Source organism: Allobosea sp. ASV33, assembly GCF_016428755.1.
Classification (GTDB): Bacteria; Pseudomonadota; Alphaproteobacteria; order Rhizobiales; family Beijerinckiaceae; genus Allobosea.
The window spans coordinates 1-47,803 of sequence record NZ_JAELTI010000034.1 but is presented as its reverse complement, the minus strand read 5'-3'; the positions used below and the strand labels follow the sequence as shown (position 1 = coordinate 47,803).

Genomic DNA, 47,803 nt, shown 5'->3' with positions numbered 1-47,803 from the left:
CCATTAGACATGGTCGGAGGGCCCGATGGGTTTCGCCGACGAATGGAAGGGCGGCATGGCATGCGCCCAGCCAACGTCTCCGGGCCGCGGGTTCGCTGCTGACAGCCGGCAGCCCCTCAATAGGGGTGACGGTCCTTCTTGTTGGTCCAGGCCTCGTAGGCCTTGAGCCCGACCTCGCGCTCGAAATTCTCGCTCACCTTGATCCGCCGATCGCCCCACGGCTTGGCGAAGTCTTCGTACTGGAAGGCGTCGTCGAATCCGATCGCGCTGGTGTCCTTCAGGCTGGCCGCGAAATAGACGTGATCGATACGGGACCAATAGATCGCGCTCATGCACATCGGGCAGGGCGCCCCATTGATATAGATTTCGCATCCCTTGAGCATGCGGGCACGTTCCGGAACCGGGTCGGGCGAGCCAGCCTCACGCGGGATCATCTCCAGGATGGTTCCAGCGCCATATTCACTGCCGAGGAGTGCCTTGGGATTGAGGCGGGCCGAGGCATCCATGATCGCCGTGATCTCGGCGTGGAACACCGGAATACCCGTCAGCAGCACGCGGTTCTGGCCGCGCCCGATGATCTCGCCATCCTTGACGATGACGGCACCGAACGGTCCGCCCCAGCCCTTCTCGACCGACTCTATCGCCAGTCGCGTCGCCTCTTCCATGAACTTCCGCTTGTCTGGCGAAGGCGTCGCGGCGACGGCCTTGACGGCGGAGAGGCCGACCGCACCGGCGGCCCCCAGCCCGATAGCTGCCGAGAAGAACTGGCGGCGGCCCGGATCGTCGGGCGCATCGCAGCCTAACGCGTGAACGGTGGTGCAGGAACAACTCGGCATCGCATTCCAACCTTCGGTCATGGACCCAAGCCGAGAGCGCGATCGCGTCCGGCAGCAATTCCCATGGGACGTGCCGAGAGCTGTACTTAGCGCCGAATTGCTGTGAGCGGGTTAACTCCATCCCTCAACAGCAACCGTCTGCGCTGGATTCGTTGCCACACTGTCGATCGGATGGATGTGCAAGCATTGTGGGAGCACCACCTTTCGCTCTGCGCATTTCAGTCTACGATCGCCCAGGGCGAGCCAATTCATCGATTTCCGATGCGGCTGACGGCGAATGAAACAGAAGGCCGCCGAAGTCGTTGGCCAAATGCAGGCCTTCGGCTGCAACCGAGTCATCCGAACATCAGGACAGGAGACAGCATCATGGCGATCAACAAGACCGGCGCGGCCCATTGGGAAGGCGGCATCAAGGACGGCAAGGGCACGATCTCGACCGAGACCAAGGCGCTCGACGCCTATCCCTACGGCTTCGCCAGCCGCTTCGAAGGCAAGCCCGGCAGCAATCCCGAGGAACTGATCGGCGCGGCGCATGCCGCCTGCTTCACCATGGCGCTTTCGCTGATCCTGGGCGAGGCCAATCTCAAGGCCGATGCGCTCGACACCACGGCGCGCGTGACGCTCGACAAGCTCGACGACGGCTACGCGATCACCGCGATCCACCTCACCCTGAAGGGCAAGGTGCCCGGCACCGACCAGGCGACCTTTCAGTCGCTGGCCGACAAGGCCAAGGCCGGCTGCCCGGTCTCCAAGCTGTTCAAGGCGCCGATTACGCTTGAAGCGACGCTGGTGGGTTGAGACGGGCGCGCCCTTTGTCATTCCGGGGCTTCGCGCAGCGAAGAACCCGGAACCCACGATAAGCCGAGCGGCCGACAACCGCGCATTGACTGTCTCACCCAGTCGTGGGTTCCGGGTTCGCGCCTGCGGCGCGCCCCGGAATGACAAGCCTGGCGCAATGAATAGCGGTCAGTTGCACCCGGCCCATCAGGCGAAGTGGCAGGACACCTCGACGCCACCCAGTTGCCGCAGCTCCGGCCGCTCGACGCGGCAGCGATCGACCGCCTGGATGCAGCGCGGGTTGAAGGTGCAGCCGGCCGGCGGATTGATCGGGCTCGGCACTTCGCCCGACATCGGCCGGCGCTCCCGGTTCGGCCGCTCGACATCGGGGATCGTGTCGAGCAGCAGGCGCGTATAGGGGTGCTGCGGCCGGGTGAAGACCTGCTCGGCCGGGCCCGCCTCGGCGAAGCGGCCGAGATACATGATCGCGAGATCGTCCGACATGTGCCGGACGACCGAGAGATTGTGACTGATGAAGAGATAGGTCAGCCCGAATTCCTTCTGCAGCCGGACCATCAGGTTGAGAATCTGCGCCTGCACGGAGACGTCGAGCGCCGAGGTCGGCTCGTCGCAGACGAGGAAATCGGCCTCGGTCGCGAGCGCACGCGCAATCGAGATGCGCTGGCGCTGGCCGCCTGAGAAGGCATGCGGATAGCGGCTCGCATCGGTGCGCGAGAGGCCGACCACCTCCAGCAAGTCGCCGACGCGCTGCTGGACCGCCGACTCGTCCGATCTCAGCTTCAATTCGCGGATCGGCTCGGCGATGATGTCGCCGACGCGCCAGCGCGGGTTGAGCGAGGCGTAAGGGTCCTGGAAGATCATCTGCACGCGCGGCGGGCCGATCGTGCCGTCGGCGCGGCGGATGTCGCGGAAGGTCAGTTTGCCCTCGGTCGGCCGCTGGAGGCCGACGACCATGCGCGCCAGCGTCGATTTTCCGCAGCCGGATTCGCCGACGATGCTGTAGGTGGTGCCGCGCCTGACCGCGAAGGAGACGTGTTCGACCGCGCGCAGGATGCGCCGCGGTTCCTTCGAGAACAGCCGCGACAGGGCCGGGGCCGAGACATCGAAGCGGCAGCAGGCCGCCTCGACATCGAGGATGATGTCGTCACCAGCGGCCTTGGCGGGGGCGAGCTTCGAAGCCTGCTCAAGCATGGGCCGCCTCCTTCAGGGGGAAATGGCAGGCCGCGGCGTGCCCCGAGAGAGGCAAGCCCGGCTTGTGCTTGCGGCAGAAATCCTCAGCCTTTCCGCAGCGCGGATTGAAGGCGCAGCCCGGCGGGATGGCGTTGAGGCGCGGCATGGCGCCGTCGATCTGGTTGAGATGCTCGTGGCGGATATGGACGCTCGGGATCGAGGCCATCAGGCCGGCGGTATAGGGATGGCTCGGCCGGCGCGTCACCTCCTCGACCGGGCCGATCTCGACGATGCGGCCGGCATACATCACCGCGACCCGGTCGGCGGTCTCGGCGATGACCCCCATGTCGTGGGTGACCAGCATGATCGCCGTGCCGTGCTCGCGGCAGAGCCGCTTCAGCAAGGTGGTGATCTGGGCCTGGATCGAGACGTCGAGCGCCGTCGTCGGTTCGTCGGCGATGATCAGCGAGGGCTCGGCGCAGAGCGCGAGCGCGATGACGACGCGCTGGCGCATGCCGCCCGAGAACTGGTGCGGGTAGGCGTCGATGCGCGACTCGGCCGCGGGGATGCCGACCTCCTTGAGCAGGTCGAGCGCGCGCTTGCGGGCTTCCGCCCGGCTGACCGGCAGATGCGTCAGGATCGTCTGGACAAGCTGGTCGCCGACCCTGAGCAGCGGATGCAGCGAGGTCAGCGGGTCCTGGAAGATCGCGCCGATGCGCCGGCCGCGCAGCTTGCGCATCGGCTCCGCCGGCAGGTTGTCGATGCGCTGGCCGGCGAGATGGATCTCGCCGCCGGCGACGCGGCCGGGCGGATCGAGCAGGCCGATCACCGCCGTGCCGGTCAGGGACTTGCCCGCCCCGGACTCGCCGACCACGCCGAGGATCTCCCCCGGCGCGATGTCGAAGGAAACGCCGTCCAGCGCCGTCAACGGACCGTGGCGGCCATCGAAAACGATGCGCAGGTCGCGAACGGACAGGAGAGGCTGGGCGGCGGATGCGGTCATGCAGAGGCCTCGCTGCGTTCGATCGCGTAGCTCGACGAGAAGATCTCGCTCATCGGCGGGTGGCCGAGCGTGCGCTCGGGATAGCGCGCCATGACGCCCTCGAACTGCTTCTGGGCGCGGGCGTTATCGGCGGCCTCGTCCTGTCCGGGGATCGCCCGGTTCTCCATGACGAAGCGGCCGTCGATCACCACCGTCGCGAAATCGCGGCCATGGCCGGTCAGCATCATCGTCTGGATGGGGTCGATGACCTGCCCGCTATGCGGCCGGTCGAATTCGAAGACGGTGATATCGGCGCGGGAGCCCGGCTGGAGGCGGCCGAGATCGGGGCGCTGCAAAGCATCGGCACCACCGATCGTCGCCGCATCGTAATAATCCTCGGAGCGCACGGCGCCGACATTTCCGGCCATGGTGCGGGAGAGGATCATGCCGGTCTGCATGTTCAGGACCATGTCCGGCGGGGCGGTATCGGTGCCCATGGCGATGTTGAGGCCCATCGCGCGGTAGCTGCCGAAATGGTTGATGCTGTTGCCGTGCCGGCCCGAGACCAGCGGGCAATGCACGATGCTGGCGCCGGAATCGCGGATGATCTCGAGATCGCGGCCGGGGCGGCCGATGAGGCGGCTGCCGGAGACGACGGTGCCGTGCGGCAGCAGGCAGCGCTCGTTGAGGAAGCCGAGGCTCTCCAGCCATTCCGGCGGGCTCATCCCATGCTGGGCGAGGACGAGGTCGTATTCGATCTTCGACTGGCAGCAATGCAGCCGGACGGGGATGTCGAGATCGCGCGAGGCCGCCGCCGTGCGGCGCAGGAGCTCGGCCGTCGAGGTCTCGATGCGGTCCGGCGCGAACATCGCGCGGATCAGCCCGCCGGCCTGCCCCTCGTGGCGCCTGGCGAAGTCGATGGCCGCATCGAGCTCGGCGAGGCCGCGGTCTTCCTCGTAGTAGGTGACGACTCGCCCGTCGCTTTCGACGACCTGGTTGCCGGTGCGATAGGCCGGGCCGAGATAGGCGCGCATGCCGAGATCGGCGGCGGCCACCGCGGCATCCTCGAATTCCTGCACCGTCTCGCCCCAGGCGCGGTAGAACAGCGAGGCGATCGGCAGCGCGGTGGTGATGCCGTTGCGGATCAACTGGGAGAAAGCGTAGCGCTTCTGGAAGGCCAGCTCCTCGCGCGTGTACATCTCGTAGGGGCCGGCCTCGAGATAGCTGCGCGGCCAGACGCGGCCCTTCTTCCAGGCCGGCTGGTTGTCATAGCCGAGGATGGTGGTGTCGAGGTCGGACAGGGCATCGCAATCGACGAAGCCCGGCCCGATCAGGGCGTGGCCGTAGTCGATGCGCCTGCTGACTTCGCCGGGGAAGCCATGGCCGACGAAGACGATTTCGCCGTTCTCGAACACCACTTCGCCGTTTTCGTAGAGGCGATGGCGGCCATCCTTATGGCCAACCACCCAGCGCGCGGTCATCAGGATGCGACCTTCAGGGCGCTTCTTGGCTTGCAGGCTCACGGGGCGGTCCTCACCGAAACGCCGTCGCGGGCGACGATCCTGCCGCGCTTGATCACGCGGCGCTTGGGCGAACGGGTGACGACGATATCCGTCAGGCTCTGGCCGGGCATGATCACGAGATCGGCGATCTTGCCCTCGGCGAGGCCGTAATCGGCGATTTCCATCACCTGGGCACCGCCAGTCGTGCAGACATGGAGGCCGAGCTCGACCTCGTCGTCGCGGCGGAAATTGTTGCGCAGGCCGATGAACATGGCGCGCTCGACCATGTCGGCATTGCCATAGGGGCCCCAGGTGTCGCGGATGCCGTCCGAGCCCGAGCAGACGCGGATGCCGGCATCGAGCAGCTTCTTGACGGCGGGCGCAGTGTTGCGGGCGGGCGCCGTCGTCATGATCGCGATGTCGAGCTCGGCGAGCTGCGGGATTACGGGGTCGACCAGTTGCGGATCGACGCCTAGGCAGAAGGCGTGGCTGACGGTGACCTTGCCCTTCATGCCGAGCGCGCGGGTGCGCTCGATGATCAGGTCGAGCGAGAACAGGCCCATCTCGCCGGGCTCGTGCAGGTGGATATCGAGCGGCCGGCCATAGGTCTGGCAGAGCCCGAAGATCGCATCGAGATGCCCCTTGGGGTCGCGATCGATGGCGCAGGGATCGAGACCGCCGACGATCTCGCAGCCGGCCTTCATCGCCTCATGCATCAATTCCAGCGTGCCCGGCCGGCGCAGCAACCCGGATTGGGGGAAGGCGACGAGCTCGATGTCCATGATGTCCGCGTAGTCCTCGCGGGTCTTCATGATGCCCTCGACGCCCCAGAGGCCGAGTTCGGTGTCGACGTCGACATGGCTGCGGGTATGGGTCGAGCCCATCATCGAGGACTGGACGGTCTGACGGGCCGACTGGCGGGCCGGGTCGAGATCGAGGCGCTTCTTGCTCTCGCGCTCGTTGTCGATCTTGTCGAGCAGCTTGGGGCCGACCTCGTTGACGTACCAGGGCATGCCCCAGAGGCTCTTGTCGAGATGGGCGTGGGCCTCGACGAGGCCGGGAATGGCGATCTCGCCACCGCCATCCTCGACCGTCGCGCCGGCGGGCGCCGCGATGTCCTTGGCCATCCGGGCGATGCGGCCGTTCTCGATGAGGATATCGAGAGCGGGTCCTGCATTCGGCCTGACATTGCGGATGAGGAGGGAGGCAGTCATCGCAGGCGTATCCTCGTGGTTTCTTATGATGGTCAGCGCAGCTTCGGGTTCAGCGCGTCGCGCAGCCAGTCGCCGAGCAGGTTGACCGAGAGCACGATCAGCCCGAGCTGCAGCGAGGGGAAGACGACGAGCCACCAGGAGCCGGAGAACAGGTACTGGTTGCCGATGCGGATCAGCGTCCCCAGCGAAGGCTGCGTGATCGGCATGCCGACGCCGAGGAAGGACAGCGTCGCCTCGGAGAGAATGGCGAGGCCGAGACTGAGCGTCGCCGAAACCAGAACCGGCGTCATCGTGTTGGGCAGGATGTGGCGGCCCATGATCCGCACGGCGGGCACCTTGATGATGCGGGCGGCGAGCACGTATTCCTTGCGGCGCTCGACCATGGTCAGCGCGCGCACGGTACGGGCGTACTGCACCCAGCTCGTCAGCGCGATCGAGAGCACGAGCACCACGGCAGAGAAGGGCTCGCGCAGGGCCGGCGGCAGCATCTCGCGGAAGATCGCCGAAACCAGGATCGCCATCAGCAGCGTCGGGATCGAGAGCACGGTGTCGCCCAGCCGCATCAGCAGGTTGTCGACGCGCCCGCCATAGAAGCCGGCGGTGAGCCCGATCGAGACGCCGATCAGCATCGAGACGACGACGGCAGAGAAACCGATGATCAGCGAGATGCGCGAGCCGTAGAGGATGGCCGAGAGCACGTCGCGCCCCTGCGGATCGGTGCCGAGCAGGAAGGGCCATTCGCCGCCGGATTGCCAGATCGGCGGGATCTCGGCCTTGTCGATGAAGACCTGGGCAAGATCATAGGGGTTCTGCGGCGCGATCAGCGGGGCGAAGAGCGCGGTCAGGACGAGCAGTACCAGCACCACCGCCGAGAGCCAGGCGACCGGCGTGTGGCAGAAGCTCCAGCCGATATCGCTGTCGAGGAAGCGACGCAGGCGGCTGGGTTTCTTCACGGTGTCAGCGGGCATTCGCGCCTCCCGTCAGCGCGTCCTCGCGCAGGCGCGGATCGACCCAGGCATAGGTCAGGTCGACCAGCGTGTTGAGCGTGACGAAGATGAAGGAGACGACGATCAGATAGGCCGCCATCACCGGGATATCGACGAAGGTCACGGCCTGGACGAAGAGCATGCCCATGCCCGGCCACTGGAACACCGTCTCGGTCACCAGCGCGAAGGCGATGAGATTGCCGATCTGCAGGCCGGTGACGGTGATGACCGGCATCAGGCAGTTGCGCAGCGCATGGCCGAAATGGACGGCGCGGGACGGCAGACCGCGCGCCCGGGCAAAGCGGATGAAATCGGTGCGCATGGTCTCCAGCATCTCGGCGCGGACGAGGCGCATCACCAGCGTGATCTGGAAGAGCGAGAGCGTGATGCCGGGCAGGATCAGCGCCTTGCGCCCGGAGGCAGTCAGGAAGCCCGTGCTCCACCAGCCGATCTGCACGACCTCGCCGCGCCCGAAGGCCGGCAGCCATTGCAGCGTCACCGAGAAGAGCAGGATCAAGAGGATGCCCAGCGCAAAGCTCGGCAGGGAGACCCCGAGCACCGAAACGAATTGCAGGGTCTTGGCGAGGAAACTGTCTCGTCGGATCGCGGTGTAGACGCCGAGCGGGACGCCGACGGCGAGCGACAGGAAGGTCGCGACCAGCACCAGCTCGAAGGTCGCCGGGAAGCGCTCCGAGATCAGCGTGAAGACGTCCTGCTGGTTGCGGTAGGAGATGCCGAAATCGCCGCGCACGGCATTGCCGACGAAGGTCGCGTATTGCAGCACGAAGCCCTTGTCGAGGCCGAGGCGGACGCGCAGTTCGTCGCGCTGCTGCTGGCTCGCCTGCTCGTTCAGCATCAGCTCCACGGGGTCGCCGACGAAGCGGAAGATCAGGAAGGCGAGAAACGCCACCGCCAGCATGACGCCGGCGGCGTTGAGCAGTCGCTTCAGGAGAAAGGCCGGCATCTGGACAGCTCCGATCGTGGCAACGCGCCGTCAGCGATCTCGCAGGGCATCCGAACCCCCACCCGTCATCCCGGACAAGCGGCGAAGCCGCGCCGATCCGGGATCCATCGAAGGGCGTCGCGCTCTAGGATGGATCCCGGCGCTCCGCTGCGCTGCGGCCGGGATGACGGCGCGGATGGGTTCAGTAAGCGCCCCGACTTGGAACCGCTCACTTCATCATGGTCAGCCAGAGCCGCGGCTTGTTGTCCGAGGCCTGCACGGTCGAGACGACGGTCGAGCGCATCGCCCAGGCCATCGGCTGCTGGTGCAGCGGGATGAAGAGCTGCTCCTGCTTGGCGATCTTGAGCGCCTCCTTCATCATCTCGATGCGCTTGGGCGTGTCGAGCTCGACGCCGGCCTTGTCGACCAGCGCGTCGATGCGCGGATCGCCCCAGTTGCCCCAGTTGAAGACGCCGCTGGTGCCGCCCTTGGAATGCAGCACCTGTACCAAGAGGGAATAGGCGTCGATCATCGGCTCGTTGGCCCAGCCGAAGGAGATGACGTCGAAATCGCCCTTGACGCGCTTCGGCGTCTGCTGGCTGCGCGGGGCCATGCTGAGGTTCGGCTTGAAACCGGCGCGCGACCACATCGCCGCGACCGCCTGGCAGAACTCCTCCTCGTTGACGAGGGAGTCGCTCTGGCAGTTGATCTGGAAGGAGAAGCCGTTGGGATAGCCGGCATCCGCCAGCAGCTTCTTGGCGCCATTCAGGTCGAAGGGCAGACGCTCGTCCTGCGAGGGGTCGTAGCCGGGGATGGCAGGGGCGACCAGCGCACCGGTATTGCGCGACAGGCCGCGCATCGCCCGCTTCTGCACCGCATCGATGTCGATGGCGCGATAGAGCGCCTCGCGGACCCGGATGTCCTTGAAGGGGTTCTTGTCCTTGACGTCGCTCTCGACGAGCTTGTCGCCGAGGTTCAGGGCGAAGAACACCGAGCGCAATTCGTTGGTCTGCAGCACCTTAACGTCGGGCGAAGCCGAGAGGCGCGGCAGGTCCTGCAGCGGGGCGACGTTGGTGTAGTCGATCTCGCCGGAGAGCAGCGCCGCGACACGGGTCGAGGACGAGGTGATCGGGGTGAATTCGATCACGTCGATATTATGCTGCGGCTTGTCCCACCAGTCGGCATTCTTGACGAAGACCGTCTTGGCATCGGCGCGGCGGCTCTCGACCTTGAACGGGCCGGTGCCGTTGGCATTGTCGGTGGCGTAGCCCTTCACGCCCTTGCCGGAATCGGTGGGGAGCAGCGAATTGTTCGCTTCCAGCCAGGCCTTGTTGAAGATGAAGATGTTGGTGAGGTCGTTCAGCAGCAGCGGATAGGGCCCGTTGACCTCGATCTCGACGGTGTAGTCGTCGATCTTCTTCGAGCTCTTGTAGGCTGGCAGATTGCCCTTGAGCGGGGAATCGGGGTGCATGACGCGCGTCAGCGAGGCGATGACGTCGTCGGCCGAGAAGGGGTTGCCGTTGTGGAACTTCACGCCCTTGCGCAGCTTGAAGCGCCAAACCGTCGGCGACACCGTCTCCCAGGACTCGGCCAGCGCCGGCTCGATCTTGAGATCGCCGGTATAGCGCACCAACCCCTCATAGACGTGGTTCAGAACCGATAGCGTGAAGGTCTCGCCGTAGGAATAGGGATCGAGCGAGGCGATTTCGCGCGACGCGCCCCATTTCAGCGTCTTGGCTTCCGCCGCACCGGTGAGCGCAAAGGCGGCGACGGCCGCCAGCAACCAGGCCTTCTTCATCGACTTCTCCCCTTTTGGTCGACGCGCCCGCCGGCTCGCCGAGTCTCGACCGCTTTCTGCCGTCCCGTTATGCACCTGACGCTTTCCGCGCCAATTTCGTGTGCGATTATCAGGCAGACTTGCATACGATGTCATGATCGTATTGTATGCGATTATTGAACACAAGCGGAAACTGGCGCGGAGACCGCTATCGTGACATTGACACCCCCGGACAAAGCCATTCCAGCACGAGGGACAACCACGATGGGCGAGAAGCGAACCCCGGTTCTGCGCGCCGAATCCGTCTATCGCGCCCTGCGGCGCGCCATCATCGAGCAAGCCCTGAAGCCGGGCATGAAGCTGCCCGAGGATTCGATCGGCGAACAACTCGGCGTCAGCCGCACCCTGGTGCGCGAGGCCTTCGGACGCCTCGCCGTCGAAGGCCTCGTCGAGCTCAAGCCCAATCGCGGCGCCTCAGTGGCCTACCCGACGCTGGAAGAGGCGCGCGACGTGTTCGAGGTCAGGCGCGGCCTGGAGCGGCTCGTCGCCGAAAGCCTGGCCGGCCGCATCACCTCCGCCCAGATCACCGAACTGGAAGCCCATGTCCGCCAGGAGGAAAAAGCGCATGAGCAGGACGGACCGGAATCGATCCGGCTCTCCGGCGAGTTCCATATCAAGCTCGCCAAGATGACCGGCAATGCGCTTTTGCTGCGCTATGTGCAGGAGGCCTCGTCGCGCTGTTCGCTGATCCTGGCGATCTATGGACGCCCACATTCGAGCGAATGCGCCGTCTCCGAGCATCGCCAATTGATCGACGCGCTCCGCGCCGGCGACGCCGCCCGCGCCGCCGACCTGATGGACCACCACCTGCGGGCCGTCGTCACCCGCGCGCTGCTGACGCCCCGCGTCGAGCGCGACATCCGCGATGTGCTCGCCCCCTACGCCCTCAGCGAAGGACTGACACCGTCATGACCGCACATCCGACAGAACAGCCGGGTTCTCAGAGCCCGCCAGACATAGTCACCTTCGATTTTGCGGCGCTGACGCCGCGCGAGCGCTACAAGCTACTGATCGGCGCTGTCGTGCCGCGACCGATCGCCCTGGTTACCACCGTCGACGAAAACGGCACGGTGAACGCCGCGCCCTTTTCCTTCTTCAATTGCCTCTCGGCCGATCCTGCGATCCTGGCGCTCGGCGTCGAGTACAGGCCGAGCGGTGCGCAGAAGGACACCGGCCGCAATGTCCGGCAGACGCTGGGTTTCACCGTCAATATCGTGTCCGATGCGCTACTGGAGGGCATGAATGTCTGCGCCGTACCGTTCGAGCCGGGCATCGACGAACTCGCGGCCGCCGGCCTGACGGCGATGCCCGGCGTCAGGGTCCCCTGCCCGTGGATCGGCCAGGCGCCGGCGGCGTTCGAATGCCGCCACCACACCACGCTCGGCATCGGCAACTCACGCGAGATCATTCTCGGAGAGGTCGTCTACGCCCACTTCCGCGCCGACACGATCGATCCCCAGAAGCTCTATGTCGATCCGGCGGCCCTTGATGCCATCGGCCGCATGGGCGGGCACGGCTATGCAACGACGCGCGACTATTTCGACCTACCGACCATGTCGGTGCCGACTTGGGAAACCGATCCTGGAGCCGCCAATCGGCGCCGCCGCTGAAGCATCCCCGTTCCTGCGCGGATGACGCACACAAAGACATGCACTAGACGCAGGCCAATTAGTCTTTGGTCTATTTGATCTGCGTCAAGAACATTGCGCCCCCTGCACGCAAGCCATGGCGGGGGCGGGCCCGATACGCCATCCTGACACGAAGCGATCCTATCGGCCAATCAAGACCGAGCGATCCGGGTGGACGACCCAAGGCCAGGGAGGATGGGCGATGTGCAAGATCATGCGTCGGTGGCGCAGCATTCGGCATTTCCATCCGCAAGGTGACGCATGACGGCCACCACGGATATCGTCGATTTCCAGATCGAGACGCCGGATGGCGCGGTGCTGCACGCCTTCAAGGAAGGTCATGGCCAGCCGCTGCTGCTCATCAGCGGGCTCAGCGGCAGCGCCGCCTTCTGGAGCGAGATCGCTGCGACGCTCTCACGCTCCTTCCAGGTCATCCGCTTCGACCAGCGCGGCATCGGCGCGAGCACGCGCGGCGACGCCCCCTGCACCATCGAAACGCTGGCGCAGGACAGCCTCGCGGTGCTCGACGCGGCCGGCGTCGCGCGGGCGGTGGTGCTCGGCCACTCGACCGGCGGCTGCATCGCGCAGACGCTCGCCAAGCTCGCGCCCGGCCGTCTCGACGGCCTGATCCTGAGCGCGAGCTGGCTGAAATCCGGCCGCTATCTCAACGCCGTCTTCGGCGCGCGGCGCGCGATCCTGGGCTGCGATCCCTATGCCTATGCCGCGATCTCCGTGCTCAGCGGCTACCAGCCGCGCTGGATCGAGGCGAACTGGCACATCTACGACGCCGCGATCGAGGCCGCGCCGGTGAGCGAGCACGCCCGGACGATTGCGCGCGAGCGCCTCGACGCGCTGCTCGCCTTCGACGGCACGGCCGATATCGACTCGCTGATGATGCCGGTCCTGATCCTCGGCACGCGCGACGACATGGTCGTCCCCGTCTATCACCAGGAGGCGCTCGCCGCCGCCCTGCCCGGCTGCCGCCGCGCGATCATGGAAACCGGCGGACACCTCTTCCCGATCTCCCGGCCCGACGCCTTCACCGCGACCGTGGCGGAGTGGATCGGCGAACTCTGACAATCACACCGCGCGGCGAAATGGCTCATGCCATCGTCGCGCGACTCAGGGCTAAACAAGAATGCCTCCAAGTCGAAAGACGTGATCATGCGAGCCATTCTCTCCGGCCTTGTCCTTCTCCTGCCTCTCCTATCCCAGCCCGCCGCGGCACAGGACGCCGCCGCGGGCGAGCGCTCCTTCGCCAAATGCCGCGCCTGCCACCAGATCGGCGAGGGCGCGCGCAACCTCGTCGGCCCCGAGCTCAACGGCCTGATCGGCCGGCATTCCGGCGCCGTCGAGGGCTATAGCTACTCGGCCGCCAACAAGAATTCCGGCCTGACCTGGGACGAGGCGACCTTCGCCGAATACATCAAGGATCCGAAGGCCAAGATTCCCGGCACCAAGATGATCTTTGCCGGCATCAAGGGCGAGAAGGAAATCAAGGACCTGACCGCCTTCCTCAAGCAGTTCGACAAGGACGGCAAGAAGCTCTGAATCCGGGCTGCGTCACCGGCAAGCTTGGTCTTCGGCAGCGGCCTGTCGTATCTCTCTGCGTCTGATGACGAAGGAGAGCTCGATGGCCGCCCCCGCGACCCGGACGAAACCCCTTTCCGCCTTGCGGGACTTCCTGCACAGCGAAGCGGCCGGCGGCATCGTCCTGATGGTCGTCGCGGCGCTGGCGCTCGTCGTCGCCAATTCGCCGGCCGCGCCGCTCTATTTCGGCGTTTTGAAGAGCTATGTGCTGGGGCTTTCGGTCCTGCACTGGATCAACGACGCGCTGATGGCGGTGTTCTTCCTGCTCGTCGGCCTCGAGATCAAGCGCGAGATGCTTGACGGGCAATTGTCGAGCTGGAGCCGCCGCGTGCTGCCCGGCTTCGCCGCGCTCGGCGGCATGATCGCGCCGGCACTGGTCTATGTCGGCTTCAATCTCGGCTCGCCCGAGACGCTGCGCGGCTGGGCCATTCCCGCCGCCACCGATATCGCCTTCGCGCTCGGCGTGCTCTCGCTGCTGGGCTCGCGCGTGCCGGCCTCGCTCAAGATCTTCCTGACCGCGCTCGCCATCCTCGACGATCTCGGCGCGGTCATCATCATCGCGATCTTCTATACGGCCGAGCTCTCCGGCTTGCATCTCGGCCTCGCCGCCGCGACGCTCGCGGCCCTGATCGCGCTGAACCGGCTCGGCGTGGTCAGGCTTGTGCCCTATCTCGTGCTCGGCGCGGCGCTATGGTACTTCACCCTGAAATCCGGCGTGCATGCGACGCTGGCCGGCGTCGCGCTGGCGCTGACCATCCCGCTCACGCCCTCGCCCGCGAAGCCCGACAGCGCCTCTTCGCCGCTGCACCGGCTGGAACACGGGCTGCACCCATGGGTCGCCTTCCTGATCATCCCGATCTTCGGCTTCGCCAATGCCGGCGTCTCCTTTGCCGGGCTTGGCCTCGCGACGCTCGGTCAGGCCGTGCCGCTCGGCATCATGCTCGGGCTGTTCCTCGGCAAGCAGATCGGCGTCTTCGGATTCGGCTGGCTGGCGATCCGCGCCGGGCTTGCCGATCTGCCGGCGAAGGCCTCCTGGGCGCAGTTCTACGGCATCGCCCTGCTCTGCGGCATCGGCTTCACCATGAGCCTGTTCATCGGGCTGCTGGCCTTTCCGGCTTCGGAAGCCCTGCAGGACCAGACCAAGATCGGGGTGCTCGCCGGTTCGCTGCTCTCCGGCCTCGGCGGCTGGCTGCTGCTGCGGCTGGCGCAACCGGAAGATGTCCACAACCAGGCCATGCGCGAATCGAAGAGCTGATGCGAATTCGCGGAACGCCTCTTCCATTTCTGTGAATCGATGCAATATTTATTCGCTCCGGCGATCATCGTGATTCGGAGCCGGACGAATGCAAGCCAGGAAAGGGCTTCCAGCGTCGATGAAGAAGGCCAAGCGGAAACCGGGAGAGAAGCGGTCGCAGATCGCCGCGATGCCGATCCGCCACGCCGCCGACGGCTCGACCGAGATCCTGCTCGTCACGTCGCGCACCACGCGCCGCTGGATCGTACCCAAGGGCTGGCCGATGAAGGGCCTCAAGGACCGCGACGCCGCCGCGCGCGAGGCCTATGAGGAGGCCGGCGTCGTCGGCCGCGTCAGCGAGAAGCCGGCCGGGCGCTATACCTACTGGAAGCGGATGAGCGACCATTTCGCGCTCTGCGAGGTCAAGCTCTACCTGCTCCAGGTCGAGCGGCAGCTCGACAGCTGGGCCGAGCAGCACCAGCGGGACCTGCACTGGTTCAAGCTGGCGGACGCCGCCGACATCGTCGACGAGCCCGAGCTCAGCACCGCTATCCGCAAGCTCGACACGCGGGTCGCCGTCGCGGCCTGAACAGGCGGCCACGTCCTGACAAGCGTCTTCGCCGCCCGCGCCATCGCGCGGGCGTTCGCATGTCGAGGGGCGAGCGGAGCGCCGCGAGGCGCGGGTGATCCAAGCCGCTTCCGTTGAGCCAGGATGCGGCGCGGATGGATTGAGCCACCATCCGCACGCCCCGTGGCGCTCCGCTTGCCGGCGATTTCAGTCTCCGGGCCGCGCTTATACGGTCGGAGTTCCAGAGATCGGCCGCTTCCCGGATCAGCTCGGCTCATCGCCTCGTCACCCGTTCCGCGTTCGGTCCTGGATTCCCCGAACCTTCCAGCGAGCTCCTCGCACAGGGATCGTAGTATCCCCAGGGCGGTGCCCCGAAGCCTCCCGGGGCCGGGGTGCAAACCCGGCCGCAGGCGCCGCCCCCGCCCCGCCATGCAGCATGCCTCCGGATGGCCGCCCCTCGGGGTGAGGTGGGCCGAGGATAGGGGCGGGTTGCAAGGGCGGGGATAAGTTGTCGGCGCGCGCAATGGAGCCGTCATGCTCGGGCTCGACCCGAGCATCTCATGACACGAAGGCTCCAGCGCCTGGTCCTGCCTGAGATTCTCGGGTCTGCGTTTCGCTTCGCCCGAAAATGACGGTGAGCGCCCATTCCGGGGCTCGCGCGGCGAGAACCCGGAATGACAAAGGGCGACCGCCGGCTCAGTCGATGATCTCGGCGCCTTCGGCAACGAGCCGCGCGACATTCTCCTTCATCCGGCGCAGCACCTCGGGCGGATGGCCCTCCCAAGCCGTCACCTCGCCGACGACCCGCAACGGCTGCTGCGAGCGATAGGAGCGCGTCGGATTGCCGGGGAATTTCTTGTCGGTCAGGTTGGGATCGTCGACGATCGCGCCGGTCGGCTCGACGATATAGATGCGCTGGCGCCCCTCGCCGCGGGCGAGTTCGGCGCCCCAGATCGCGGCATCGAGCGTGCCCGAGCAATAGACCCAGGACAGCGGCTTGCCCTCCCGGAAGTTGGATTCATGGCCGACGGCGATCAAGTCTCCGGGTTTCAGATCGGCGCGGGTACCATGATAGAGACGCTCGGGCTGGGTGGTGTCGGCGGTCGGCATCGGCTTGCTCCCTTGCGGTGAATCGGGGGCAGCCTTCATGGACCAGGGACCCCGGCTTGCCGCAAGCCCCGGCTCGGGTTAGACAATGATCATGGCAGGGAACGGCACCCTGCATTCCCCCGACAATTTCTCGAAGATGACGCGACGCCTTGCTGGCGGCAGATGGCCGTTGCGCAGGCATGCGCGCGCATCCCGTCATGGTCGGGCCTGTCCCGACCATCCACGTCTTTGGGACCGTGATTTGGTTTCGATGAGACCGCTTGCCCGCAACGTCGCAAGCCGTGGATGCTCGGCACAAGGCCGAGCATGACGCGAGGCGCAGGAAGCGTGACACCCTTTCCTTCTCCCGGATGGGAGAAGGTGGCGCGGAGCGCCGGATGACGGTGTGGGGCTTCAATGGAGGGCGCGGCGGAGCCGTTTCGGCTGACGATCGGCGGCGGTCCCTCACCCCTCCCCCTCTCCCATCCGGGAGAGGGGTTCTCCGGCGCGTCGCCGTCAACGCAGGCGCCCTACTGCACCACCCAGAACGCCCGCGCGCCCGGCGGCAGCTTGTCCAGCGCGCGCTCGAAGGCTTGTGCCTCGACATGCCGGCGGAGGGCGCGGGCGACATCGGCGATGCCGGTTTCGGGGAGGAGCGTATGGTCGTGGCGGTGGCCGATCGCCTCCCGCGTCAGCGCCGCGGGGTCGGCGAAGGGTTTTAGCGGCTGCGCCGTGTTCCAGCCTTGCAGAAACATGGCGCCGAGCAGCGGCGGCAGGGCGTTCGCGAAGGTGACGCCCTCCGCCGGCGTCAATCGCGCCCGGAAGGTGACCAGCACGGCCAGCACCGCCGCATAGCTCTGATGGGTGGTGCCGAGCCCGAGTTCATCGCGCGCATCGAGCAGGAAGCGTTCGAAATCGCGCGAGGCATGGACGAAGGTAGAGGGGACGGTCATGGCGGCAAAGATAGGCGATAGCGCCTACACCGTCATGGTCGGTCTCGTTCCAACCAGTCACACTTGCCGTAAGGAGGACCCGTACGTGGAGCCCCCGCGGGCCAAACTACGACAAGGAATTCTACACGCTCTAGCTGTACTCTAGCGCGATAAAATGCACATTGCGACTAGTTGGCGGCTGCTGGGGCATAAATTGATCACCCGTGAGCACACCCAAGAAGCACTATCTCACGCGTATATTCATGCTATTGCCGGTCTTGCCGGGCTTAACCTGGCCGCACGCTCCATATTTGACTATGGAATCGATGGGACATTCCGACCCGTAAAACTTAGGAATGGGGAGCGAATTGAGACGGGTCACTCGGTTGACTTTCAAATGAAGGCAACCACCCGATGGACAATCAGCGAAGAATTTATCATTTATGATCTTGAGGCTCGTGCTCATCGACTTCTAACGGCTGATCGCGAGCCGGGCATGCCGCTCGCTATATTGATCTTGCTATGCCTTCCTGAAAACCCGGTAGATTGGCTAGACGGCGGAGAAGAGCATCTGCATCTGCGGCACTGTTGCTATTGGTACCAGCCCGAAGGTCCCCCAACCGAGAATATTGCGACGACCCGCATTCAAGTGCCCCGCACCAACCTACTGACACCGAATAGCTTGCGGGAAGTTATGCAGTTGGCACGCCGAAAGGCTCTAGGGCTATGATCGGGCCTGTCCGAGATATAGAAGCCGTGTCGCTGGGATCGCTGAAACGCTACCTAGCCACGTCAGGCTGGAACCGTCGCACCATTGAGACTGGAATCGAGCTGTTCAGCCTCGCGAATGACGAAGAGATCGAGATCATCCTACCCCCGACAGCGCACTCAAAGGATGTAAAAAGAAGAATTTTCGACGCGGTAACGACTTTGGCTGCACTGGAAAGGCGTAACCTCGAAGAGATTTTGATATCTATACGTGCGATTAGCTATGACGTATTGCGTTCCCGACTGCCCGATACCGCCATACGCCATGACACCCTCAGACTCGGCGATGCCGAGGAGTTCATTAAGCGGATGGTCAAGGTTCTTGCTGCGACCGCGCACGGTGAACTTCATACTGGCCCGTATTTCGAGCGCATCAGCAGTGTGGCCACCGCATATGCTAACGAATGTCGCTTTGGACATACGTTCCGAGGCAGCTTCGGCTTTACCGTCGAGTCGCCGGTTGGCCCTAATACCATAAATGCAGGTGAGTTCGTGCCTGCTTCACCGCTTGAACGACGCGCGATGCTCCGGCTTGCGAGGGGATTGCGCGTGGTGGAAGGCGCCATTAAGCGCGAAGCTCCGTCGGAAATCGTTGAGAATTATGAGAATGGCCTCAACGCAAACGCGTGTGAGGATCTCGCAACCATGGTGGAAATTCCGCGAGTAGAGGAAATCTCATTCGAGATAGCATTCTCGCCAGAATGGGGCTTACCCGATGACCTCGGTGCCAAGCTCAACATGACAATCGGCCACCCCCGCGGACTTGAGGTTATGCGTGAGGCAGCAAAGCAATTACGGATTGTGAATTACGAGAAGCAGCGCACCGTTGTCGGCAAGGTACGCACACTGCATTCGATGGAGGATAACCCTGCGGAGCTTTTTACCATTTCTGGTCTACAGGACGTAGTTATAGAATGGGAAAGCGAAGAATTTGGCAGGAAATTGGTTCGTGTCTCACTAGGGCCTGAAGAGTACCTTCAAGCGATGGAAGCTCACCGAGCCGGCAGGACAATTTCCGTGTTTGGTGAGCTTGAACGCCAACCTTGGCGTCTGGAAAACGCCCGCGATTTTCGACTGGTTTAATCCGCGAGAGTTTGCGCTACGCGCTAATCTCGTACCGGCGCGTCGCACTACCTCCCCCTTCTTCTCCGCTCCCCCGCCCCCTTCGGCCGCGATTCCGGCACCGGGCCCATCTCGTCCAGGGTCGGCTTCCGCACCCGTGAGGTGCCGGTCAGCAGCGGGTTCGGCTTCTCGCCGGCTTTCGGCTTGCCCTCGCCGCCGCCGAGATTATGCGGGCCCATATCCGCGTCCGTGGGTTTCCGGGCGCGGGTCGGCGGCAGGTTGGCGCTGGAGCCGTAGCTGCGCTCGCCCTTATACTTGCCGGCGGATGCCTCGACATCGCCCTGCCGGGCGAGCGGATCGTCCGAAATCGCCAGCTCCGTCGCCTGCAGGCGCTTGATCTCGTCGCGCAGGCGGGCCGCCGTCTCGAATTCGAGATCGGCCGCGGCCTCGCGCATGCGCTTCTCGAGATCGGCGATCGCGGCCTTGAGGTTGTGGCCAGAGGCCGGCGCCACCAGCCCCTTGTCGACCGTGACATGGTCGCGCTCATAGACCGAGCCGAGGATGTCGCCGATGGCGCGCTTGATCGTCTGCGGCGTGATGCCGTGCTCGGCATTGTAGGCGAGCTGCTTCTCGCGGCGGCGGTTGGTCTCGGCCAGCGCCCGCTCCATCGAGCCGGTGACGTGGTCGGCATAGAGGATGACCTTGCCGTCGACGTTTCGGGCGGCGCGGCCGATGGTCTGGATCAGCGAGGTCTCGGAGCGCAGGAAGCCCTCCTTGTCGGCGTCGAGAATGGCAACGAAGCCGCATTCGGGGATGTCTAGGCCCTCGCGCAGCAGGTTGATGCCGACCAGCACGTCGAAGGCGCCGAGACGGAGATCGCGCAGGATCTCGATGCGCTCGATCGTGTCGATATCCGAGTGCATGTAGCGCACGCGCACGCCGTTCTCGTGCAGGTATTCGGTCAGGTCCTCGGCCATGCGCTTGGTCAGCACCGTGACGAGGGTGCGATAGCCCTTCTCGGTGACCTCCTTGATCTCGTCCAGCAGGTCCGCGACCTGGTGCTTGGCGGGCCGGATCTCGACCGGCGGGTCGATCAGGCCGGTCGGGCGGATGACCTGCTCGGTGAAGACGCCGCCGGTCTGCTCCATCTCCCAGCCGCCGGGCGTGGCCGAGACATGCACCGACTGGGGCCGCATCGCGTCCCATTCCTCGAAGCGCAGCGGCCGGTTGTCCATGCAGGAGGGCAGGCGGAAGCCGTATTCGGCCAGCGTCGCCTTGCGGCGGAAGTCGCCCCGGTACATGCCGCCGATCTGCGGCACGGTGACGTGGCTCTCGTCGGTGAAGACCAGCGCGTTGTCGGGCAGGTATTCGAACAGCGTCGGCGGCGGCTCGCCCGGCTTGCGGCCGGTGAGATAGCGCGAATAGTTCTCGATGCCGTTGCAGGAGCCGGTGGCCTCGATCATCTCGATGTCGAAGGTGCAGCGCTGGTCGAGCCTTTGCGCCTCCAGGAAGCGGCCCATGCGGTTGAGCTCGTCGAGGCGGGCCTTGAGCTCCTCCTTGATCGACTTCACGGCCTGGGTCAGCGTCGGGCGCGGCGTGGTGTAGTGCGAATTGCCGTAGACCTTGATGAATTCGAGCTCGCCGGTCTTCTGGCCGGTCAGCGGGTCGAACTCGGAGATCGACTCGACCTCGTCGCCGAACAGGCCGATGCGCCAGGCCCGGTCCTCATAGTGCGCCGGGTAGAGCTCGATCACGTCCCCTCTCACGCGAAACGTGCCGCGGGCGAAGTCGTGCTGGGTGCGCTTGTACTGGAGCGCGACGAGATCGGCGATGAGCTGGCGCTGCTCGATGCGCTCGCCGAGCTTCACCGAGAAGGTCATCGCCGTATAGGTCTCGACCGAGCCGATACCGTAGATGCAGGAGACGCTGGCTACGATGATCACGTCGTCGCGTTCGAGCAGGGAGCGCGTCGCCGAGTGGCGCATGCGGTCGATCTGCTCGTTGATCGAGGATTCCTTCTCGATATAGGTGTCCGAGCGCGGGACATAGGCCTCCGGCTGATAATAGTCGTAATAGGAGACGAAGTACTCGACCGCGTTGTCGGGGAAGAAGCTCTTGAACTCCCCGTAAAGCTGCGCGGCCAGCGTCTTGTTCGGCGCCAGGATCAGCGCCGGGCGCTGCGTCTCCTCGATCACCTTGGCCATGGTGAAGGTCTTGCCCGAGCCGGTGACGCCGAGCAGCACCTGGTCGCGCTCCTGCCGGCGGATGCCGTCGACGAGATCGGCGATCGCGGTCGGCTGGTCGCCCGAGGGGGAGAACTCCGACTTCATCTGGAAGCGGATGCCGCCCTCCGATTTCTCGGGGCGCTCCGGCCGGTGCGGCGTCCAGGGCTTGCCGGGCTGGATGAAGGGGCTGCCGGTCTCCAGCAGCGCCTGCAGCGAGGTCGCCGTCGCGGCCGCCGCGCCCTCGGCGCCGATGAAGGCGCCATCCGCCTTCTTGGAGAGCTTGCGCTTGGGCCTCTCCTCGCCGCCCGGCCGTTCCGTGGCATAGCTCGGCTTCGCCTCGTAGCCGGCCTGCGGCTTGTCGCTGAAGCCGGAGGCGCCGCCCGGCACCGCCGTGCCGCGGTTGATCGCGGGGTTCAGCAGATCGGCGAGATAGCCTTCGAGCGGCTTCAGCTCGGGCTTGGTCGCCTTGGAATTCGGCGTGCGGGCCGAGGACGGCTTCTTCGCCGGTTTCGGCTTGGTCGCGGTGGTGTCGGAGCTTTTCGGCATGGCCGCAATATGGGGCGGAACCGCCGCGGATGCGAGGGGGCATGGCGCCGAGCCGGTGCCGATGGTGACAGGAGTTGACAGGATAGGATAAAACAACCTATAGTTGCATAGATGCGGCGGCTACAATCTTGGAGCCGTAAGATGTTTCGGGGCGGGGCCGAGCCTGTGGAGGATGAGGTCGAGGCCTTCATCACGCGGTGGCGCGTGTCGGAAGGCGCGGAACGCGCGGCTTATGCGCAGTTCCTGAGCGAGTTGTGCCGGTTGATCGGCGTCGAGCGGCCGCTGCCGCCCACCAGCGATACCGATGCCGTGACCTATCGCTTCGAATATCCCGTGCGATTTCCCGACGGCCAAGGCGGGCACACGACGGGCCGGATCGACCTCTACAAGAAGGGCGCCTTCGTCCTGGAGGCCAAGCAAAGCCGCCTGAAAGGACAGGCCAAGGAGGTTCTGCCGGCGCAGGGAGCCCTGCCCTTCGCCGAACCGGCGGGGCCAAGGGGCCGGCGCGGTGCGGATCGCGCCTGGGACGTGCTCCTGCTCAACGCCCGCCGCCAGGCCGAGGATTACGCCAAGGCGCTGCCGGCGAGCCATGGCTGGCCGCCCTTCCTGATCGTCTGCGATGTCGGGCATTGTTTCGAATTCTACGCGGACTTCACCGGGCAAGGTAAGAACTACGTCCAGTTCCCCGACCGGCAGAGCTACCGCGTCTATCTCGACCAGCTCCGCGATCCCGCCATCCGCGCACGGCTCGCCGCGATCTGGACCGACCCGCTCTCGCTCGACCCGGCACGCCATGCCGCCCGCGTCACGCGGGCGATCGCCGAGAGGCTGGCCGCCGTGTCGAAGGCGCTGGAGCGCCAGCACGATCCCGAAGAGGTCGCGCTGTTCCTGATGCGTTGCCTGTTCACGATGTTCGCCGAGGATGTCGGGCTGATCCGCAAGGATGCCTTCAAGGCCCTGCTGCGCGAGTGCCGGGAGGATCCGGATTCCTTCCAGCCGCTGGTCTCCGAGCTGTGGGCCGCGATGGACAAGGGGCATTATTCGACTTCCGTCCGCGAGCGGATGAAGCGCTTCAACGGCAAGCTCTACGAGGATGCCCAGGTCTTCCCGCTCGGGCGCGAAGAGATCGGCGAGTTGCTGGCGGCTGCCGAACACGACTGGAAGGACGTGGAGCCTGCGATCTTCGGGACGCTGCTGGAACAGGCTCTGGACCCGCCGGAGCGGGCGAAATTCGGCGCCCATTACACGCCGCGCGCCTATGTCGAACAGTTGGTCGTCGAAACGGTGATCGGTCCGTTGCGGGAGGACTGGCGAGCGGTGCTTGCCGCCGCCCAGCAGGCCCGCGATGGCGGTGACGCGAGCAAGGCGCTGGCGCTGGTCGAGGACTTTCACGAAACCCTGTGCCGAACGCGCGTGCTCGATCCCGCCTGCGGAACCGGAAACTTCCTGCACGTCGCACAGGAGTTGATGAAGAAGCTCGAAGGCGAGGTGCTCGACGCCGCGAGCGAACTCGGCAGCGCCGAAGCGCTCGGCGGCTTCGCGCAACATGCGGTCGGTCCGCACCAGTTCCTGGGCATGGAGATCAATCGCAGGGCCGTCGCCATTGCCGATCTCGTGCTGTGGATCGGCCATCTGCAATGGCACTTCCGCACGCGCGGCTTCGCCCCCAGGGAACCCATTCTCGAAAAGCTCGACCACATCCACAAGCGCGACGCCGTTCTGTCATGGGACGGCTGGCCGATCCCGGACTGGCGCGACGGCGAGGAATTCCTACCGAACCCGCACAGGCCGGAATGGCCCGAAGCCGAGTTCATCGTCGGCAACCCGCCCTTCATCGGCGGCAAGGACCTGCGGGCGCGGCTTGGAAACGCTTATGCGGAAGCCCTCTGGGCCGTGCACCCGCAGATGAACCAGAGCGCCGATCTGGTGATGTACTGGTGGGACCGCGCCGCCGAATTGCTGACGCAACCGGGCACGAAGCTCCGGCGCTTCGGCTTCGTCACCACCAACTCGATCACCCAGCTTTTCCAGCGCCGGACGGTCGAACGGCACCTCGTGGGCAAGCGGCCCCTCTCGCTGGTCATGGCGATCGCGGACCATCCCTGGACCAAAGCGGGGAAGGATGCCGCTGCGGTGCGCATCGCGATGACGGTCGCACGCGCCGGATATCACGAGGGCAAGCTCTGCACGGTCATGTCCGAAGCCGGGCTCGACAGCGACCAGCCCCGGATCGAGCTCCACGAGCGCAAGGGACGGATCAATCCCGATCTGACGATCGGGGCCGATGGCGCCCAAGCATCCGGCCTCCAGGCTAATACCGGATTGTGCTCCCGCGGGGTCTCGCTCCACGGCGCGGGCTTCATCGTGACGCCTGCCGAGGCCGGCGCGCTCGGGCTCGGCCTCAGGCCGGGGCTCGAAGCCCATATACGCCCCTACCGCAACGGCCGCGACCTGACGGAACGGCCGCGCGGCGTCATGGCCATCGATCTGTTCGGCCTCGCGGCGGAAGAGGTCCGCGCGCGCTTCCCGGAGGTCTACCAGCATGTGAAGCTGACGGTGAAGGAAGCACGGAACGGGGCCGGCAAGATCATTGGCCGCGACGCCAATCGGCGCGACAGCTATCGCTTGCAATGGTGGGTATTCGGGGAACCACGCCGCGAGTTGCGCCCTGCCCTCGCCCCTCTCCAGCGCTACATCGTGACCGTCGAGACCGCCAAGCATCGCGTCTTCCAGTTCCTCGACGCCGCGATCCTGCCCGACAACATGCTGGTTGCCGTGGGGCTCTCGGACGCCTTCCATCTGGGCGTGCTCTCGTCGCGCTTTCACGTCCTCTGGTCGTTCCATCAAGGCGCGACGCTCGAAGACCGCCCCCGCTACTCGAAATCCCGCTGTTTCGACCCGTTTCCGTTCCCGGATGCCAGCGAAGCGCAGAAACAGGCCATTCGCCGCTCCGCCGAAGCGCTGGATGCGCTGCGCAAGCAGGTTCTGGCCGCTCATCCGGACCTCACCCTCACCAAGCTCTACAATGTCCGGGAGACGATCCGCGCGCGCAACGCGCTCAGTGCCGGGGAGTGCAGTGTCCGCGACCGCGGATTGGCCTTGATCCTCGACGAGCACCACCAGGCCATCGATGCCGCCGTCGCCGCAGCCTATGGCTGGCCGGTCGACCTGGCCGAGGAGGAGGTTCTCGCCCGCCTCGTCGCGCTGAACCGGCTGCGCGCACAGGAGGAGGCCCGCGGCATCGTCCATTGGCTCCGGCCGGACTATCAACGCCCGCGCTTCGGCACGCCCGGCCGATCCGGCGAGCAGGTCGAGGCCATCCTCCCGGAGCCGATCCCGGCCGCAGCCGGCAAGCCGGCCTTTCCCACCGAAGCCGTCGGGCGGGTCGCGGCCGTGCTCGCGGCGCTCGCCGAGGCTCCGGCGCCGATCGATGCACGGGCGATCGCGGCGCGCTTCCGTCAAGGGCTCAAGGTCGAGCGCGCCATCCGCGCCATCCTGGTCTCGCTGGCGCGGGTCGGCGAAATCTCGACCGTGGATGGCGGCCGCAGCTTCGCACGCCGATTGACCGGCACGGCGTAACCCGGATCGGGCCGAAGCCCGGACGCCACGACCCGCTACAGGGGCTCGAGCTCCGTATGGGATTTGAGCGCGTAGCCGCCATTGGCCTGCGTCACCAGATAGGCCGGGTTCGTCTCGGAGGCGTTGCGGTGCACGCGCGTGCCCTTGATGGTGCGGCTGACCGGCTCGGTGAAGACCTGCTCGACGCGGCCACGTGCGCGATGCGCTCCCCAGCGCCATGTCACATCGGTTCCGGGCTTCAGCGGCTCGGTCATCTCTGCGCTCCGTTCGAGTCGATGGGAAGACAACGTCGCAGGCCGATGCGGGTTCAGGCCCGCGCGGCGAGCCATGTCTGGATGCCGGCTGCGGCCGCGACGCCGGTGGCGAAACTCGCCTGCAGCAGATAGCCGCCTGTCGGCGCCTCCCAGTCGAGCATCTCGCCGGCGACGAAGACGCCCGGCAGGCGCTTCAGCATGAAGCCGGCGTCGCATTCGTCGCGCGTGATGCCGCCGGCCGTCGAGATGGCGCGCGCGATCGGCATGGCGGCTTCGAGCTGTAGCGGCGCTGCCTTGATCAGCGCGGCCAGCGCGTCCGGTTCTTCAGGAAGGCGCGCTCCGGCCGCATCGCGCAGCAGGGCGATCGCGACGGGGGCAAGGCCCGCCGCCTTGCGCAGGTGATTGCTCAGCGTCTCGCCCTTGCGCCGCTTCGCGAGCCGGGCGGCGAGGTCCGGCGCGGGTAGATCGGGCCGCAGGTCGATGCGGATCGTGGCAATTCCGTCGCGCGCGATCGCCTCGCGGATCGGCGCTGACAGCGCGTAGATCGCGCCGCCTTCGATGCCCTCGGCATCGATCATCGCCTCGCCGGCAACCTGTTCGCTGCCGCAGCGGATCGCGATGCGCTTGAGCGGCTGGCCGGCGAAGCGCTCCTTCATCTGCGGCGACCAGGCGACCGTGAAGCCGCCATTGGCGGGCCGGAGCGGCGAGATCGCGACGCCACGCGCCGCCAGCAACGGCGCCCAGCCGCCATCCGAGCCAAGGCGCGGCCAGCTTGCGCCGCCCAGCGCCAGCAGCGTGGCATCCGGGCGGATGGTTTCGGTTTCGCCGGTCGCGAGGCGGAATGTCAGGGCGCCTGCGGCATCCCAGCCGGTCCAGAGTCGGCTCGATGCCAGCTTCACCCCTAGCCCGTCGAGCCGGACGAGCCAGGCGCGCAGCAGCGGCGAGGCCTTCATGGCGCGGGGGAAGACGCGGCCGCTGGAGCCGACGAAGGTTTCGGCGCCGAGCCCGTCGGCCCAATCGCGCAGGGCCTGCGGCGGGAAGGTACGCAACGCAGGTTCGAGCCAGCCGCTCGCTTCGCGATAGCGGCGAAGAAAGGCGTCGAAGGGCTCGGAATGCGTCAGATTCAGGCCGCCGCGTCCGGCGAGCAGGAACTTGCGGGCCGGCGAGGCCATGCGCTCGTAGATCGTGACGCGATGACCGGCGCCGGCCAGCCGCTCGGCCGCGATCAGGCCCGCGGGGCCCGCGCCGATGATGGCGATGTTGCGTATCGGCTTTTCCACCGCTGCCCTGTTCTCATCTGGATGCGTCATTCCGAGCGCAGCGAAGCGGAGACCCCGAATCCATCGTAGAGTGCGACACCCTTCGATGGATTCCGGATCGGCGCCGCTATCGCGGCTTGTCCGGAATGACGATGTGTTTCATTCGCCCCCTTGCATTACCCTGCTCGCCCCGGAGCGGAAACAGCCTAGGACCCATCGATGCCGACCATCGCCGCCTATATCGGCGCCGCGCTCTTCGAGATCGCAGGGTGCTTTGCTTTCTGGGGCTGGTTCCGGCTCGGCAAGCCGGTCTGGTGGCTGCTGCCGGGGCTGGTCTCTCTCGGGCTCTTCGCCTGGCTGCTGACGCTGGTCGAGAGCGCCGCGGCGGGGCGCGCCTTCGCCGCCTATGGCGGGGTCTATATCGCCGCCTCGCTCGGCTGGCTCTGGGCTGTCGAGGGTGTCAGGCCGGATCGCTGGGACCTGACCGGGGGCGCCATCTGCCTCGCCGGGGCGGCGATCATCCTGGTGGCACCGCGTTAGACCGGCCGCTCCATAACCGTCATGCTCGCCCTTATGGCGAGCATCCACGTCTTGGACACCACGTCGCATGAAGGAGACGTGGATGGTCGGGACAAGCCCGACCATGACGGAAACGGCCATTCAAAAAGCGTCAGCCGCCCGAATGCGCGGCGGGGATGAGCACGGATGGCATCTCGCGCTGCGCGGCGGCGGCCTTGGTCTCGCGCAGGCGGCTTTCGCGCAATTCGTTGGCGCTCTCCAGAATCGGATAGGCGATCGAGACGATATGGCCGTGGATGCGCTTGAGATCGCGGATGATGTCGAGATGGATCGCGCTGGTCTCGATCGATTCCGGCCGGCCCGAGCGCAGGCGCTGGAAATGACTGTCTGTGGCGCGCCGCTCGGCATCGCGCATCGCCGCCTTGTCGGCGAAGAGCTGGCGGGCGAGCACGAGATCGCGCGTCGCGAAGACATTGAGCGCCAGCGCCAGCGCCGAGGCGACGCGATGGTGGAAGTCGCGGATCTCGGCCAGCCCCTCCGGCGAGAAGGCATAGCGCTTGCGGATCTTCTTCTCGGCAAGCTCGCGCAGGTTCTTGTCGATGATGTCGCCGATATGCTCGAGATTGGTGATCAGGGTGATGATCTCGAACAGGCGCCGGCTCTCCTCCTCGGAGAGCTCGTTGCGGGAGACCTTGACCAGATAGAGCTTGATCGACTCGTGGATGGTGTCGACGCCGTCATCGGCCTGGGCGATGGCGCGGGATAGCTTGAGCTCGTCCTTCTCCAGCAGAGTCATGGTATCGCGCAGCATACCCTCGACGCGGTCGCCGAGGCGCAAGGCCTCGCGCATCGCGCCGGCCAGCGCCTCGGTCGGGCTGTCGAGCGCGTTGGGGTCGAGATAGCGCGGGGTCACGGCCTCGGCCTTGTCCTCCTTGCCAGGCATGAAGCGCTCGACCAGCGCCGAGACCGACCCGACGAAAGGCAGGAAGACCAGCGCGCCCACGACGTTCAGCATGACGTGGAATTCGATGGCGAGCCGGCCGTCCGACGGCGACAGGCTGACGAGCCAGGCCGAGAGCGGGCCGACGAAAGGCAGCACGGCCAGCGCCAGGATCAGGCGCGTCGCGAGATTACCGATAGCGGCGCGGCGCTGGGCTGCGGGCGCGCCGAGCTGGTCGAGCACCGGGATCAGCGCATTGCCGAGATTGGCGCCGATGACCAGCGTCAGCGCCGTCGCCGGCGGGAACAGGCCCGACGCCGCGAAGGTCGCGACGAGCAGGATGATCGCGATCGAGGAATGCACCAGCCAGGTCGCGGCGATGGCGGCGAGGATGCCGAGCAGCGGCTCGGAGCCCATGGCGGCAAGCACCGTGCGGAAGGTCGGCGACTGCGCCAGCGGGGCGGCGGCCGTGTTGAGCTCGATCAGCGAGAGCAGGATCAGGCCGATGCCGACCAGCACCCGGCCGATATTGCGCGGGCGCTCCATCGCCTCGCTGGACAGGTACATGGCGACGCCGACGGCGACGCAGAGCCCCCAGAGCCAGCCAAGATCCATCGAGATCACGAAGGCGGCCAGCGAGGTGCCGAGATTGGCGCCGAGCAGGACGGCGAGCGCCATGGCCGGCACGATCAGCGCCTGACCGGCGAAGGAGGAGACGAGCAGCGTGGTCGCCGTCGAGCTCTGCAGCACCATGGTCACGGCGACGCCGCTGCCGAAGGCGGCAAAGCGATTGCGCGTGAAACTCTGCAGGGCCTGCCTGAGCTGCGAGCCGAAGGCGCGCATCGCGCCGGTTCGAACCAGCCTGACCGCCCAGATCAGCAGCGCGACGCCGCCGACGAGGTGGATCAGGATGTTGGTTGCGCTCTCGCCCGTGGCCATTTTCGTGCGGTCTTTCCCCGTTTCGGGTGACGATCTTCGGCTGAATCTACCAATTTTTGATTAGCCAACTCAACAGAAATACGCAGCGAAAGTGCTGATAATTAGGCAGCCCTCACGCTCGGGATAGGCAGATATCGGAGCCCCATCCTGAGTCGCCGCGCCAGCGGCCTCTTAAAGGATGTTCCAGATGGCCCACGAGCCTCCTGGAGCATCCTTCAAGACGCCATTTCTGACGAAATGGCTGCTCCAGATGAAGGCTCGCAGTCTTTTCGGGCCGGCTCTCAAGCCGGCGGAATGAGCGTCACGCCCTTGTTCGCGAAGGAAACCGAGACCGCGGTACCCGGCTCCAGCATCTCGCGCCCGCCATATTGGACGACGAAGAGCTCGCCGACCTCGGTCTCAATCATGATGTCGAGGTGATTGCCGAGATAAGCGCATTTGCGGATCCTGCCGGGCAGCGCCCCCGCCTGCCCCGCCTCGCCCAACAACAGCGCCTCCGGCCGGATCGCGACCTTGGCTGGGCCGACACCGAGACCGCGCGCCGGCAGGCTGATCGTGGCGGAGCCGATCGCGACATCGGCGCGGCCGTCCGCCACCGCTCTGACGGTGACATCAACCAGATTGGCGTCGCCGATGAAGTCCGCGACGAAGGCGTTGGAGGGCTGCTCGTAGAGGTCGCGCGGCGCGCCTTCCTGTGCGATCCGGGCATTCGACATCACGATGATGCGGTCGGAGACGGCGAGCGCCTCCTCCTGGTCATGCGTGACATAGGCCACGGTCAGGTTGAGGTTCTGCTGCAATTCGCGGATTTCCTCGCGGACGCGGCGGCGCAGCTTGGCGTCGAGATTGGAGAGCGGCTCGTCGAAGAGCAGCACCTGCGGCTCCAGCACGAGGGCGCGCGCGACCGCGACGCGCTGCTGCTGGCCGCCCGAGAGCTCCGAGGGGTAGCGGTTCTCGAAGCCCTTGAGGCCGACGAGCGCCAGCTTCTCCAGCGCCATCTGCTTGGCCTCGTCCTTGCCCAGACCCTTCACCGTCGGGCCGTAGGCCGCGTTCTCCAGCACGCTCATATGGGGAAAGAGCGCGTAGGACTGGAACACCATCGAGACGTCGCGGTCGGCGGCCGAGAGCTTGGTGACGTCCTTGCCGCCGATCAGGATCTGGCCGTCGCTGGCGATCTCGAGGCCCGCGATCATGCGCAAGGTCGTGGTCTTGCCGCAGCCGGAGGGGCCGAGCAGGGTCACGAGCTTGCCGGCCTCTATGGTGAAATTGATGTTGTCGACCGCCGTCACCGCGCCATAGCGCATGGAGACGTTGCGGAACTCGACGGAAGCGGGTCCGGCCTTCGTCAACTTGTTGCTCCCTGGGTGATGGGGTCGGAGACCGAACTGGAGAGTGCCACGACCTTGCGGCGACCAAGCTTGCGCTCGCCGACGAGGAACTGGATGAGGGCGATGCCGAGCGCCATGAAGACGATCAGCACCGAGGAATAGGCGATGGCGAGGCCGAATTCGCCGGCCTCGACGCGCCCGACGATATAGGCGGTGGAAAGGTTGTATTCGGCCGAGACCAGGAAGATCACGGCGCTGACCGCCGTCATGGAGCGCACGAACGAGTAGACCAGTGCCGAGACCAGGGCCGGCTTGAGCAGCGGCAGAACCACGCGCCAGAGCGTGGTGAAGCTGCGGGCGCGCAGCGTGGTCGAGGCCTCGTCCAGGCTCTTGTCGATCTGCGACAGGCCGGCGATGCCGGAGCGCACGCCGACCGGCATGTTGCGGAAGACGAAGGCGATGATGAGGATCAGGCCGGTGCCGGTGATCTCCACCGGCGGCACGTTGAAGGCAAGGATATAGGCGACGCCGAGCACGGTGCCGGGAATGGCGAAGGAGAGCATCGTCGCAAATTCCAGCCCGGACCGGCCACGGAAGCGCTGGCGCGTCAGCAGATAGGCGGTGAGCAGGCCGATCACCGCCGTCAATGGCGCCGAGATCGCGGCGACCTTGATGGTCGTGAAGAAGGACGACCAGGCCGAGCCCTGGAAATAAAGGCCGTTGCTGAAGTCGATGGCGAAGCCGGTGATGTAGTGCTGCAGCGTCGGCGTGTAGTCGCGGCCCATGTTGCGGACGAAGCCGCCGACGAGGATGACGAGGTAGATCACCAGCGTCAGCGCCACCCAGGGCACGATCACCGCAATCGACAGCCAGGTGATGCGGCGCGGCAGCGGCGTCGGCAGGCCGGCATCGCCCTTGCCGGTGACAGTCGTGTAGGACTTCCCGCCGAGCCAGCGCTGCTGCACCCAGAAGGCGCCGAGCGTGAAGGCGAGCAGCACGATTGCGAGCACCGCCGCCTGCCCCTGGTTATAGGAGGCGCCCACCACCGCGAAGAAGATCTTGGTCGAGAGCACCTCGAAATTGCCGCCCAGCACCAGCGGATTGCCGAAATCGGCCATGCTCTCGACGAAGCCGAGCAGGAAGGCATTGGCGATGCCGGGCTTGAGCAATGGCCAGGTCACGGTGCGGAAGGTCTGCCAGCGCTTGGCGCCGAGCGTCTGCGAGGCTTCCTCGAGGCTCGGAGAAATGCCCTGCACCACGCCGATCAGGACGAGGAAGGCGATCGGCGCGAAGGCCAGGACCTGCGCCAGCAGCACGCCGGGCAGGCCGTAGAGCCAGCGCGAGCGGGGAATGTCGAACCACTCGTAGAGGACGGTCGAGATGGCGCCGGCGCGGCCGAAGAGCAGGATCAGCGCGAGGCCGATGACGAAGGGCGGCGTGATGATCGGCAGCACCGTCAGCGCCCGCATGATGCGCTTGCCGGGCATGCCGGTGCGCAGGATCAGCAAGGCGCAGGCGAGGCCGAGCAAGGTCGTGATGACGCCGCAGAGCACGGCCAGGATCAGCGTGTTCCAGGCGACGCCGCAATTGACGTTGGCGCTGAGGCAGCCCAGCCCCCAGATCGAGGAATCGAGGAAGCGCTCGATGAAGGCCGCGGGCGCGAAGGCGCCGTTCTGGTCGACCAGCGCGCTCTTCAGGATGATCGCGACCGGGAAGAAGATGAAGATGCCGATCAGCATGACGACGAGGCCGATCGTCGAGACCGTGAAGAGATCGCCGCGGCAGACGCCGCGATAGGCCAGGCCGTGGCAAAGCAGGAAAAGCAGCGCGAGCAGCGTCAGGAAGGCGCCGCCGCCGATGCCGCCCTGCGAAGCCCCCGCGCCGCCGAGCAGCGTGGCAAGCCAAGCAATGCCATGGTCCTTCAGCACGATCGAAAAGGCCTGCGCGAAGAACAGGACCATGCCGATGAGGCCGGCCCAGAGCAGCACGGTCGCCGTGCGCTGACGGTTGGCACTGCCCCAGAACAGGGTCGCGGCCGCCAGCGCGACGCCGATCGGCAGGAGCCATGGCGCCCGCCCCGAGAGCGCCAGCGCCAGCGCGCTGCCCGCCTTGCCGAACGGATACTCGGCGAGCCAGGCCCAGCTCGTCAGGCTCATGCCCTCGACGAGGTACCAGGGCATCAGCGCATAGCCGAGCCAGCCGATCAGCAGCACGAGTCTCGTCGCTGGCGCCATGGTTGCCCCGTTCCCTCTCGACAGTGATCCGGACCGGTTCAAGCCGGCCTTCGCGGTTCTGAAAACGATGTTGCGGAAGCCTCACCCCGTCATCCCGGACAGAGCGAAGCGGAGATCCGGGATCCATCGAGGGGCGCCGGAGTTCTACGATGGATCCCGGGTCAAGCCCGGGATGACGGCGGAGCTTCGTGGACGAAACCTCTCGCCGTCACGACAGGGAGAGGCGTCGATTACTTCGGCAGCGCCTTGACTTCCTTGTCCCACTTGGCGAGCAGGCGGTTGCGCTCGGCCGAGGAGCCGTATTTCACGAAGTCGTAGTTGATCAGCTTCATCTGATCCATTTTCGGCGACTGCGCCGGCACCGGCGAGGCCTTGTTCGAGGGGACCTGATAGGACTTGGCCGGGGCGGCGAGTGCCTGTGCGGCCGGGGTCAGGGCCCAGTCGTAGAACTTCTTGGCGTTGTCGAGGTTGCGCGCGCCCTTGACGATCGACATCGAGCCGATCTCGTAGCCGGTGCCCTCGCAAGGCGCGACCGGCTTGATCGGGTCGCCCTGCACCGCGAAGACCACCGCGTCATGGATGAAGACGATGCCGACGGCGGTCTCGCCGAGGCTCGCGGCCTTGGCCGGGGCGGCGCCCGACTTGGTGTACTGGCTGACGTTCTTGTGGAGGGCCTTGAGATACTCGAAGCCCTTGTCCTCGCCCATCAGCTGCACGACCGTGGCGAGCAGGTTATAGGCCGTGCCCGAGGAATTCGGGTCGGCGACCTGGACGTCGTCCTTCAGCTTGGCGTTGAGGAGGTCTGCCCAGCATTTGGGCTCGGGAATGCCCTTCGCCTTGATCTGGTCGGTGTTGAAGCCGAACCCCAGCGCGCCGGCATAGATGCCGATCGAGCGCTGCTTGGCGGCCTTCCACTGGTCGAGCGCCCAGGGATGCAATTCCTTGTTCTTCGGCGATTCATATTCGAGGGTCAGTCCCTCCTCCGCCGCCTGGAGATGCGGGTCGCCCGTGCCGCCCCACCAGATATCGCCGCGCGGATTGGAGGATTCGGCCTTGAGCTGGGCGTAGATCTCGCCCGCCGACTTGCGGGTCATCGCGACCTTGATGCCGGTTTCCTTCTCGAAGGCGTTCGACATGGCGCGGCACCATTCCTCCTGGACGCCGCAATACATGACGAGCGATCCTTGAGCGCGGGCCGGCGTGGCGGCGAAGGCCGCGGTGGCAAGCGCGGCGAAGAGCCCCGCCTTGAGCCAGGATGTCGACTGCATCTGAACCTCCCTGAATTGGATGGCCCGGTTTCTGCGCCCGGTTCTCGTGATTGTCGTGAAACTGAGGCGAAGGATCGCCAAAGATCAATGGTGTATCGTGCCGGCTAACCGATTCCGGTGATTTCCTTGAGCACCGGAGCCAATTTCGGGGTGCAGCACAGGACCGGATTGCCCCTGGCGATCCCCTCGCCGGCAAAGAAGTCGTTGATATGGGCGCCTGCCTCGGTCGCGATGGCGATGCCGGCGGCGACGTCCCAGGCATTGATGTGCAGTTCGGCATAGGCGTCGCTCGAACCATTGGCGACATGGCAGAGGCCGAGCGTGCCGGAGCCGCCGCGCTTCATCGCGGCGCCCGCCGTGTAGCCGCGCTCGATCACCTTGAGATAGTTCGCAGCCGGCACGCGGGTCGACCAGCCGAGCTCGACCGAGGACCGGGCGATATCGGCCGCTCCGGAAACCTTGATCGGATCGCCGTTCAAGGTCGCGCCGGCGCCGCGCCGCGCCGCATAGACCTCGCCCAGAGCCGGGGCCGCGACGACGCCGATCTCCGGCCTGCGGTTCACCAGGAAGCCGATCGAGATGCACCAGTTGCGGTCGCCATGAGCGAAATTCGCGGTGCCGTCGATCGGATCGAGAATCCAGACCGCATCGGAAGCCTCGCCGCCGCCCTCCTCGCCGATGACCGTGTCGTTCGGGAAGAGCTCCGAGAGCCGCTGGCGCAGGAAATCCTCGACCTTGCCGTCGGCGACGGTCAGCCAATCCTGTGCACCCTTCATCGTGATGCCGAGCGACTCGCGCCTGGTGAAATAGCCCAGGGCCAGATGGCTCGCCTCAGCCGCGAGCCCGAGAGCCGCGTAATAGCGCAGATCGCGCTCCGCCGGGGTCATCAGTTCGCTCCCAGATCGACGCGGACGGGCTTGCCGGTCTGCGCGGATTGCGTCGCGGCATCGGCCAAGATCTGCGCCTTCAGGCCGTCGAGGCCGGTCGGCGAGGCCGTAGCCTTGCCGTTGCAGGCGGCGATGAAGGCGTCCAGTTCGGCGCGATAGGCCGCGGCATAACGCTCCAGGAAGAAGTTTTGCACGGGATCGGCCCGGAAGCCCTGCCCGGTCGCGATCTCGACCGTCGTCTCGTGGATATTGCCCGCCCGCAGCATGCCCTTGGAGCCGTGAACCTCGATGCGCTGGTCGTAGCCATAGGTGGCGCGGCGCGAGTTCGAGATCTGGGCGATGCGGCCAGAGGCCGTCTTCATGATCACCGCGGCGGTGTCGACATCGCCGGCCTCGCCGATCGCCTTGTCGACGAGGGCGGAACCGAGCGCGAAGACCTCGACGGGCTCCTCGGCCAGCAGGAAACGCGCCATGTCGAAATCATGGATCATCATGTCGCGGAAGAGCCCGCCAGAGCGCTTCACATACTCGACCGGCGGCGGCGAAGGATCGCGCGAGATCACCGTGACGATCTCGATCGCGCCGGCTTCGCCCGCGCGCAGCCGCTTCTCCAGCGCCGCGAAATTCGGGTCGAAGCGGCGGTTGAAGCCGATCATCAAGGGCTTGCCGGACTTCTCGACCGTCGCGAGGCAGCGGCGGATGCGGGCTGCGTCGAGATCGACGGGCTTCTCGCAGAACACGGCCTTGCCGGCCGAGACCGCCCGCTCGATCAAGTCGGCATGAGTGTCGGTCGGCGTGCAGATCAGCACGGCGTCGATCGCGGCGTCGGCGAGGATCGCCTCGGTCGTGGTCGCCTTGGCGCCCGTGGCGGCGGCGAGCGAGGCGGCGGCTTCCGGCATCGCGTCGGTGACGGCGACGAGCTCGGCATCGCCGCGCGCGGCGACGTTCAGCCCATGGATACGCCCGATACGGCCGGCGCCCAGCAATCCGATCTTCATGGTCTTCGTCATTCCCGTCGTCGCGTCTCTCAGAAGGATGCTGCTGCGGCTCTCATGCGCCAGCGCGGATGCCGCCGGTTAGTCATGCGCGCCCAGAATGCCCTGGTCGAAATCGATATTGGATCCGGTCATCAGGCCGGATTCCGCCGAAGCGAGATAGGCGACCGCCTTGGCGATTTCGCGCGGATCGATCAGGCGGCCGAAGGGCTGCGAGGCATTGGCCTCGTCGAGCCAATTGTCCTTGGCGTCATGGCGCAGCTTCATGATCGCGTCCTCCCCCGGCGTCGCCATCCAGCCGATATTGAGGCCGTTGACGCGGATGCGGTGCTTCAGCAGGCCATAAGCCGCATTTTTGGTCAGCGCGGCGAGCGCCGCCTTCGAGACGCTGTAGGCGGAGAGAAAGGGCTGGCCGCCATGGGCCGACATCGACTGGATATTGACGATGGCGCCGGGAATGTCCTGCCGGCGCATCAGGCTGGCGGCGTCCTGGATCAGGAAGAAGGGTGCGCGCAGGTTCACCGCCATGATGCGCTCGTAGAGTGCAGGCGAGGTGTCGAAGATGGTGCCGCGGTCGGTGTCGCCGGCCGCATTCACGAGAATGTCGAGATGACCGAAGGCCTGCTCGGCCGCCGGCACGACCAGCCGGACCGCGTCGAGATCGGCCAGATCGACCTGATGGAAGCGCGCATCGCAGCCCGAAGTCCGCAGGCTTTCCGCGACGGCCTCGCCGCGCTTCATGTTGCGCCCGGTCAGCAGGAGCCCGCGCGCGCCGCGCTCGGCGAATTCGCGTGCGACCGCCTCGCCCAACCCCTGGCTGCCGCCGGTGACGATGGCAACCTTGCCGTGGAGATCACGGCCGAACGAACCGGCTTGCGACAAGGCCTGCCTCCCACGGCAAAACGGCAGGAATTTTTTAGACATCCCGCTAGTTGGAATAAACATTCCATTTTCGGCACACCCAAGTCAAGACGCGCCGGTCGCTGGCCGGAGAAAGCGGCGCTCGCCTCGCGTGCATTCCGGCAATCGCCTCTACGGCGCGTTTACGACACCACGACATCCGCCGATTGGCCCGCCGCGGCTATCCTCCATTTTTTGGAGATGGTCAGCATTCTCAACGGAAAGAAAGCTGTCGTCTTTATAGGGTAATCAGCATAATATTGCGCCACTCGAAAGAGTAGCGGCACATTCATGCAATGACGGCCGCCCTTGACGCCGCTCCTCGCGGCAAACGCGCATCTGCTCTGCGCTGCACAGTTGACGCTTTCGTTGGCACATGCCTTGCTGGGCCATCAACGAGAACACGGCGCGAAGGTGCCGGGGATGAATTTGTCTTTGAGGTGGAGGCTACCGATGAACGAGCAGGAAATCCGCGGCATGGTCGCGGATGTGAAGGAAGGCACGCTTTCGCGACGCTCCTTCATGCAGAGAATGGCGGCGGTGGGCATTGCCGCGCCGCTCGCAACCCAGATCCTGATCTGGAACGACGTGGCGATGGCCGATGCCACGCTGCAATACAAGCCGACCAAGGCCGGCGGCGGCGGTCCGCTCAAGATCCTGCTCTGGCAGGCGCCGACGCTGCTGAACCCGCATTTCGCGTCCGGCACCAAGGATCAGATCGCCTCGCGCATCTTCTACGAGCCGCTCGCCGGCTGGGACAAGGAAGGCAACCTGATCCCCTGCCTCGCCGCCGAGGTCCCGACCAAGGCCAATGGCGGCCTCTCGGCCGACGGCCTGAGCGTCACCTGGAAGCTGAAGCCCGGCGTGAAATGGCATGACGGCAAGCCGTTGACCGCGGACGACGTCGTCTTCACCTGGGAATATGCCAAGGACCCGGCGACCGCCGCCTACACCACGGGCTCCTACAGCAATATCAAGGTCGAGAAGGTCGACGACCTCACGGTCAAGGTGATCTTCCAACAGCCGACGCCGTTCTGGGCCGATCCCTTCGTCGGCGTTTCCGGCCAGATCCTGCCGAAGCATCGCTTCGGCGACTATGTCGGCGCCAAGTCGCGCGAGGCTCCGGACAACCTGAAGCCCATCGGCACCGGCCCGTACAAGTTCGTCGACTTCAAGCCGGGCGACGTCCTGACCGGCGAGCGCTTCGCCGACTACCACATCAAGAACCAGCCGCATTTCGACACGATCGAGTGCAAGGGCGGCGGCGACGCTGTCTCGGCGGCGCGCGCCGTGCTCCAGACCGGCGAATACGACTACGCCTGGAACCTGCAGGTCGAGGACGAGGTCCTCAAGCGCATGGAGACCGGCGGCCGCGGCAAGATCAGCGCGGTTCCCTCGGGCGATATCGAGTTCATCATCCTGAACACGACCGATCCGTGGACCGAGGTCGACGGCGAGCGCTCCAGCATCAAGACCAAGCACCCGACGCTGTCGGACCCGAAGGTGCGCGAGGCGATCAACCTGCTGATCGACCGCGACTCCGTCCAGAAGTTCATCTACGGGCGTGGCGGCATCGCGACGGCGAGCTTCGTCAACGAGCCCAAGCAGTTCAAGTCGACCAAGCTCAAATACGAGTTCAACATCGACAAGGCCAACAAGATCCTCGACGACGCCGGCTGGAAGAAGGGCTCTGACGGCATTCGCGAGAAGGATGGCAAGAAGCTCAAATACGTCTACCAGACCTCGATCAACGCCCCGCGCCAGAAGACCCAGGCCATCATCAAGCAGGCCTGCCAGCGCGCCGGCATCGATCTCGAACTGAAGTCGGTCACCGCCTCGGTGTTCTTCTCGTCGGACGTGGCCAACCCCGACACCTACACCAAGCTGTATGTCGACATCGAGATGTACACGACCACGCAGCCACAGCCCGATCCGGAGCGCTTCCTCAACCAGTTCGTCTCCTGGGAAATCGCCACCAAGGAGAACAAGTGGCTGGGCCGCAACGTCTCGCGCTATTCCGACCCGGCTGCGGACGAAGCCTACAAGGCCGCCCAGAAGGAGCTCGACCCGGTCAAGCGCGCCGCGTACCTGATCAAGGTCAACGAGATCTTCTGCGAGGCCAACGTCATCCTGCCGTTGCTGTCGCGCACGCGCGTCGCCGCCGCGCTGAACAATATCTCGCACGATCATTCGGGCTGGGACGTCGACACCTGGAACATCGCGGCCTGGTATCGTAGCTAAGGCCCCCGATTCCTTCGCCGCGGCAGCTCCGGCTGGCGCGGCGTGAGGGCTAACGTGCCGGCCCGCTCTGCGGCTTCAACAGCCATAGGGCGGGCCGGCCGTCATCAACACCAGTCCGCGGCCCAGCCGTGCGTACAGAGACTATTTCATGGCGACATATCTCATCAGGCGGCTGCTCATCGCCATTCCAAGTTTGCTCGGCATCAGCGTGATCCTGTTCACGATCCTGGCGCTGGCACCGGGCGATCCGTTCTCGGAAATGGCGACCAATCCGAACGTGCCGCCCGAGGTGCGCGAAGCCATCCGCGCCAGCTTCGGCCTGAACGATCCGATCATGGTGCGCTATCTGCGCTGGCTCTCGAACATGGCGCAGGGCGACTGGGGCTTCTCCTTCGCCAGCCGCATCAATGTCGACAAGCTGATCCTGCAGCGCCTGCCCACGACCCTGTTCGTCGTCGGTTCGTCGCAGATCCTGGCCCTGTGCGTCGCGCTGCCGGTCGGCATCTACGCGGCGACGCGCCCCTATTCGGTGTTCGACCAGATCGCCAACACGCTGGCCTTCGTCGGCTTCTCGCTGCCGACCTTCTTCACCGGCCTGCTCTTCATCCTGGTGTTTTCGGTCACGCTCGACTGGTTCCCCTTCGTCTATCGCTCCGACATCGCTGCGACCGGCTGGCGCTGGTACTGGGAGATGTTCCGCCAGGCGATTATGCCGATCACCGTGCTCGGCCTGTTCCAGGCGGCCTCCTACACGCGCTATGTCCGCTCGTCCGTGCTCGACGTCATCCGGCTCGACTACGTCACGACGGCACGCGCCAAGGGCCTGAGCGAGCGCAGGGTCACGCTCCGGCACATCACGCGCAATGCGCTGATCCCGGTCGTGACGCTGGTCGCGCTGCAGATGCCTGCCGTGTTCGGCGGCGCGCTCGTCACCGAGCAGATCTTTCGCGTTCCGGGCATCGGGTCGCTTCTGATCGACGCGATCCTCGCCAACGATACCCCTGTGATCATGGCCGTGACTTTCGTCTTCTCCTGCCTGGTCGTCCTGTTCAATCTCATCGCGGATATTCTTTATGGCTGGCTCGACCCTCGCATCTCCTTCAGCTGATCCGGCTGCGGGCGCTGCCGTGAGCCAGGCCCCCGTCTCGCCGGGGCGCGACACCTGGCGCCGTTTCCGCCGCCACCGCCTGGCCATGGCGAGCACCGTCGTGCTCGGCCTGCTGGTCATCGGCGTCATCGTCGGCCCCTGGCTCTGGCCGGTGGCGATCAACGACATCGACTTCTCGGCGCAGCTCCAGGGCCCGTCCTGGAAGCACCCGTTCGGGACCGACGATCTCGGCCAGGATATCCTGGCACGCATGATGTATGGCGGGCGCATCTCGCTCGCGGTCGGCCTCGCGGCCATGGTGGTGGCGACGATCGTCGGCGTCCTCATCGGTGCGTTTGCCGGCATGTCGCGCAAATATGCCGATCCGGTCCTGATGTGGGTGACGGACCTGTTCCTGTCGCTGCCGCAGCTGCCGCTTCTGCTCCTGATCATCTACCTGTTCCGCGAGCAGTTGAAGGCGCTGTTCGGCGTCGAGGGCGGCGTCTTCGTGCTGATCGTGGTCGTCATCGGCGGGCTGCGCTGGATGCCGGTCGCCCGCCTGGTGCGCGCGCAGTTCCTGTCGCTGCGCGAGAAGGAATTCGTCGAAGCGGCCCGGGCCCAGGGCGCGACCAAGATGCGCCAGATGATGCGGCACATCCTGCCCAACGCGCTGGGGCCGGTCATCGTCGCCTCGACGATCGAGGTGTCCTCGGCGATCATCGCCGAATCGACGCTCTCTTTCCTCGGCCTCGGCTTCCCGCCGGACATCCCGACCTGGGGACGCCTGCTGTTCGACGCCAAGGACCAGCTCGACACCGCTCCGCACTGGGCGATGTTCCCAGGCGCCGCGATCTTCCTTACCGTGCTCTCGATCAACTTCATCGGCGACGGCCTGCGCGATGCGCTCGACCCGCGTCGCGTCATCTGATCCCAGGGAAGGGCTAGACATGACCTCACCGATCCTGACCGTTTCGAACCTCACGACCTCGTTCCGGGTCGAGGGCAAGTGGAAGTCGGTCGTCCGCAACATCTCCTTCGACATCAAGCCGAAGGAGACGCTGGCCGTCGTCGGCGAATCCGGCTCCGGCAAGAGCGTGACCGCGCTGTCGATCATGCGCCTGACCCCGCCGCAGTCGAGCAAGATCGAGGGCTCGATCAAGCTCAACGGCAAGGAGCTCCTGACCCTGCCCGACGCGGAGATGCGCCATATCCGCGGCAACGAAATCGCGATGATCTTCCAGGAGCCGATGACCTCGCTGAACCCGGTGCTGACCATCGGCTTCCAGATCGCGGAAGCGCTGATCCTGCATCGCGGCCTGTCGCGCTCGGAGGCCGAGGCCGAGACGATCCGCCTGCTGGAGAAGGTCCGCATTCCCGCGGCGAAGTCGCGCTTCCACGAATACCCGCACCGCTTCTCGGGCGGCATGCGCCAGCGTGTGATGATCGCGATGGCGTTGGCCTGCAAGCCCAAGCTCCTGATCGCCGACGAGCCGACCACCGCGCTCGACGTGACCATCCAGGCGCAGACGCTGGAGCTGATCAAGACGCTGCAGGACGAGGAGGGCATGTCCGTCCTCTTCATCACCCACGACATGGGCGTCGTCGCCGAAATCGCCGACCGCACGGTGGTGATGTATAACGGCGACGAGATCGAGACCGGCGCGACCGAGGACATCTTCGCCAACCCACAGAAGCCCTACACCAAGTCGCTGATCTCGGCCGTGCCGAAGCTCGGCTCGATGATCGGCAGACGGCGCCCGATGCGCTTCCCGGTGGTCGATCGCAATACCGGCGAATCCGACGTGCCGACCGAGACGCCGGACACCGTCCAGGCGGCCGAGCGCCCGGTGCTCGAGGTTTCCGGCCTCACCACCCGCTTCGAGATCCGCGGCGGGCTGCTCTCCTCGGTCAAGGGCCGGGTGCATGCGGTCGAGAACGTCTCCTTCAGCCTGAAGGCCGGCGAGACGCTGGCGCTGGTCGGCGAATCCGGCTGCGGCAAGTCCACGACCGGCCGCTCGGTGATGCGCCTGATCGAGCCGCTCGCGGGCTCCGTGCTGCTCGACGGCGTCGACGTGCTGAAGCTCAGCCAGCATGACCTGCGCGAACAGCGCAAGCGCATGCAGATGATCTTCCAGGACCCGTTCGCCTCGCTGAACCCGCGCATGAACGTCGGCACGGCGGTGGCAGAGCCGCTGCTGATCAACAACCTCGCCACCCGCTCGGAAGCGCGCGACAAGGTCGCCGACCTGCTCAAGCGCGTCGGCCTGCTGCCGGAGATGGCCAACCGCTTCCCGCACGAGTTCTCGGGCGGCCAGCGCCAGCGCATCTGCATCGCGCGGGCGCTTGCAGTCGAGCCGCGCCTGATCGTGGCGGACGAGGCGGTCTCGGCGCTCGACGTCTCGGTGAAGGCGCAGGTGGTCAACCTGATGCTCGACCTGCAGGCGCGCATGGGCCTGGGCTATCTGTTCATCTCGCACGACATGGCGGTGGTGGAGCGCGTCAGCCATCGCGTCGCGGTGATGTATCTCGGCGAGATCGTCGAGATCGGCCCGCGCGAGTCGATCTTCCAGAATCCGCAGCACCCCTACACCAAGCGCCTGCTGGCGGCGGTGCCGATCGCCGATCCGGCCCGGCGCCTGCAGAAGCGCCCGGTCTCGAACGACGAGATCAAGAGCCCCGTGCGGGCGCCCGACTACGTACCGCCGGTGCGCCAGTACCGCGAGGTCTCGCCGGGCCATGCCGTGATGATCTGGGGCGAGGAATGGGAGAAGAAGGACCCGGCTGCGATCGCAGCCTGATCCTTCCGGAAGCCTGAAACGATCGGCCCGCGGCGCAAGCCGCGGGCTTTTTGTTGGCTGTCGGCGAGGGCCTATTACGGATCAAGGGCGAAGGGCTCCTCCCCGCGAGCCGTAACCCTCACGCCGAATTTGACTCGGGCGCCGCTGGGGCTGCGAGAGGCCGAAGCCGCTGCGCCGCCACCTGCCTGACAGCCCCGGTCATCACGTCAAGCAACTGCGTGTTCAGCCGCGTGCGCTGCCAGTTCAAGGGTACCGCGATCCGATGCAGGGGCTCCAGCTCGACCAGGAGCCCCTGCGCGAGCCATGGCGCGGCCATGCTGACCGGCGCCATCGACCAGCCGAGGCCTGCGAGCGTCAGTTCGAGCATTCCATGGGTCGAGGGAGCCCAATGCGTCGGCGGCAGGGCGGCCTCGCCATGGGCCTCCCGCATCCAGCGGAACTGCAATTCGTCGCGCCGATCGAACCGCAACATGGGCGCCGACCTGAGATTCCGGTTAGCGAGGCCATTCGCGAAATGCGCGGCATGGAACGCCGGGCTCGCCACGGCAGCGTAGTCCAAGGCGCCCAACGGGTGGATCTTGCAACCGGCGACCGGCGCGGGGTCGGCGCTGACGGCCGCCATCACCTCCCCGGTGCGCAACCTTTCGGCCGTGTGTGCTTCATCGTCCAGCACAAGTTCGAGCAATGCGCCGCTTGCCGCGGTGAATTGCGCGGCGGCGAGCGGGAACCAGGTGGCGAGGCTGTCGGAATTGACCGCGACCCGCAGCGTCGGCCTGTCATCCCCCTGCGCCGCCAAGCCCTGCAACTCGCCCGAGATATCGGCCTCCAGCAGCCTAACACGCTCGACATGGGCGCAAAGCCTGGCGCCGATGGGGGTGGCAAGGCACGGCGCGCCGCGCGTCACCAACGCGACCCCCAGCCGCTCCTCCAGCCCCTTCACGCGCTGGGAGACCGCCGAGGGCGTGATCCCGAGAACGGCCGCCGCCTTGTCGAAACTGCCCTCGCGCAGGACCGCAGCGACGGCGGCGAGCGCCAGATAATCGAGCATTAGCTAACCTAATTCTGATTTAGACATTTTAGTTAGACTACTCCTCCTCGCTGCCGCATCAAGCGGCCATGGACACCGCTTTCCTCCCCGCCTTCTTCAAGGGCTTCATGCTATCGGCCGGCCTGATCATGGCCATCGGCGCGCAAAACATGTTCGTGCTCAGGCAAGGGCTCAAGCGCGAGCATGTCTGGCCGATCGTCCTGTTCTGCGCCGCAGCCGACGCGATGCTGATCGTCGCCGGCGTCAACGGGCTGGGCGCCCTGCTTTCGGCCGTGCCCGGTCTCGCGACCGGGTTGAGCCTCGGCGGAGCCGCCTTCCTGATCTGGTATGGATACGGCGCCTTGCACCGATCGATGACCCCGTCGAGCCTGATCGTCGATCGCCACGCCGGCATCTCTCTGACAGCCGCCCTTGCCAGCACGGCCGCGTTCACCTTCCTCAACCCTCATGTCTATATCGACACGGTCATGCTCATGGGCACGATCGGGAGCAGCATGCCGGTGGGCGAGCGGCCCTGGTTCGTGACAGGCGCGGCATCGGCCAGCTTCGCCTGGTTTAGCTCGCTCGGCTTCGGAGCCCGCCTGCTCGCCCCGCTCTTCGCCCAGCCGATCACCTGGCGGATGCTCGATCTGCTCATCGCGCTGATGATGGCTGTCTTGGCCGTCAGCCTGCTCCAGAGCGCATTTGCCGGCTGATGCGGCCAACAGCCGGTGTCGGAAGCAGGTCGGAAGCAGACATCGCAACTGCCTGCTTCGCAGCAACCACGCAGTGGCTGCTGCGAGACTTGCCGTCGAAATTCCCTGGAAGCACGATAAATCGTTCGACCGGACCGAACAGAGCCATCAGAACAATGCGATAGACAGCATAATCCTTCTCCGACTAGGTCAATGGAGAAGAAGGTTCTCCTATGACCACGCACGCCCGCACCCCGTTGCCCGCACCTTCCAGCTCCCTTCTGCGGAGCGCGGGGCGCATTCTGCCGGGCCTCGCGCTCTGCGCGGGCATCAGCGCCTTGGCCTTTGCGCTCGAGCATCTCGAAGCCCTCGCCACCGGCCGCGCCTGGCTCGAGGCCCTGGTGCTGGCGATCCTGCTCGGCACGGCCCTCCGCTCGGTCTGGACGCCTTCCGAGAGCTGGCGCCCGGGCATCGCCTTCTCGGCGAAGATGGTCCTGGAGATCGCCATCGTGCTGCTCGGCGCGTCCCTGAACATGGCGATGATCGTCGCAGCCGGGCCGGCCTTGCTCGCGGGAATCGCGGCGGTCGTCGCTATGGCGCTCGCCTTTAGCTTCCTGATCGGCCGGGCGCTCGGACTACCCAAGCGCATGGCGGTTCTGGTCGCTTGCGGCAATTCGATCTGCGGCAACTCGGCCATCGCCGCCGTCGCGCCGGTGATCGGCGCCGACGGCAAGGATGTCGCTTCCTCCATCGCCTTCACCGCGGTGCTCGGCGTGCTGGTCGTGCTCGGGCTACCGCTTCTCGTTCCGCTCCTGAGCATGAGCGAGACGCAATACGGTGTTCTCGCGGGGCTTACGGTCTATGCCGTGCCGCAGGTCCTTGCAGCGACCGCCCCCGTCGCGGCGGCCAGCGTCCAGATCGGGACGCTCGTCAAGCTCGTCCGCGTCCTCATGCTGGGCCCCATCGTGCTTGCGCTCTCCATCTTCGGGCAGGCGTTGCGGGACGATACGAACGAGGGCGGCGTCAAGCCGGCGGCGCGGCGCCTGGCCGTCAACAAGCTCGTGCCCTGGTTCATCATCGCCTTCCTGGGCATGGCGGCGCTGCGCAGCCACGGCTTCATCCCGGAGGTGGCGCTCGCCCCCATCGCCAAGACGGCGACGATCCTGACCATCATCTCGATGGCAGCGCTGGGTCTCGGGGTCGATATCCGCGTCGTCGCCCGCGCCGGCGGGCGCGTCACGGCCGCTGTCACCCTGTCCCTGATCCTGCTGGCGGCCGTCAGCCTCGGCCTCATCCGCCTGCTCGGCATCGCCTGAGCCACGGCCCGCGTGGCGCCGGGGAACCCGGCCGCCCTCGGCCCTCAATCCGGAATCCGCTCCCAATCCTTCAGCCAGGGCGCGGCGGAAGCGTCGCTCGGGGCGCGCCAGTCGCCGCGCGGCGAGAGCGAGCCGCCGGAGGAGACCTTCGGGCCGTTCGGCACAGCCGAGCGCTTGAACTGGCTGGTCTCGAAGAAGCGGCGGATGAAGACGCCGAGCCAGCGCTTGATCACCGGCAGGTCATAGGCGACGCGCTTCCCCGCCTCCATGTTCGGCGGCCAGTCGCCGGCTGCGGCATCGCGCCAGGCATGCTCGGAGAGGAAGGCGATCTTGCTTGGCCGAAAACCGTAGCGCGTCGTGTAGAACAGGTTGAAGTCCTGCAGCGCATAGGGGCCGACGAAATCCTCGGTCTTCTGCGCCGGCTTGTCGCCGTCGCCCGGCACCAGCTCCGGCGAGATCTCGGTCGCGAGGATGTCGAGCATCACGTCCGAGGCCTCCGATCCGAAGCGACCGGACTGGGCGACCCAACGGATCAGGTGCTGGATCAGCGTCTTCGGCACGGAGCCGTTGACGTTGTAATGCGACATGTGATCGCCGACGCCATAGGTGCACCATCCTAGCGCCAGCTCGGAGAGATCGCCGGTGCCCATCACCAGCGCGTTGTGCCGGTTGGCGAGACGGAACAGCACCGAGGTGCGTGCGCCAGCCTGCACGTTCTCGAAGGTGATGTCGTAGACGGGCTCGCCCTGCGCGAAGGGATGACCGATATCGACCAGCATCTGCCGGCAGGCCGGCGTCATGTCGATTTCCTCGGCACTGACGCCGAGCGCCCGCATCAATCGCCAGGCATTGTCCTTGGTGTCCTTGCTCGTCGCGAAGGCCGGCAGCGTATAGGCGAGAATGTTCTCGCGGGGCAGGCCGAGCGCATCGAAGGTATGTGCGGCGACGATCAGCGCCTGCGTCGAATCGAGGCCGCCGGAGACGCCGATCACGACCTTGTCGAGCCGCGTGCTCTCCAGCCGCTTGCGCAGGCCGTGCGACTGGATGTTGTAGGCCTCGAAGCAGAGCTCGTTCAGCCTCGCATCGTCATTGGGCACGAACGGAAAGCGCTCGACCTCGCGGGCGAGGCCGAGATCGCTGTCGCGATCCGGCTCCAGCGTGAATTCGATGCGGCGGAAGCCGAGCCGGTCGCGGTTGAGGTCGGCACTGTCGCCGAAGGTGTTCTGGCGAATGCGGTCCATCGCCAGCCGTTCGAGGTCGATATCGGCGAGGATGAGCTGCGGCTCGGCGGCGAAGCGCTCGGCCTCGGCGAGCAGTGCGCCGTTCTCGTAGATCATCGCCTGGCCGTCCCAGGCGAGGTCGGTGGTCGATTCACCCGTGCCCGCAGCGGAATAGGCATAGGCCGCGATGCAACGGCCGGAATGCGCCTTGCAGAGCGCATGGCGCCAGTCCGACTTGCCGATGGTGACGTTGGAGGCCGAGAGGTTGAGCAGCAGCGTCGCGCCGGCGAGCGCGGCATAGGACGAGGGGGGGATCGGCGTCCAGACATCCTCGCAGATCTCCATATGGACGGTGAGATCGGGGATATCGGTCGCGGTCAGCAGGATATCCGTGCCGAACGGAACCT

39 protein-coding genes are annotated in these 47,803 nt (G+C 66.1%); 17 read left to right on the top strand and 22 right to left on the bottom strand.

The features are described from left to right. Nucleotides 1-116: 116 nt before the first annotated feature. A complete protein-coding gene (locus JHD80_RS12475; protein WP_248311529.1) occupies nucleotides 117-857 on the bottom strand; it encodes a nucleoside deaminase in 741 nt (246 codons plus the stop codon). A 345-nt stretch (nucleotides 858-1,202) separates the two neighbouring features. Between JHD80_RS12475 and JHD80_RS12470 the strand changes: the two genes are divergently transcribed. After that, nucleotides 1,203-1,634 (top strand): OsmC family protein, encoded by a 432-nt coding sequence (locus JHD80_RS12470; protein ID WP_199087575.1) that lies wholly within the window; start codon nucleotides 1,203-1,205, stop codon nucleotides 1,632-1,634. Between the two features lie 186 nt (nucleotides 1,635-1,820). Here JHD80_RS12470 and JHD80_RS12465 read toward each other — a convergent pair whose 3' ends face one another. The 7 genes from JHD80_RS12465 to JHD80_RS12435 all read right to left on the bottom strand — a co-directional run bounded on the left by JHD80_RS12465 (nucleotide 1,821) and on the right by JHD80_RS12435 (nucleotide 10,229). Next, nucleotides 1,821-2,825 (bottom strand): ABC transporter ATP-binding protein, encoded by a 1,005-nt coding sequence (locus JHD80_RS12465; RefSeq protein ID WP_199087573.1) that lies wholly within the window; start codon nucleotides 2,823-2,825, stop codon nucleotides 1,821-1,823. Continuing rightward, complete coding sequence (locus JHD80_RS12460) at nucleotides 2,818-3,807, bottom strand: ABC transporter ATP-binding protein (RefSeq protein WP_199087564.1); 990 nt, start codon at nucleotides 3,805-3,807, stop codon at nucleotides 2,818-2,820. The genes JHD80_RS12465 and JHD80_RS12460 overlap by 8 nt, the downstream gene beginning before the upstream one ends. Next, nucleotides 3,804-5,267, bottom strand: coding sequence for an amidohydrolase family protein (locus tag JHD80_RS12455; RefSeq protein ID WP_199087581.1), 1,464 nt, complete (start codon nucleotides 5,265-5,267; stop codon nucleotides 3,804-3,806). The genes JHD80_RS12460 and JHD80_RS12455 overlap by 4 nt, the downstream gene beginning before the upstream one ends. Nucleotides 5,268-5,305: 38 nt before the next feature. Then, nucleotides 5,306-6,502: an amidohydrolase family protein gene (locus JHD80_RS12450; RefSeq protein ID WP_199087561.1), complete on the bottom strand. Its 1,197-nt coding sequence runs from the start codon at nucleotides 6,500-6,502 to the stop codon at nucleotides 5,306-5,308. 32 nt (nucleotides 6,503-6,534) lie between these two features. Then, nucleotides 6,535-7,470 (bottom strand): ABC transporter permease, encoded by a 936-nt coding sequence (locus JHD80_RS12445; RefSeq protein ID WP_199087559.1) that lies wholly within the window; start codon nucleotides 7,468-7,470, stop codon nucleotides 6,535-6,537. After that, nucleotides 7,460-8,452, bottom strand: coding sequence for an ABC transporter permease (locus tag JHD80_RS12440; protein ID WP_199087557.1), 993 nt, complete (start codon nucleotides 8,450-8,452; stop codon nucleotides 7,460-7,462). Before JHD80_RS12440 ends, JHD80_RS12445 begins: the two co-directional genes overlap by 11 nt. 208 nt (nucleotides 8,453-8,660) lie before the next feature. Beyond that, on the bottom strand, nucleotides 8,661-10,229 hold the full coding sequence (locus JHD80_RS12435) for an ABC transporter substrate-binding protein (protein WP_199087555.1): 1,569 nt from the start codon (nucleotides 10,227-10,229) through the stop codon (nucleotides 8,661-8,663). 243 nt (nucleotides 10,230-10,472) lie between these two features. Here JHD80_RS12435 and JHD80_RS12430 point away from each other — a divergent pair, with 243 nt between their 5' ends. The 6 genes from JHD80_RS12430 (at nucleotide 10,473) to JHD80_RS12405 (ending at nucleotide 15,309) form a co-directional block, all read left to right on the top strand. Then, complete coding sequence (locus JHD80_RS12430) at nucleotides 10,473-11,180, top strand: GntR family transcriptional regulator (protein WP_199087553.1); 708 nt, start codon at nucleotides 10,473-10,475, stop codon at nucleotides 11,178-11,180. After that, complete coding sequence (locus tag JHD80_RS12425; protein WP_199087551.1) at nucleotides 11,177-11,878, top strand: flavin reductase family protein; 702 nt, start codon at nucleotides 11,177-11,179, stop codon at nucleotides 11,876-11,878. The genes JHD80_RS12430 and JHD80_RS12425 overlap by 4 nt, the downstream gene beginning before the upstream one ends. A gap of 279 nt (nucleotides 11,879-12,157) precedes the next feature. Then, nucleotides 12,158-12,973 (top strand): alpha/beta fold hydrolase, encoded by an 816-nt coding sequence (locus JHD80_RS12420; RefSeq protein WP_199087549.1) that lies wholly within the window; start codon nucleotides 12,158-12,160, stop codon nucleotides 12,971-12,973. Nucleotides 12,974-13,060: 87 nt separating this feature from the next. Further along, on the top strand, nucleotides 13,061-13,447 hold the full coding sequence (locus tag JHD80_RS12415; protein ID WP_199087547.1) for a c-type cytochrome: 387 nt from the start codon (nucleotides 13,061-13,063) through the stop codon (nucleotides 13,445-13,447). An 82-nt stretch (nucleotides 13,448-13,529) separates the two neighbouring features. After that, nucleotides 13,530-14,741 carry a Na+/H+ antiporter NhaA gene (nhaA, locus tag JHD80_RS12410; protein ID WP_248311528.1) on the top strand — a complete coding sequence of 404 codons (1,212 nt, stop codon included), beginning with the start codon at nucleotides 13,530-13,532 and terminating at the stop codon, nucleotides 14,739-14,741. A gap of 118 nt (nucleotides 14,742-14,859) precedes the next feature. Next, entirely contained in the window at nucleotides 14,860-15,309 is a 450-nt protein-coding gene (locus JHD80_RS12405) for an NUDIX hydrolase (protein ID WP_248311527.1), read from the top strand. Between the two features lie 675 nt (nucleotides 15,310-15,984). Here JHD80_RS12405 and arr read toward each other — a convergent pair. Then, nucleotides 15,985-16,398, bottom strand: a complete 414-nt coding sequence (gene arr, locus JHD80_RS12400; protein WP_199087542.1) for an NAD(+)--rifampin ADP-ribosyltransferase — start codon at nucleotides 16,396-16,398, stop codon at nucleotides 15,985-15,987. Nucleotides 16,399-16,907: 509 nt separating this feature from the next. After that, entirely contained in the window at nucleotides 16,908-17,330 is a 423-nt protein-coding gene (locus JHD80_RS12395; RefSeq protein ID WP_199087540.1) for a DUF2267 domain-containing protein, read from the bottom strand. Between the two features lie 154 nt (nucleotides 17,331-17,484). Between JHD80_RS12395 and JHD80_RS29390 the strand changes: the two genes are divergently transcribed. Beyond that, entirely contained in the window at nucleotides 17,485-18,039 is a 555-nt protein-coding gene (locus tag JHD80_RS29390; protein ID WP_465246521.1) for a DUF4365 domain-containing protein, read from the top strand. Then, a complete protein-coding gene (locus tag JHD80_RS12385) occupies nucleotides 18,036-19,160 on the top strand; it encodes a hypothetical protein (RefSeq protein WP_199087536.1) in 1,125 nt (374 codons plus the stop codon). Before JHD80_RS29390 ends, JHD80_RS12385 begins: the two co-directional genes overlap by 4 nt. A gap of 47 nt (nucleotides 19,161-19,207) precedes the next feature. On the opposite strand, the gene uvrB is transcribed toward JHD80_RS12385, so the two are convergent. After that, complete coding sequence (gene uvrB, locus JHD80_RS12380; RefSeq protein WP_199087534.1) at nucleotides 19,208-21,910, bottom strand: excinuclease ABC subunit UvrB; 2,703 nt, start codon at nucleotides 21,908-21,910, stop codon at nucleotides 19,208-19,210. 141 nt (nucleotides 21,911-22,051) lie between these two features. Between uvrB and JHD80_RS12375 the strand changes: the two genes are divergently transcribed. Further along, nucleotides 22,052-25,489, top strand: coding sequence for a class I SAM-dependent DNA methyltransferase (locus tag JHD80_RS12375; RefSeq protein WP_199087532.1), 3,438 nt, complete (start codon nucleotides 22,052-22,054; stop codon nucleotides 25,487-25,489). A 35-nt stretch (nucleotides 25,490-25,524) separates the two neighbouring features. Here the strand turns inward: JHD80_RS12375 and JHD80_RS12370 are convergent, their stop codons facing one another. Both JHD80_RS12370 and JHD80_RS12365 read right to left on the bottom strand, forming a co-directional pair. Then, nucleotides 25,525-25,743, bottom strand: coding sequence for a hypervirulence associated TUDOR domain-containing protein (locus JHD80_RS12370; protein ID WP_199087530.1), 219 nt, complete (start codon nucleotides 25,741-25,743; stop codon nucleotides 25,525-25,527). Nucleotides 25,744-25,796: 53 nt separating this feature from the next. Beyond that, nucleotides 25,797-27,053 carry a TIGR03862 family flavoprotein gene (locus JHD80_RS12365; protein ID WP_199087528.1) on the bottom strand — a complete coding sequence of 419 codons (1,257 nt, stop codon included), beginning with the start codon at nucleotides 27,051-27,053 and terminating at the stop codon, nucleotides 25,797-25,799. 168 nt (nucleotides 27,054-27,221) lie between these two features. On the opposite strand from JHD80_RS12365, the gene JHD80_RS12360 reads away from it, so the two are divergent. After that, nucleotides 27,222-27,542 carry a YnfA family protein gene (locus JHD80_RS12360; RefSeq protein ID WP_199087526.1) on the top strand — a complete coding sequence of 107 codons (321 nt, stop codon included), beginning with the start codon at nucleotides 27,222-27,224 and terminating at the stop codon, nucleotides 27,540-27,542. A 130-nt stretch (nucleotides 27,543-27,672) separates the two neighbouring features. Here the strand turns inward: JHD80_RS12360 and JHD80_RS12355 are convergent, their stop codons facing one another. The 7 genes from JHD80_RS12355 to JHD80_RS12325 all read right to left on the bottom strand — a co-directional run bounded on the left by JHD80_RS12355 (nucleotide 27,673) and on the right by JHD80_RS12325 (nucleotide 36,994). Next, entirely contained in the window at nucleotides 27,673-29,400 is a 1,728-nt protein-coding gene (locus JHD80_RS12355; protein ID WP_199087523.1) for a Na/Pi cotransporter family protein, read from the bottom strand. Nucleotides 29,401-29,681: 281 nt separating this feature from the next. Beyond that, the gene (locus JHD80_RS12350) at nucleotides 29,682-30,749 is read right to left on the bottom strand and encodes an ABC transporter ATP-binding protein (RefSeq protein WP_248311526.1); all 1,068 of its coding nucleotides are present in this window, start codon (nucleotides 30,747-30,749) and stop codon (nucleotides 29,682-29,684) included. Beyond that, a complete protein-coding gene (locus tag JHD80_RS12345; RefSeq protein WP_199087522.1) occupies nucleotides 30,746-32,962 on the bottom strand; it encodes an ABC transporter permease in 2,217 nt (738 codons plus the stop codon). The genes JHD80_RS12350 and JHD80_RS12345 overlap by 4 nt, the downstream gene beginning before the upstream one ends. A gap of 230 nt (nucleotides 32,963-33,192) precedes the next feature. Next, the gene (locus JHD80_RS12340; RefSeq protein ID WP_199087520.1) at nucleotides 33,193-34,230 is read right to left on the bottom strand and encodes an ABC transporter substrate-binding protein; all 1,038 of its coding nucleotides are present in this window, start codon (nucleotides 34,228-34,230) and stop codon (nucleotides 33,193-33,195) included. A gap of 104 nt (nucleotides 34,231-34,334) precedes the next feature. After that, nucleotides 34,335-35,117 (bottom strand): inositol monophosphatase family protein, encoded by a 783-nt coding sequence (locus JHD80_RS12335; protein WP_199087518.1) that lies wholly within the window; start codon nucleotides 35,115-35,117, stop codon nucleotides 34,335-34,337. Beyond that, the gene (gene iolG, locus JHD80_RS12330) at nucleotides 35,117-36,127 is read right to left on the bottom strand and encodes an inositol 2-dehydrogenase (RefSeq protein ID WP_248311525.1); all 1,011 of its coding nucleotides are present in this window, start codon (nucleotides 36,125-36,127) and stop codon (nucleotides 35,117-35,119) included. The genes JHD80_RS12335 and iolG overlap by 1 nt, the downstream gene beginning before the upstream one ends. Nucleotides 36,128-36,193: 66 nt before the next feature. Next, nucleotides 36,194-36,994, bottom strand: coding sequence for an SDR family oxidoreductase (locus JHD80_RS12325; protein WP_248311524.1), 801 nt, complete (start codon nucleotides 36,992-36,994; stop codon nucleotides 36,194-36,196). Nucleotides 36,995-37,465: 471 nt separating this feature from the next. Here JHD80_RS12325 and JHD80_RS12320 point away from each other — a divergent pair, with 471 nt between their 5' ends. The 4 genes from JHD80_RS12320 to JHD80_RS12305 all read left to right on the top strand — a co-directional run bounded on the left by JHD80_RS12320 (nucleotide 37,466) and on the right by JHD80_RS12305 (nucleotide 43,138). After that, complete coding sequence (locus JHD80_RS12320) at nucleotides 37,466-39,253, top strand: peptide ABC transporter substrate-binding protein (RefSeq protein ID WP_199087514.1); 1,788 nt, start codon at nucleotides 37,466-37,468, stop codon at nucleotides 39,251-39,253. 148 nt (nucleotides 39,254-39,401) lie between these two features. Then, a complete protein-coding gene (locus tag JHD80_RS12315; protein WP_199087512.1) occupies nucleotides 39,402-40,361 on the top strand; it encodes an ABC transporter permease in 960 nt (319 codons plus the stop codon). Beyond that, on the top strand, nucleotides 40,327-41,268 hold the full coding sequence (locus JHD80_RS12310) for an ABC transporter permease (protein ID WP_199087510.1): 942 nt from the start codon (nucleotides 40,327-40,329) through the stop codon (nucleotides 41,266-41,268). The genes JHD80_RS12315 and JHD80_RS12310 overlap by 35 nt, the downstream gene beginning before the upstream one ends. 19 nt (nucleotides 41,269-41,287) lie before the next feature. Further along, nucleotides 41,288-43,138, top strand: coding sequence for an ABC transporter ATP-binding protein (locus JHD80_RS12305; protein ID WP_199087508.1), 1,851 nt, complete (start codon nucleotides 41,288-41,290; stop codon nucleotides 43,136-43,138). 118 nt (nucleotides 43,139-43,256) lie between these two features. Here JHD80_RS12305 and JHD80_RS12300 read toward each other — a convergent pair whose 3' ends face one another. Further along, nucleotides 43,257-44,186: a LysR family transcriptional regulator ArgP gene (locus tag JHD80_RS12300; RefSeq protein ID WP_199087506.1), complete on the bottom strand. Its 930-nt coding sequence runs from the start codon at nucleotides 44,184-44,186 to the stop codon at nucleotides 43,257-43,259. A gap of 68 nt (nucleotides 44,187-44,254) precedes the next feature. On the opposite strand from JHD80_RS12300, the gene JHD80_RS12295 reads away from it, so the two are divergent. Both JHD80_RS12295 and JHD80_RS12290 read left to right on the top strand, forming a co-directional pair. After that, the gene (locus tag JHD80_RS12295) at nucleotides 44,255-44,881 is read left to right on the top strand and encodes a LysE/ArgO family amino acid transporter (protein WP_199087504.1); all 627 of its coding nucleotides are present in this window, start codon (nucleotides 44,255-44,257) and stop codon (nucleotides 44,879-44,881) included. A 212-nt stretch (nucleotides 44,882-45,093) separates the two neighbouring features. Further along, complete coding sequence (locus JHD80_RS12290) at nucleotides 45,094-46,176, top strand: YeiH family protein (protein WP_199087503.1); 1,083 nt, start codon at nucleotides 45,094-45,096, stop codon at nucleotides 46,174-46,176. 44 nt (nucleotides 46,177-46,220) lie between these two features. On the opposite strand, the gene JHD80_RS12285 is transcribed toward JHD80_RS12290, so the two are convergent. Beyond that, nucleotides 46,221-47,803 (bottom strand): NAD(+) synthase (locus tag JHD80_RS12285; protein WP_199087501.1); only part of this gene is annotated, 1,583 nt, incomplete at its 5' end.

Bases quoted from the DNA above. Each gene is read 5' to 3' on its own strand.
- JHD80_RS12475 (WP_248311529.1), bottom strand. From the start codon at position 857: ATGACCGAAGGTTGGAATGCGATGCCGAGTTGTTCCTGCACCACCGTT.
- JHD80_RS12470 (WP_199087575.1), top strand. From the start codon at position 1,203: ATGGCGATCAACAAGACCGGCGCGGCCCATTGGGAAGGCGGCATCAAG.
- JHD80_RS12465 (WP_199087573.1), bottom strand. From the start codon at position 2,825: ATGCTTGAGCAGGCTTCGAAGCTCGCCCCCGCCAAGGCCGCTGGTGAC.
- JHD80_RS12460 (WP_199087564.1), bottom strand. From the start codon at position 3,807: ATGACCGCATCCGCCGCCCAGCCTCTCCTGTCCGTTCGCGACCTGCGC.
- JHD80_RS12455 (WP_199087581.1), bottom strand. From the start codon at position 5,267: ATGACCGCGCGCTGGGTGGTTGGCCATAAGGATGGCCGCCATCGCCTC.
- JHD80_RS12450 (WP_199087561.1), bottom strand. From the start codon at position 6,502: ATGACTGCCTCCCTCCTCATCCGCAATGTCAGGCCGAATGCAGGACCC.
- JHD80_RS12445 (WP_199087559.1), bottom strand. From the start codon at position 7,470: ATGCCCGCTGACACCGTGAAGAAACCCAGCCGCCTGCGTCGCTTCCTC.
- JHD80_RS12440 (WP_199087557.1), bottom strand. From the start codon at position 8,452: ATGCCGGCCTTTCTCCTGAAGCGACTGCTCAACGCCGCCGGCGTCATG.
- JHD80_RS12435 (WP_199087555.1), bottom strand. From the start codon at position 10,229: ATGAAGAAGGCCTGGTTGCTGGCGGCCGTCGCCGCCTTTGCGCTCACC.
- JHD80_RS12430 (WP_199087553.1), top strand. From the start codon at position 10,473: ATGGGCGAGAAGCGAACCCCGGTTCTGCGCGCCGAATCCGTCTATCGC.
- JHD80_RS12425 (WP_199087551.1), top strand. From the start codon at position 11,177: ATGACCGCACATCCGACAGAACAGCCGGGTTCTCAGAGCCCGCCAGAC.
- JHD80_RS12420 (WP_199087549.1), top strand. From the start codon at position 12,158: ATGACGGCCACCACGGATATCGTCGATTTCCAGATCGAGACGCCGGAT.
- JHD80_RS12415 (WP_199087547.1), top strand. From the start codon at position 13,061: ATGCGAGCCATTCTCTCCGGCCTTGTCCTTCTCCTGCCTCTCCTATCC.
- nhaA (WP_248311528.1), top strand. From the start codon at position 13,530: ATGGCCGCCCCCGCGACCCGGACGAAACCCCTTTCCGCCTTGCGGGAC.
- JHD80_RS12405 (WP_248311527.1), top strand. From the start codon at position 14,860: ATGAAGAAGGCCAAGCGGAAACCGGGAGAGAAGCGGTCGCAGATCGCC.
- arr (WP_199087542.1), bottom strand. From the start codon at position 16,398: ATGCCGACCGCCGACACCACCCAGCCCGAGCGTCTCTATCATGGTACC.
- JHD80_RS12395 (WP_199087540.1), bottom strand. From the start codon at position 17,330: ATGACCGTCCCCTCTACCTTCGTCCATGCCTCGCGCGATTTCGAACGC.
- JHD80_RS29390 (WP_465246521.1), top strand. From the start codon at position 17,485: ATGCACATTGCGACTAGTTGGCGGCTGCTGGGGCATAAATTGATCACC.
- JHD80_RS12385 (WP_199087536.1), top strand. From the start codon at position 18,036: ATGATCGGGCCTGTCCGAGATATAGAAGCCGTGTCGCTGGGATCGCTG.
- uvrB (WP_199087534.1), bottom strand. From the start codon at position 21,910: ATGCCGAAAAGCTCCGACACCACCGCGACCAAGCCGAAACCGGCGAAG.
- JHD80_RS12375 (WP_199087532.1), top strand. From the start codon at position 22,052: ATGTTTCGGGGCGGGGCCGAGCCTGTGGAGGATGAGGTCGAGGCCTTC.
- JHD80_RS12370 (WP_199087530.1), bottom strand. From the start codon at position 25,743: ATGACCGAGCCGCTGAAGCCCGGAACCGATGTGACATGGCGCTGGGGA.
- JHD80_RS12365 (WP_199087528.1), bottom strand. From the start codon at position 27,053: ATGACGCATCCAGATGAGAACAGGGCAGCGGTGGAAAAGCCGATACGC.
- JHD80_RS12360 (WP_199087526.1), top strand. From the start codon at position 27,222: ATGCCGACCATCGCCGCCTATATCGGCGCCGCGCTCTTCGAGATCGCA.
- JHD80_RS12355 (WP_199087523.1), bottom strand. From the start codon at position 29,400: ATGGCCACGGGCGAGAGCGCAACCAACATCCTGATCCACCTCGTCGGC.
- JHD80_RS12345 (WP_199087522.1), bottom strand. From the start codon at position 32,962: ATGGCGCCAGCGACGAGACTCGTGCTGCTGATCGGCTGGCTCGGCTAT.
- JHD80_RS12340 (WP_199087520.1), bottom strand. From the start codon at position 34,230: ATGCAGTCGACATCCTGGCTCAAGGCGGGGCTCTTCGCCGCGCTTGCC.
- JHD80_RS12335 (WP_199087518.1), bottom strand. From the start codon at position 35,117: ATGACCCCGGCGGAGCGCGATCTGCGCTATTACGCGGCTCTCGGGCTC.
- iolG (WP_248311525.1), bottom strand. From the start codon at position 36,127: ATGACGAAGACCATGAAGATCGGATTGCTGGGCGCCGGCCGTATCGGG.
- JHD80_RS12320 (WP_199087514.1), top strand. From the start codon at position 37,466: ATGAACGAGCAGGAAATCCGCGGCATGGTCGCGGATGTGAAGGAAGGC.
- JHD80_RS12315 (WP_199087512.1), top strand. From the start codon at position 39,402: ATGGCGACATATCTCATCAGGCGGCTGCTCATCGCCATTCCAAGTTTG.
- JHD80_RS12310 (WP_199087510.1), top strand. From the start codon at position 40,327: ATGGCTGGCTCGACCCTCGCATCTCCTTCAGCTGATCCGGCTGCGGGC.
- JHD80_RS12305 (WP_199087508.1), top strand. From the start codon at position 41,288: ATGACCTCACCGATCCTGACCGTTTCGAACCTCACGACCTCGTTCCGG.
- JHD80_RS12300 (WP_199087506.1), bottom strand. From the start codon at position 44,186: ATGCTCGATTATCTGGCGCTCGCCGCCGTCGCTGCGGTCCTGCGCGAG.
- JHD80_RS12295 (WP_199087504.1), top strand. From the start codon at position 44,255: ATGGACACCGCTTTCCTCCCCGCCTTCTTCAAGGGCTTCATGCTATCG.
- JHD80_RS12290 (WP_199087503.1), top strand. From the start codon at position 45,094: ATGACCACGCACGCCCGCACCCCGTTGCCCGCACCTTCCAGCTCCCTT.